The organism is Streptomyces sp. CNQ329, assembly GCF_000482585.1.
In genome coordinates, this window is sequence record NZ_AXVU01000027.1 from 1 (window position 1) to 55142 (window position 55142).

At 73.5% G+C, this 55142-nt stretch carries 58 protein-coding genes and 1 rRNA gene (1 of these 59 running past the window's edge); 27 read left to right on the plus strand and 32 right to left on the minus strand.

Annotation, left to right across the window (positions count from 1 at the left end; all coding sequences use genetic code 11):
* Both I003_RS0118920 and I003_RS0118925 read right to left on the minus strand, forming a co-directional pair.
* A 16S ribosomal RNA gene (locus tag I003_RS0118920) occupies positions 1–139 on the minus strand; the annotation flags it as partial.
* Between the two features lie 374 nt (positions 140–513).
* Entirely contained in the window at positions 514–1152 is a 639-nt protein-coding gene (locus tag I003_RS0118925; RefSeq protein ID WP_027772940.1) for a DNA-3-methyladenine glycosylase, read from the minus strand.
* Between the two features lie 51 nt (positions 1153–1203).
* Between I003_RS0118925 and I003_RS0118930 the strand changes: the two genes are divergently transcribed.
* From I003_RS0118930 to I003_RS0118940, 3 genes are all read left to right on the plus strand, one after another.
* Positions 1204–1986, plus strand: a complete 783-nt coding sequence (locus tag I003_RS0118930; RefSeq protein ID WP_027772941.1) for a sporulation protein — start codon at positions 1204–1206, stop codon at positions 1984–1986.
* A 147-nt stretch (positions 1987–2133) separates the two neighbouring features.
* Positions 2134–2673 carry a YbhB/YbcL family Raf kinase inhibitor-like protein gene (locus tag I003_RS0118935; RefSeq protein ID WP_027772942.1) on the plus strand — a complete coding sequence of 180 codons (540 nt, stop codon included), beginning with the start codon at positions 2134–2136 and terminating at the stop codon, positions 2671–2673.
* A gap of 84 nt (positions 2674–2757) precedes the next feature.
* The gene (locus tag I003_RS0118940; RefSeq protein WP_027772943.1) at positions 2758–3285 is read left to right on the plus strand and encodes an HNH endonuclease; all 528 of its coding nucleotides are present in this window, start codon (positions 2758–2760) and stop codon (positions 3283–3285) included.
* A 122-nt stretch (positions 3286–3407) separates the two neighbouring features.
* On the opposite strand, the gene I003_RS0118945 is transcribed toward I003_RS0118940, so the two are convergent.
* The 3 genes from I003_RS0118945 to I003_RS0118955 all read right to left on the minus strand — a co-directional run bounded on the left by I003_RS0118945 (position 3408) and on the right by I003_RS0118955 (position 5762).
* Positions 3408–4367, minus strand: a complete 960-nt coding sequence (locus tag I003_RS0118945; protein WP_027772944.1) for an SPFH domain-containing protein — start codon at positions 4365–4367, stop codon at positions 3408–3410.
* Positions 4368–4449: 82 nt separating this feature from the next.
* Positions 4450–4830: an NfeD family protein gene (locus I003_RS0118950; protein ID WP_051368334.1), complete on the minus strand. Its 381-nt coding sequence runs from the start codon at positions 4828–4830 to the stop codon at positions 4450–4452.
* Between the two features lie 134 nt (positions 4831–4964).
* The gene (locus I003_RS0118955) at positions 4965–5762 is read right to left on the minus strand and encodes an ABC transporter ATP-binding protein (RefSeq protein WP_027772946.1); all 798 of its coding nucleotides are present in this window, start codon (positions 5760–5762) and stop codon (positions 4965–4967) included.
* A gap of 115 nt (positions 5763–5877) precedes the next feature.
* Here I003_RS0118955 and I003_RS32650 point away from each other — a divergent pair, with 115 nt between their 5' ends.
* Positions 5878–6675 (plus strand): hypothetical protein, encoded by a 798-nt coding sequence (locus tag I003_RS32650; RefSeq protein WP_037721167.1) that lies wholly within the window; start codon positions 5878–5880, stop codon positions 6673–6675.
* 205 nt (positions 6676–6880) lie between these two features.
* On the opposite strand, the gene I003_RS0118970 is transcribed toward I003_RS32650, so the two are convergent.
* From I003_RS0118970 to I003_RS0118980, 3 genes are all read right to left on the minus strand, one after another.
* Positions 6881–7576, minus strand: coding sequence for a response regulator transcription factor (locus I003_RS0118970; protein ID WP_027772947.1), 696 nt, complete (start codon positions 7574–7576; stop codon positions 6881–6883).
* Entirely contained in the window at positions 7569–8735 is a 1167-nt protein-coding gene (locus I003_RS0118975; protein ID WP_037721178.1) for a GAF domain-containing sensor histidine kinase, read from the minus strand. The genes I003_RS0118970 and I003_RS0118975 overlap by 8 nt, the downstream gene beginning before the upstream one ends.
* A 226-nt stretch (positions 8736–8961) precedes the next feature.
* Entirely contained in the window at positions 8962–11547 is a 2586-nt protein-coding gene (locus tag I003_RS0118980) for an FHA domain-containing protein (RefSeq protein ID WP_199784324.1), read from the minus strand.
* A 393-nt stretch (positions 11548–11940) separates the two neighbouring features.
* Here I003_RS0118980 and serB point away from each other — a divergent pair, with 393 nt between their 5' ends.
* Positions 11941–13131 carry a phosphoserine phosphatase SerB gene (serB, locus tag I003_RS0118985; RefSeq protein ID WP_037721168.1) on the plus strand — a complete coding sequence of 397 codons (1191 nt, stop codon included), beginning with the start codon at positions 11941–11943 and terminating at the stop codon, positions 13129–13131.
* Here the strand turns inward: serB and I003_RS36950 are convergent.
* Together I003_RS36950 and I003_RS0118995 are read right to left on the minus strand one after the other, a co-directional pair.
* Positions 13091–14263, minus strand: coding sequence for a WYL domain-containing protein (locus I003_RS36950; protein WP_027772951.1), 1173 nt, complete (start codon positions 14261–14263; stop codon positions 13091–13093). The genes serB and I003_RS36950 overlap by 41 nt on opposite strands.
* Positions 14264–14384: 121 nt before the next feature.
* On the minus strand, positions 14385–14903 hold the full coding sequence (locus I003_RS0118995; protein WP_027772952.1) for a SixA phosphatase family protein: 519 nt from the start codon (positions 14901–14903) through the stop codon (positions 14385–14387).
* A 422-nt stretch (positions 14904–15325) separates the two neighbouring features.
* Between I003_RS0118995 and I003_RS36955 the strand changes: the two genes are divergently transcribed.
* Positions 15326–15442: an SGM_5486 family transporter-associated protein gene (locus tag I003_RS36955; protein WP_018835810.1), complete on the plus strand. Its 117-nt coding sequence runs from the start codon at positions 15326–15328 to the stop codon at positions 15440–15442.
* A 39-nt stretch (positions 15443–15481) separates the two neighbouring features.
* Here I003_RS36955 and I003_RS0119010 read toward each other — a convergent pair whose 3' ends face one another.
* Positions 15482–16834 carry an MFS transporter gene (locus I003_RS0119010; RefSeq protein ID WP_027772953.1) on the minus strand — a complete coding sequence of 451 codons (1353 nt, stop codon included), beginning with the start codon at positions 16832–16834 and terminating at the stop codon, positions 15482–15484.
* A 52-nt stretch (positions 16835–16886) separates the two neighbouring features.
* Between I003_RS0119010 and I003_RS0119015 the strand changes: the two genes are divergently transcribed.
* Positions 16887–17570, plus strand: coding sequence for a FadR/GntR family transcriptional regulator (locus I003_RS0119015; RefSeq protein WP_027772954.1), 684 nt, complete (start codon positions 16887–16889; stop codon positions 17568–17570).
* 14 nt (positions 17571–17584) lie between these two features.
* On the opposite strand, the gene I003_RS36960 is transcribed toward I003_RS0119015, so the two are convergent.
* The 3 genes from I003_RS36960 to fabG form a co-directional block, all read right to left on the minus strand.
* The gene (locus I003_RS36960) at positions 17585–17716 is read right to left on the minus strand and encodes a hypothetical protein (RefSeq protein WP_486584289.1); all 132 of its coding nucleotides are present in this window, start codon (positions 17714–17716) and stop codon (positions 17585–17587) included.
* A gap of 208 nt (positions 17717–17924) precedes the next feature.
* A complete protein-coding gene (fabI, locus tag I003_RS0119025) occupies positions 17925–18692 on the minus strand; it encodes an enoyl-ACP reductase FabI (RefSeq protein WP_027772955.1) in 768 nt (255 codons plus the stop codon).
* A gap of 5 nt (positions 18693–18697) precedes the next feature.
* The gene (fabG, locus tag I003_RS0119030) at positions 18698–19417 is read right to left on the minus strand and encodes a 3-oxoacyl-[acyl-carrier-protein] reductase (RefSeq protein WP_027772956.1); all 720 of its coding nucleotides are present in this window, start codon (positions 19415–19417) and stop codon (positions 18698–18700) included.
* 233 nt (positions 19418–19650) lie between these two features.
* On the opposite strand from fabG, the gene I003_RS0119035 reads away from it, so the two are divergent.
* From I003_RS0119035 to tyrS, 3 genes are all read left to right on the plus strand, one after another.
* Entirely contained in the window at positions 19651–21180 is a 1530-nt protein-coding gene (locus I003_RS0119035) for a TldD/PmbA family protein (protein ID WP_027772957.1), read from the plus strand.
* Positions 21177–22586 carry a TldD/PmbA family protein gene (locus I003_RS0119040; protein ID WP_027772958.1) on the plus strand — a complete coding sequence of 470 codons (1410 nt, stop codon included), beginning with the start codon at positions 21177–21179 and terminating at the stop codon, positions 22584–22586. The genes I003_RS0119035 and I003_RS0119040 overlap by 4 nt, the downstream gene beginning before the upstream one ends.
* Positions 22587–22683: 97 nt before the next feature.
* Positions 22684–23961, plus strand: coding sequence for a tyrosine--tRNA ligase (gene tyrS, locus I003_RS0119045; protein WP_027772959.1), 1278 nt, complete (start codon positions 22684–22686; stop codon positions 23959–23961).
* Positions 23962–23989: 28 nt separating this feature from the next.
* On the opposite strand, the gene I003_RS0119050 is transcribed toward tyrS, so the two are convergent.
* Entirely contained in the window at positions 23990–24274 is a 285-nt protein-coding gene (locus I003_RS0119050; RefSeq protein ID WP_027772960.1) for a GlsB/YeaQ/YmgE family stress response membrane protein, read from the minus strand.
* Between the two features lie 173 nt (positions 24275–24447).
* Between I003_RS0119050 and I003_RS0119055 the strand changes: the two genes are divergently transcribed.
* Complete coding sequence (locus I003_RS0119055; RefSeq protein ID WP_027772961.1) at positions 24448–24843, plus strand: DUF3099 domain-containing protein; 396 nt, start codon at positions 24448–24450, stop codon at positions 24841–24843.
* Between the two features lie 186 nt (positions 24844–25029).
* The gene (locus I003_RS0119060; RefSeq protein ID WP_027772962.1) at positions 25030–25314 is read left to right on the plus strand and encodes a hypothetical protein; all 285 of its coding nucleotides are present in this window, start codon (positions 25030–25032) and stop codon (positions 25312–25314) included.
* 103 nt (positions 25315–25417) lie between these two features.
* On the opposite strand, the gene moaA is transcribed toward I003_RS0119060, so the two are convergent.
* The gene (gene moaA, locus I003_RS0119065) at positions 25418–26407 is read right to left on the minus strand and encodes a GTP 3',8-cyclase MoaA (RefSeq protein ID WP_027772963.1); all 990 of its coding nucleotides are present in this window, start codon (positions 26405–26407) and stop codon (positions 25418–25420) included.
* Between the two features lie 265 nt (positions 26408–26672).
* Here moaA and I003_RS0119070 point away from each other — a divergent pair, with 265 nt between their 5' ends.
* Entirely contained in the window at positions 26673–28196 is a 1524-nt protein-coding gene (locus I003_RS0119070) for a S8 family serine peptidase (RefSeq protein ID WP_027772964.1), read from the plus strand.
* Between the two features lie 307 nt (positions 28197–28503).
* On the opposite strand, the gene I003_RS0119075 is transcribed toward I003_RS0119070, so the two are convergent.
* Together I003_RS0119075 and I003_RS36965 are read right to left on the minus strand one after the other, a co-directional pair.
* On the minus strand, positions 28504–29442 hold the full coding sequence (locus I003_RS0119075) for a LysR family transcriptional regulator (RefSeq protein WP_027772965.1): 939 nt from the start codon (positions 29440–29442) through the stop codon (positions 28504–28506).
* Positions 29443–29603: 161 nt separating this feature from the next.
* Complete coding sequence (locus tag I003_RS36965; protein ID WP_486584290.1) at positions 29604–29834, minus strand: hypothetical protein; 231 nt, start codon at positions 29832–29834, stop codon at positions 29604–29606.
* A 389-nt stretch (positions 29835–30223) separates the two neighbouring features.
* Here I003_RS36965 and I003_RS0119085 point away from each other — a divergent pair, with 389 nt between their 5' ends.
* From I003_RS0119085 to I003_RS0119105, 5 genes are all read left to right on the plus strand, one after another.
* The gene (locus I003_RS0119085; protein WP_027772967.1) at positions 30224–31459 is read left to right on the plus strand and encodes a histidine kinase; all 1236 of its coding nucleotides are present in this window, start codon (positions 30224–30226) and stop codon (positions 31457–31459) included.
* Positions 31456–32145, plus strand: a complete 690-nt coding sequence (locus I003_RS0119090; protein ID WP_027772968.1) for a response regulator transcription factor — start codon at positions 31456–31458, stop codon at positions 32143–32145. The genes I003_RS0119085 and I003_RS0119090 overlap by 4 nt, the downstream gene beginning before the upstream one ends.
* 70 nt (positions 32146–32215) lie before the next feature.
* Positions 32216–33439, plus strand: a complete 1224-nt coding sequence (locus tag I003_RS0119095) for a DEDDh family exonuclease (RefSeq protein WP_078564170.1) — start codon at positions 32216–32218, stop codon at positions 33437–33439.
* 45 nt (positions 33440–33484) lie between these two features.
* Positions 33485–34444 carry an SURF1 family cytochrome oxidase biogenesis protein gene (locus I003_RS0119100; RefSeq protein WP_027772970.1) on the plus strand — a complete coding sequence of 320 codons (960 nt, stop codon included), beginning with the start codon at positions 33485–33487 and terminating at the stop codon, positions 34442–34444.
* A gap of 5 nt (positions 34445–34449) precedes the next feature.
* Entirely contained in the window at positions 34450–35205 is a 756-nt protein-coding gene (locus I003_RS0119105; protein WP_027772971.1) for an SDR family oxidoreductase, read from the plus strand.
* A gap of 207 nt (positions 35206–35412) precedes the next feature.
* On the opposite strand, the gene I003_RS0119110 is transcribed toward I003_RS0119105, so the two are convergent.
* From I003_RS0119110 to I003_RS0119130, 5 genes are read right to left on the minus strand one after another with little or no spacing between them, the layout of a single operon-like run.
* Positions 35413–36117 carry a hypothetical protein gene (locus I003_RS0119110; protein WP_027772972.1) on the minus strand — a complete coding sequence of 235 codons (705 nt, stop codon included), beginning with the start codon at positions 36115–36117 and terminating at the stop codon, positions 35413–35415.
* 5 nt (positions 36118–36122) lie between these two features.
* Positions 36123–36797 carry a DUF6286 domain-containing protein gene (locus I003_RS0119115; RefSeq protein ID WP_027772973.1) on the minus strand — a complete coding sequence of 225 codons (675 nt, stop codon included), beginning with the start codon at positions 36795–36797 and terminating at the stop codon, positions 36123–36125.
* Positions 36794–37231: a hypothetical protein gene (locus I003_RS32655; protein WP_078564172.1), complete on the minus strand. Its 438-nt coding sequence runs from the start codon at positions 37229–37231 to the stop codon at positions 36794–36796. The genes I003_RS0119115 and I003_RS32655 overlap by 4 nt, the downstream gene beginning before the upstream one ends.
* Positions 37232–37234: 3 nt before the next feature.
* Positions 37235–37429: a hypothetical protein gene (locus I003_RS0119125; RefSeq protein ID WP_027772974.1), complete on the minus strand. Its 195-nt coding sequence runs from the start codon at positions 37427–37429 to the stop codon at positions 37235–37237.
* Positions 37430–37476: 47 nt separating this feature from the next.
* Positions 37477–37962 carry an Asp23/Gls24 family envelope stress response protein gene (locus I003_RS0119130; RefSeq protein ID WP_027772975.1) on the minus strand — a complete coding sequence of 162 codons (486 nt, stop codon included), beginning with the start codon at positions 37960–37962 and terminating at the stop codon, positions 37477–37479.
* A gap of 141 nt (positions 37963–38103) precedes the next feature.
* On the opposite strand from I003_RS0119130, the gene I003_RS0119135 reads away from it, so the two are divergent.
* Positions 38104–38763 carry a hypothetical protein gene (locus tag I003_RS0119135; RefSeq protein WP_027772976.1) on the plus strand — a complete coding sequence of 220 codons (660 nt, stop codon included), beginning with the start codon at positions 38104–38106 and terminating at the stop codon, positions 38761–38763.
* Positions 38764–38788: 25 nt separating this feature from the next.
* Here I003_RS0119135 and I003_RS0119140 read toward each other — a convergent pair whose 3' ends face one another.
* From I003_RS0119140 to I003_RS0119150, 3 genes are all read right to left on the minus strand, one after another.
* A complete protein-coding gene (locus I003_RS0119140) occupies positions 38789–39580 on the minus strand; it encodes an enoyl-CoA hydratase/isomerase family protein (protein ID WP_027772977.1) in 792 nt (263 codons plus the stop codon).
* Between the two features lie 92 nt (positions 39581–39672).
* On the minus strand, positions 39673–39891 hold the full coding sequence (locus tag I003_RS0119145; RefSeq protein WP_026276177.1) for a helix-turn-helix domain-containing protein: 219 nt from the start codon (positions 39889–39891) through the stop codon (positions 39673–39675).
* 336 nt (positions 39892–40227) lie between these two features.
* Entirely contained in the window at positions 40228–41826 is a 1599-nt protein-coding gene (locus tag I003_RS0119150; RefSeq protein WP_027772978.1) for an ABC-F family ATP-binding cassette domain-containing protein, read from the minus strand.
* 209 nt (positions 41827–42035) lie between these two features.
* On the opposite strand from I003_RS0119150, the gene I003_RS0119155 reads away from it, so the two are divergent.
* Positions 42036–42443 (plus strand): VOC family protein, encoded by a 408-nt coding sequence (locus I003_RS0119155; RefSeq protein ID WP_027772979.1) that lies wholly within the window; start codon positions 42036–42038, stop codon positions 42441–42443.
* Positions 42444–42459: 16 nt separating this feature from the next.
* Here I003_RS0119155 and I003_RS0119160 read toward each other — a convergent pair whose 3' ends face one another.
* The 3 genes from I003_RS0119160 to I003_RS0119170 form a co-directional block, all read right to left on the minus strand.
* The gene (locus tag I003_RS0119160; RefSeq protein ID WP_027772980.1) at positions 42460–43764 is read right to left on the minus strand and encodes a hypothetical protein; all 1305 of its coding nucleotides are present in this window, start codon (positions 43762–43764) and stop codon (positions 42460–42462) included.
* Between the two features lie 175 nt (positions 43765–43939).
* A complete protein-coding gene (locus tag I003_RS0119165; protein WP_027772981.1) occupies positions 43940–45079 on the minus strand; it encodes a prolyl oligopeptidase family serine peptidase in 1140 nt (379 codons plus the stop codon).
* Positions 45080–45169: 90 nt separating this feature from the next.
* A complete protein-coding gene (locus tag I003_RS0119170; RefSeq protein WP_486584291.1) occupies positions 45170–45760 on the minus strand; it encodes a class II aldolase/adducin family protein in 591 nt (196 codons plus the stop codon).
* Between the two features lie 202 nt (positions 45761–45962).
* On the opposite strand from I003_RS0119170, the gene I003_RS0119175 reads away from it, so the two are divergent.
* The 3 genes from I003_RS0119175 to I003_RS0119185 are packed head-to-tail and all read left to right on the plus strand — an operon-like array spanning position 45963 to position 48986.
* Complete coding sequence (locus tag I003_RS0119175; protein ID WP_027772983.1) at positions 45963–47183, plus strand: inorganic phosphate transporter; 1221 nt, start codon at positions 45963–45965, stop codon at positions 47181–47183.
* A 34-nt stretch (positions 47184–47217) separates the two neighbouring features.
* Positions 47218–47460: a hypothetical protein gene (locus I003_RS0119180; RefSeq protein WP_027772984.1), complete on the plus strand. Its 243-nt coding sequence runs from the start codon at positions 47218–47220 to the stop codon at positions 47458–47460.
* Positions 47457–48986 carry a cobyric acid synthase gene (locus I003_RS0119185; protein WP_027772985.1) on the plus strand — a complete coding sequence of 510 codons (1530 nt, stop codon included), beginning with the start codon at positions 47457–47459 and terminating at the stop codon, positions 48984–48986. The genes I003_RS0119180 and I003_RS0119185 overlap by 4 nt, the downstream gene beginning before the upstream one ends.
* A 197-nt stretch (positions 48987–49183) precedes the next feature.
* Here I003_RS0119185 and I003_RS0119190 read toward each other — a convergent pair whose 3' ends face one another.
* On the minus strand, positions 49184–50275 hold the full coding sequence (locus I003_RS0119190; protein WP_027772986.1) for an amidohydrolase family protein: 1092 nt from the start codon (positions 50273–50275) through the stop codon (positions 49184–49186).
* Positions 50276–50683: 408 nt separating this feature from the next.
* Between I003_RS0119190 and ectA the strand changes: the two genes are divergently transcribed.
* The 4 genes from ectA to thpD are packed head-to-tail and all read left to right on the plus strand — an operon-like array spanning position 50684 to position 53898.
* Positions 50684–51238, plus strand: a complete 555-nt coding sequence (gene ectA, locus I003_RS0119195; protein ID WP_199784325.1) for a diaminobutyrate acetyltransferase — start codon at positions 50684–50686, stop codon at positions 51236–51238.
* Between the two features lie 55 nt (positions 51239–51293).
* A complete protein-coding gene (gene ectB, locus I003_RS0119200; protein WP_027772987.1) occupies positions 51294–52562 on the plus strand; it encodes a diaminobutyrate--2-oxoglutarate transaminase in 1269 nt (422 codons plus the stop codon).
* Between the two features lie 38 nt (positions 52563–52600).
* Complete coding sequence (locus I003_RS0119205) at positions 52601–52999, plus strand: ectoine synthase (RefSeq protein WP_027772988.1); 399 nt, start codon at positions 52601–52603, stop codon at positions 52997–52999.
* A gap of 5 nt (positions 53000–53004) precedes the next feature.
* The gene (gene thpD, locus I003_RS0119210) at positions 53005–53898 is read left to right on the plus strand and encodes an ectoine hydroxylase (protein WP_027772989.1); all 894 of its coding nucleotides are present in this window, start codon (positions 53005–53007) and stop codon (positions 53896–53898) included.
* A 140-nt stretch (positions 53899–54038) separates the two neighbouring features.
* Here thpD and I003_RS0119215 read toward each other — a convergent pair whose 3' ends face one another.
* Positions 54039–54740: a DsbA family oxidoreductase gene (locus tag I003_RS0119215; RefSeq protein WP_027772990.1), complete on the minus strand. Its 702-nt coding sequence runs from the start codon at positions 54738–54740 to the stop codon at positions 54039–54041.
* A gap of 49 nt (positions 54741–54789) precedes the next feature.
* On the minus strand, positions 54790–55142 hold the 3' end of the coding sequence (locus I003_RS32660) for a histidine phosphatase family protein (RefSeq protein ID WP_486584292.1). Its footprint extends 382 nt past the window's final position; 353 of the gene's 735 nt are visible here — the last part of the coding sequence; its start codon lies off the right edge, out of view; it ends in the stop codon at positions 54790–54792.

The following is a 55142-nucleotide window of genomic DNA, read 5'->3' on the forward strand; positions in this document are numbered from 1 at the left end:
CAGAGTGCAGGGCAGATTGCCCACGTGTTACTCACCCGTTCGCCACTAATCCCCGGCCGAAACCGGATCATCGTTCGACTTGCATGTGTTAAGCACGCCGCCAGCGTTCGTCCTGAGCCAGGATCAAACTCTCCGTAAATGCATACCTGAAGAGGCTCCGAAAAACCGAGCCCCCGTAGCAGCATCACAGAAACGAGTCTGCCTCGCTTACTGCTGTGTCACTACATCAAACACTTGGCATCGACTACTTGGCACACTGTTGAGTTCTCAAAGAACGGACACTTCCATCAAAACCCTCACCGGGCTTCTCCGGGCGTTTCCCTTCGGTGTTCCACCACTGTAGCGAAGACTTCTCTTCGCTCCAAAACCGGTTCCCGGGAGTTGCATCTGGGACGCAACAAGAGAGAACTCAGGTTAACGAAAGTTCGTATGGAGGATGGTGCCTGCATCAGAGCGTGCGGGACACCGGGCCATTTACGGCTCCATCAACGATACGGATCCGCCCCCGCCACGTCAAGCTCCGGCCGCCCTGGGGCGGCGGCGTGGCTCGTGGGCGCGGTACGGGCTCACGGTCGCGTCGTCGGCGATCCAGTAGCGCCACGGGTGGTGGGCGCCGTCGCCGCCGACGCCGGTGCGGGGGCCGGTGCGGATGCGGGTGCGGTCCGCCGGGGTGCCGGCGAGGAGTTCGAGGGGGCTGCCCGGGGTACAGGCGTCCGTGCCGTTGAGGGCGCGGTCGACGTCGAGTGCCGTCGCCAGCCGGGCCGGGCCCTGGGCCAGTTCCCGGTCCTTGCGGGCCTTGGGGCGGTGCTTGCGGGCCAGGTCCGTGCCCTCCGTCACCTCGCCGGCGCGCAGGAGGACCGCGCTCGCTGCGCCCTCCTCGCCGCAGACCACGTTCATGCAGTGCCACATGCCGTACGTGAAGTAGACGTAGATGTGCCCCGCCGGGCCGAACATGACGGCGTTGCGGTCCGTGCGGCCCCGGTAGGCGTGCGATCCGGGGTCCTGCTCCCCCGCGTACGCCTCGACCTCCGTGAGTCGCAGAGAGATCGTCCCCGCGGCGGTGCGGCGCAGTAGTGTTCGGCCCAGCAGATCCGGCGCCACCTCCAGTACGGGCCGACGGAAGAAGGAGCGGTCGAGTGGAGTACGGGCCATGTCGGGTGAGCGTAGTTGAGCAGTCCTAACAGGGGAGCAGGGGAGTCCGCGATGGGGTTCAAGAAGCTTTTCGCCAGCCTCGGTGCCGGCGGCGCGTCGGTCGAGACGGTCCTGAACGACGCGAACGTCGTGCCCGGCGGCGTCGTCCAGGGCGAGGTCCGCATCGAGGGCGGATCCGTGGCGCAGGAGGTCGAGGGGCTGTCCGTCGGGCTCCAGGCGCGCGTGGAGGTGGAGAGCGGCGACAACGAGTACAAGCAGGACATCGAGTTCCACCGGCAGCGGCTCGGCGGCGCCTTCGAGATCCAGCCGAACGCCGTGCACAACGTGTCCTTCAGCCTGGACGTGCCGTGGGAGACGCCGGTGACGTCCGTCATGGGGCAGCGGCTGCCGGGGATGAACGTCGGCGTGACGACCGAGCTGGAGATCGCCCGGGCGGTGGACTCGCTGGACCTCGACCCGATCTCCGTGCACCCGCTGCCGGCGCAGCAGGCGATCCTCGACGCCTTCGGCGCGCTGGGCTTCCGCTTCAAGAGCGCCGACCTGGAGCGCGGGCACATCCGCGGCACGCGGCAGCGGCTGCCCTTCTACCAGGAGATCGAGTTCTACGCGCCGCAGCAGTACCGCGGGCTGACGGCCGTGGAGCTGACGTTCCTCGCCGACGGGCACCAGATGGACGTGGTGCTGGAGATGGACAAGAAGCCGGGGCTGTTCACCGACGGCGGCGACTCCTTCCGGATGTTCCAGGTGGGGCTGACCGACTTCCAGCAGACCGACTGGAGCGCGTACCTCAACCAGTGGATCTCCGAGGTGGGGTCGCGGCGCAACTGGTTCTGAGCCGCACGGTCGTGTGGCGGCGGTGTCCGGGCCGCTGCTCGTTAGGCTGACCGCCGTGGCGGACGTACCGGTGCCCCGCGCGCCGCGCGTGGTCCGTGTGCCCGCCGCGCCGTGTCCTTGCGTCACAGCCACCTGGAGGTGTCTCACGTGCCCGAGCAGAACCGGCCGCCGCTGCCCCACGACTTCCATCCCGCGGTGCCGTCGTTCACCGTCACCAGCGACGACGTGAAGGAGGGCGCCCCCCTTCCGGACGCGCAGATCGCGGCGAAGGGCAACACCTCGCCGCACCTGCGCTGGTCCGGGTTCCCGGAGGGGACGAAGAGCTTCGCCGTCACCTGCTACGACCCGGACGCGCCGACCGGCAGCGGGTTCTGGCACTGGTCGGTCTTCGACATCCCGGTGTCCGTGACGGAGCTGCCCGCGGGCGCGGGCACGGGGGACATGGCCGGGCTGCCGGCGGGTGCCGTGACCGTGCGGAACGACGCGGGGACGCACGACTTCACGGGTGCCGCCCCACCGCCCGGTGACGGCGAGCACCGGTACGTCTTCACGGTGTACGCGGTGGACCAGGAGAAGCTGGGTCCCGACGCCACGGCGACGCCGGCCGTCGTGGGCTTCAACCTCCGCTTCCACACCCTTGCGCGGGCCCAGCTCATCGGCACGCACGAGGAGCCCGCGGCGGGCTGAAATTGCGTTGTCGCGGCCGATCTCCCCGGGCACAGTGGAGCCACCTCGCCGCTCGGTGAGGGGGAGTCGGGAGGTGTGACCGGGATGCGCGAGACGCTGGTGCTCAACGCGAGCTTCGAGCCGTTGTCGACGGTGTCGCTCCGCCGTGCGGTGGTCCTGGTGCTGCAGGACAAGGCCGTCGTCGAGCAGGCGCACTCCGGCATGCGGCTGCGGGCGGCGAGCGTGGATCTGCCGGTGCCCCAGGTGATCCGGCTGTGCCGGTACGTACGGGTGCCGTTCCGAAGACGGGCGCCGTGGTCGCGGCGGGGTGTGCTGGTACGCGACCGGCACCGGTGCGCGTACTGCGACCGGCGCGCGACGACCGTGGATCACGTCCTCCCGCGTTCGCTCGGCGGCGGCGACACCTGGCTGAACACGGTGGCGTCCTGCGCCGCGGACAACCACCGCAAGGCGGACCGGACGCCGGAGCAGGCGGGAATGCGGCTGCTCCGCCGGCCGTTCGAGCCGACGCCGGCGGATGCGCTGCTGCTGGCGCTGGGTGTGCGCGAGCGGGAGCAGTTGCCGGAGTGGCTGGCGCTCCCGGAGGGCCCCGAGGTGAGTGTCGCCGCGTGAGCCCCGGAAGGTGAGCACCCCTCCGTGCTGCACGGAGACCGTACGGAGAAGAGCCCGTCCCCGGTCGTTGCGACGACCGGGGACGGGCTCGCGTCGTACGGCGTACGCGGGCGCCGCGCGGGCTACTCCAGCGGCGGCTGCTCGCGGTAGGTGGGGGCCTTGCGGGTGCTCGTCTTGGGGACGGCGCCGTCACCGCCGGTGGGCGAGGGCGGGCCGAAGTTGCCCAGGGCGCCGCCGAGGCCCTTGAGGGCGTCGCCGATCTCGCTGGGCACGATCCAGAGCTTGTTCGCGTCGCCCTCGGCGATCTTCGGCAGCATCTGCAGGTACTGGTACGACAGCAGCTTCTGGTCCGGGTCGCCGGCGTGGATGGACTCGAAGACCGTGCGGATGGCCTGTGCCTCGCCCTCGGCGCGCAGCGCCGCGGAGCGGGCCTCGCCCTCGGCCCGCAGGATCGCGGCCTGCTTCTCACCCTCGGCGGTGAGGATCTCGGACTGCCGGACGCCTTCCGCGGTGAGGATCGCGGCGCGCTTGTCGCGGTCGGCGCGCATCTGCTTCTCCATCGAGTCCTGGATGGAGGTGGGCGGCTCGATGGCCTTCAGCTCGACACGGTTGACCCGGATGCCCCAGCGGCCGGTGGCCTCGTCGAGGACGCCGCGCAGGGCGGCGTTGATCTCCTCGCGGGAGGTCAGGGTGCGCTCCAGGTCCATGCCGCCGATGATGTTGCGCAGGGTGGTGACGGTGAGCTGTTCGATGGCCTGGATATAGCTGGCGACCTCGTAGGTGGCCGCGCGGGCGTCGGTGACCTGGTAGTAGATGACGGTGTCGATGTTGACCACCAGGTTGTCCTGGGTGATCACGGGTTGCGGTGGGAACGGCACGACTTGTTCGCGCAGGTCGACGCGGTTGCGGATGGTGTCGATGAACGGCACCACGATGTTGAGGCCGGCGTTGAGCGTGCGTGTGTAGCGGCCGAAGCGCTCCACGATGGCCGCACTGGCCTGCGGGATGACCTGGATCGTCTTGATGAGTGCGATGAAGACGAGCACCACCAGGATGATCAGGACGATGATGATCGGCTGCATGCTGCTCCCCGGTTAGTGATCCAATTGTGCGGCCCAGCCGCCGAGTGTGGCAGAACGGCCTTGCCCGTAAGGGCGCTTCCGGTCACATGACGACGGCGGTCGCACCGTCGATGTCCACAACATCGACCGTCCGACCGGGCTCGTAAACCTCGCCCGAGTCGAGTGCCCGGGCGCTCCACACCTCGCCGGCGAGCTTGATACGCCCCCCTGACCCGTCGACGCGCTCCAGCACCACCGCCTGTCTGCCCTTGAGGGCGTCGACGCCCGACGTCGCTCCGCCCTGGCCGCGATGGCGGCGTGCCACGGGTCGTACGGCGGCTATGAGGGCGGTCGAGACGACCGCGAAGACGATCACTTGTACGGTGAGGCCACCCCCCAGGCCGGCCGTCACGGCGGCGGCGACCGCGCCGACCGAGAACATGCCGAACTCCGGCATGGCGGTCAGCACCAGAGGAATGCCCATGCCCACGGCGGCGATCAGCCACCACACCCATGCATCCACGGGTCAATGCTATTGCGGGGCAAGGGAATCGGGACAGATGCCCGGAGCTGTGACCGGAAGCCACGTCCGCCGTGGGGCGGGTGGCGGGGCGCCGGTTACGCCTTGGACATCGGGAGGCCCTGGGCGGTCCAGCGGTCGCCGGCGCGGTCGAGGACGAGCGGCAGGCCGAAGCAGAGCGAGAGGTTGCGGGACGTCAGCTCGTCCTCGATGGGCCCGGCGGCGAGCACCTTGCCCTGCCGGATCATCAGCACGTGCGTGAACCCCGGGGGGATCTCCTCGACGTGGTGCGTCACCATGACCATCGAGGGCGCGTACGGGTCGCGCGCCAGCCGGCCGAGGCGGCGGACCAGGTCCTCTCGGCCGCCGAGGTCGAGGCCGGCGGCCGGCTCGTCGAGGAGGAGCAACTCGGGGTCGGTCATCATGGCGCGGGCGATCTGGGTGCGCTTGCGCTCACCCTCGGAGAGGGTGCCGAATCTGCGGTCCAGGTACTCGCTCATGCCGAGGCGGTCGAGAAACGCCTTGGCGCGCTCCTCGTCGACGGCCTCGTAGCTCTCCTGCCAGGTCGCGGTCATGCCGTACGCGGCGGTGAGGACGGTCTGCAGGACGGTCTGGCTCTTGGGCAGCTTCTCCGAGAGCGCAGCGCTCGCCATGCCGATACGGGGGCGGAGCTCGAAGACGTCGACGCTGCCGAGTTTCTCGCCGAGGATCTGGACGGTGCCCGCGGACGGGAAGAGGTAGCTGGAGGCGATGTTCAACAGCGTGGTCTTGCCCGCGCCGTTGGGCCCGAGGATGATCCACCGCTCGCCCTCCGCGACCGACCAGGAGACCTCTTCGACCAGAGCCCTGCCGTCGCGGACCACCGATACGTCCACCAGCTCCAGTACATCGCTCATGAGCGCGCCGTCTCCCCTTGCCGTCTCGGTCCGTCCTACGCGGTGCCCGCCTGCGACACCGCCCCAGGGCAAACCTACGCCACGCGATGTCGGACCCGGTCCGTAGGCTGGTGCCATGCTCGAAGAACCACGTTCAGGCCGGCTGGCGGCCTGGGGAAATGCCCTGCTTTCCGGGCACATCTCGCCCGACGACGCGGCGGAGCGCATCGTCGCGGACGACGCCGGGCACCGGGTGGCGGGTCTGCCGGAGGAGGAGTCCGCCGAGGGGGTGGGCCTGACGATGGCCCTGGGGCGGCTGCGGGTGCTGGGTGCGAAGGGGCTGCGCGTGGCGCTCCCGGTGCCGGGGCATCCGCTGGGGCTGTCCGGGCCGCCGGAGTTCAACGCGCTGGCGCTGGACGCCGGCGAGGCGGTGCTGGTGACGGGCGGGCCGCCGCTGGGGCTGGTGCCGGAGGTCTGGTCGGTGGGGCCGGAGGGGGACGAGGTGGTCCGGGTGCGGTGGCGGTGCCTGCCGGTGCGGGACGCGCCGCCGGCGGACGTGCCGTCGCTGGGCGAGGCGGAGCGGGAGCTGGCGGAGGCGATGCGGGACGCCACGGAGGTGCTGTCGCGGCTGGACGTGGCGGGTTCCGGGCCGGTCGCGGAGGCGGCGCTGTCGGCGTACCGGGCGCGGGCGGACCGGGGGCGCGAGGTGCTGGCGCCGGGGTATCCGCCGCGGGCGGTGCGGGTGCTGGAGCTGGCGCAGCGGGTGGGGGCGCTCGTGGAGATCGCGCGGGATCCGGGCGAGGGGCACGGGGCGGCGGTCAGCGCGGGGCAGATAGCGGCCCGCGGGGAGGCGCTGCGGCCGCTGGAGCGGACGGCGCGGCGGGCGCGGGTGGCCGCCTACAACGCGTTCGTGGAGGAGTTGGAGCGCGGGTGAGGTGCGCGGGCGCGCGGGGTGTGCGGCGGCGCGTACGCCCTCCGCGGGCGTGCCGTGGGGGCGCAGGTGGGTCGTTCCCCTGCCGGCCGCGCCCGCCCGGGCCCGGGACGCAGGCGGCGCACGGACCCTCCGCGGCGGTCCGGGACCACCGTTCGGCGCAAGGGAACGTTTCGGTCATACGGTGCCGGGGCGCGGGACCGGCAGATCAGCCGCTCAGCCCGTGCCGTACGGCCCAGAGGGCGGCCTGCGTACGGTCGGCGAGGTCGAGCTTCATCAGGATGTTCGACACATGCGTCTTGACCGTCTTCTCCGAGACCACGAGCGCACGGGCGATCTCGCGGTTCGAGCGGCCGTCCGCGATCAGCACCAGCACCTCCCGCTCGCGCTCGGTCAGCGCCGTCCCCCGCCCCTGCGCGGGCCCGCCGCCGGCCTCCGGCGCCAGCAGCGTCCCGGCGACGTCCTGCTGGAGCAGCACGTGCCCGGCGTGCACCGAGCGGATCGCCTTGGCCAGCGCCTCGGGGTCGACGTCCTTGTAGACGTAGCCCGCGGCGCCGGCGCGCAGGGCGGGGACGACGGTGCGCTGCTCGGTGAAGCTGGTGATGACCAGCACGCGCGCCGCACTGCCGGACTCGCGGATCCTGCGCAGCGCCTCGATGCCGTCGGTGCCGGGCATCTTCACGTCCATCAGCACCACGTCCGGCACCAGCTCCGCGGTACGGGCCACGCCCTCGTCGCCGTCGGCGGCCTCGCCGACGACCTCGATGTCGTCCTGCACCTCCAGGAAGGTGCGCAGCCCACGCCGTACGACCTGGTGGTCGTCCACCAACAGCACCCGGATCCGGCCGGACGCGTCCGTGCCGTCCGGCCCCTCGGTCCTCTGCTTCTCGCCCGCCTCAGCCACCGGGCACCTCCATCTCGATCACGGTGCCCTGCCCGGGCGCCGACTGGACGGTCAGGCCGCCGCCGACCCCGGCGGCGCGGTCGCGCATGGACACCAGGCCCAGGTGCCGGCCGGCGGAGCGGACGGTGTCCGGGTCGAAGCCCTGCCCGTCGTCGCGCACCCGCAGGCGCGCGCCGCGGCCCTCCCCGGTGAGGGCGACCTCGACCAGCCCGGCGTCGGCGTGCCGCAGGGCGTTGTGCAGGGCTTCCTGCGCGACCCGCAGCAGCGCCTCCTCCTGCGCCGCGGGCAGGGCCCGTACCTGGGCGGAGGTGAAGGTGACGCGGGCGCGGTGGGCCCGGTCGAGGACCTGCACCTGGGTCGCCAGGGTGGCCACCAGGCCGTCGTCGTCCAGGGCGGCGGGGCGCAGCTCGACGACGGCGGCGCGCAGCTCGTCGACGGCGTCCGCGGCCAGCCGCGCGACCTGCTGCAGCTCGCCCTTGGCGCGCGGGGGATCGCGGTCGACGAGGGCCGCCGCGGCCTGGGCGGTCAGGCGCAGCGAGAAGAGCTTCTGGGAGACCGCGTCGTGCAGCTCGTGTGCGAGACGGGCGCGCTCCCCGGCGATGGTCAGCTCGCGGCTGCGCTCGTAGAGGCGGGCGTTGGTCAGCGCGATGGCGGCGTGGTCGGCGAGGGTACGCAGCAGGGCCTCGTCCTCGGCGCCGAAGCGGCAGCCGTCGGGGGCCGGCGGGTCATCCGGCTCGCACTGCTTGTTGGCCAGGAAGAGCGCGCCGAGGACCTCCTCGCCGTCGGCGATGGGGACGCCGAGGAAGTCCCGCAGCCGCGGGTGGGCGCCGGGCCAGCCGCCGAAGCGGGGGTCCTTGCGCACGTCGGCGAGGCGCACCGGCACGGCGTCCTCCAGCAGCGCGGCGAGGATGCCGTGCTGGCGGGGCAGCGGGCCGATGGCCTTCCACTGCGCGTCGCTGACACCGTCGACGACGAACTGGGCGAACCCGCCGTGGTCGTCCGGCACGCCGAGGGCGGCGTACTCGGCCTGCAGCAGCTCGCGCGCGGACGCCGTGATCGTCTGGAGCACGTCGCGGACCTGCACCTGCCGGCTCATGGCGAGCAGGGCACGGCTGACCGCTTCGAGTCCGGCGGCCGGGCCGGCGGCGGGGGTGGACATGCCGGCCACGCTACCCGCCGGGCCGGTCCGCGTGATCCAGCCGTGGGAGGGGCCGGTATCGGCCCCCGGTCCTAGGCCGCTGTGCCGACCCGCACGAACCCCGTGGTGGCAGCCGGGCCGCGGGAGCCGCGTCACCGGCGGCCGGGAGCGGCGGCGGGCCCGCCGGGCCACGAGACGGGCGGCACCCCGTGGAGGGGGTGCCGCCCGTCTGACGGTGGGGGTGCGGTCAGCGCATGACCTCCGGCTCGTGCTTGCGCAGGAGCCGGGCCACGACGAAGCCGCAGAGCACGCCCATGGCGAGCAGCACGGTGATGTTCAGCATGTACGTGCCGGCCGTGTGCTCCCACAGCGTGTCCGTCTCGCCGCTGTCCCACGGCAGCAGCACGTTCAGGTCGGCGGTCGCACCCATCGCGGCCACCGCCCAGCGCGAGGGCATCAGCCAGGCGAACTGCTCCACCCCCGGGGTGCCGTGGAGCTGGAACAGCACGCCGGTGAATACGACCTGCACGATCGCGAACATCACCAGGAGCGGCATCGTCATCTCGGAGGTCTTCACCAGCGACGAGATGATCAGACCGAACATCATCGAGGTCAGGCCCAGCGAGGTCACGCCGATCGCCAGCTCCAACGCCGGCAGGTCGGAGAGGATCACGCCCTCCTCCGGCAGCTTGCTGCGGCTGAGGATGCCGATGGCGCTGATGACGACGCCCTGGAAGATGGTGATGATGCCGAGGACGAGCACCTTGGACATCACGTACGCCGAGCGGGACAGGCCGACCGCCCGCTCTCGCTCGTAGATCACCCGTTCCTTGATCAGCTCACGCACGGAGTTCGCGGCGCCGGAGAAACAGGCGCCGATCGTGAGGATGAGCATGATCGTGCCCGCGTCCCTGTTGATCAGGTGGACCTTCGCGGGGCCGTAGCCGAGGCCGAACTCTGCGGGGATGACCATGCTGACGACGCCGAGGACCACCGGCAGCGCGATGGTGAGCGCGATGAAGAAGCCGTCGGAGGCGAGCACCGACACGTACCGTCTCACCAGCGTCCACAACTGCGGCATCCACGCCTGCGGCTTGGACGGGCGCAGCATCTGCGGCGGCTGCATCGCGACGGCCTGCGGGGCCACGGCGTCGATGTCGGCCGCGTACATCTGGTAGTGCTGGGAGCCCTGCCAGCGTCCCTTCCAGTCGTAGTCGCGGTAGTTCTCGAAGGCGGAGAAGATGTCGGCCCAGCTCTCGTAGCCGAAGAAGTTCAGCGCCTCCTCGGGCGGGCCGAAGTACGCCACGCCGCCGCCGGGTGCCATGACGAGGAGCCGGTCGCAGAGTGCGAGTTCGGCGACGGAGTGGGTGACGACCAGGACCGTACGGCCGTCGTCGGCCAGGCCGCGCAGCAACTGCATGACGTCGCGGTCCATGCCCGGGTCCAGGCCCGAGGTGGGCTCGTCCAGGAAGATCAGCGACGGCTTGGTGAGCAGCTCCAGGGCGACCGAGACGCGCTTGCGCTGGCCGCCGGAGAGCGAGCTGATGCGCTTCTCCTTGTGGATGTCGAGCTTCAGCTCGCGCAGCACCTCGTCCACCCGGGCGGCGCGCTCGGCCTCCGCGGTGTCGCCGGGGAACCGGAGCTTGGCGGCGTAGCGCAGGGCGCGGGTGACGGTGAGCTGGGTGTGCAGGATGTCGTCCTGCGGCACCAGGCCGATGCGGTGGCGCAGCTCGGCGAACTGCTTGTAGAGGTTCCGGTTGTCGTAGAGGACCTCGCCGACGTCCGCGGGGCGGTAGCCCGTGAGCGCCTTGAGGAGCGTGGACTTGCCGGAGCCGGACGGGCCGATGACGGCGACGAGGCTCTTCTCGGGCACGCCGAAGGAGACGTTGTCCAGGATGACCTTGCCGCCGTCGACCTTCACGGTCAGGTGGCGGGCCGAGAAGCTGACCTCACCGGTGTCGACGAACTCCTCCAGCCGGTCCCCGACCAGCCGGAAGGTGGAGTGACCGATGCCGATGATGTCGTCGGGGCCGATGGGCCGCCGGCCGCGCTGCGGCAGTTGCTCACCGTTGACGTACGTGCCGTTGTGGCTGCCGAGGTCGACGATCTCGGAGCGGCCGTCGGGCGTGGACCGGAACTCCGCGTGGTGGCGCGAGACCTGCAGGTCGGAGACGACCAGCTCGTTCTCCAGCGCACGGCCGATGCGGGTGACGCGGCCCAGCGAGAGCTGGTGGAACGTCGTGGGGCTGCGGTCGCCGTGGGCCGACGGCCCGCCGGCGCCGCCAGGTCCCGCGCCGGCGCCGGCGGGCGGGCGCTGCGGCGCGGAGTGCTGCTGCGGCACGTACGGCTGCTGCTGGGGCGGCATGCCGGCCGGCGCCCCCGGGAACGGCTGCTGCTGGGGCGGAGGTCCCTGCGGCGGGGCGCCCCAGCCGCCGGGCGCGTGCTGCGGCGGCGCGGCCTGCTGGGCGCCGGGCGGCGGCTGGGCCATCGCGGTCTGCGCGCTGTACACGTCGGGGGCGGCGGCGCCGGCCGGCGCGGAGAGCCGCAACTGCGGCCCGTCGGTGGCGTTGCCGAGATACACGACCGAGCCGGGGCCGATCTCGATCTGGTGGACCCGCTGGCCCTCCACGTACGAGCCGTTGGTGCTGCCGACGTCTTCGAGCAGCCAGCTACGGCCGCCCCAGCGGAGGCTGGCGTGCCGCCAGGAAACCCTGGCGTCCTCCAGCACCACGTCCCCCTGCGGATCCCGCCCGACGCGGTAGGCGCGCGCCGGATCGAGAGTCCACGTCTGTCCATTCAGTTCAAGTACGAGTTCAGGCACTCCATGCCCCACAAAGTTGTCCCCCGAGGTGCCCCATGTACGGCACCTGACTTCAACAGGCCCGTAAGGAGTCTAGGGATGGCGAACATCCTGAGGAACTATTTCAGTAACAGTCGCTTGACGAAAACGCGGGTCACGGCGGGAGGCGGAGTTCTGCCTTCCATTTCCTGCCCGCTCCGGGCGCTTCGCACCCGTTGACGGTACTTGATCACGTACGGGCGGTGGCGGGGCGCGTACACGGACGAGGAGATCCGACGCTCCGGCGCACCTCCCCGCCCGTTCGGACGCAAGCCACACGGCGTTCCCCCGACCGCAACCTCCCAGCCCAGCGGCCCCGCCGCCGCCCGCCGCAACCCCGACCCGCCCGGCCGCGCGGGCGCCCCACCGCGATACCGTGGTGCCATCATGACCACCGCCGCCCGCACGCTTCTCATCAAGATCTTCGGCCGCGACCGCGCCGGTCTCACCGCCGGCCTCTTCGACACCCTCGCCGCCTACCGGGTCGAGGTCATCGACATCGAGCAGATCGTCACACGCGGCCGCATCACGCTGTGCGCCCTGGTCACCCCGCCCGTCGGTGCCACCGAGGGCGAGCTGCGCGCGACGATCCACTCCTGGGCCGACTCCATGGGCCTGGAGGCGGAGATAATCTCCGGCACCGGCGACAACGAGCCGCGCGCCCCCGGCCGCTCCCACGTGACCGTGCTCGGGCACCCGCTGACGGCCGAGTCGACCTCCGGCATCGCCGCCGCGATCACCGGCACCGGCGGGAACATCGACCGCATCTTCCGGCTCGCGAAGTACCCCGTCACCGCCGTGGAGTTCGAGGTCTCCGGCGCCGCCACCGACGAGCTGCGCACCGCGCTGGCCATAGCCGCCGCCCGCCTCGGCGTGGACGTCGCCGTCGTGGCGTCCGGGCTGCAGCGCCGGGCGCAGCGCCTCGTGGTGATGGACGTCGACTCCACCCTCATCCAGGACGAGGTCATCGAGCTGTTCGCCGCACACGCCGGCTGCGAGGCCGAGGTCGCGGAGGTGACCGCCGCCGCGATGCGCGGCGAGCTGGACTTCGAGCAGTCCCTGCACGCCCGGGTGGCGCTCCTGGCGGGACTGGAGGACTCGGTGGTGGACAAGGTGCGCGAGGAGGTCCGCCTGACGCCCGGCGCCCGCACCCTGATCCGTACGCTCAAGCGCCTCGGCTACCAGGTGGGGGTCGTCTCCGGGGGCTTCACCCAGATCACCGACGACCTCAAGGACCGGCTCGGGCTGGACTTCGCCGCCGCGAACACCCTGGAGATCGCCGACGGCACGCTCACGGGCCGGATCACCGGTCCGGTGGTGGACCGGGCGGGCAAGGCCCGGCTGCTCAGCGGCTTCGCGGCGGAGGCGGGCGTGCCGCTGTCGCAGACGGTGGCGATCGGGGACGGCGCGAACGACCTGGACATGCTCAACGCGGCGGGCCTGGGGGTGGCGTTCAACGCCAAGCCGCTGGTGCGGGAGGCCGCACACGCGGCGGTGAACGTGCCGTTCCTCGACACGGTGCTCTACCTGCTGGGCATCACGCGCGACGAGGTGGAGGCGGCGGACACGACCGGCTGATGCGGTCGCCGAGGTCGCGCAGGAAGGCCGCCAGCTCCGGCGGCTCGCGCACCTCGAAGTCCACGCCGAGCAGCGCGATCCGCACGGCCAGCCAGTCGAGCGCATCCCCGCCGGTGACCAGCGTGCAGCGGTCTTCCCCGGCCGGCTCCAGCAGTCCGGCACCGCGCGGGAGGCGACGTACGGCCTCGTCGAGGGGCACGTGCAGGGTGACGACGGCGCGGTGGCGGCCCCGGTGGCCGGCGATCGACTCCGCGACGAAGGAGGCGGCGTCGGCGGCGGGCAACTCGCGCGGGGGATGGCGGACGCCGGTGGGCCGCGGGTCGTCGATCCGGTCGACGCGGAAGGTGCGCCAGTCGGCGCGGTCGCGGTCGTACGCGACGAGGTACCACCGCCGACCGGTGCTGACCAGGCGGTAGGGCTCGACGTGCCGGCGCGCCGTGCCCGCCGTGTCCGCGGTGCGCCGGGTGCGGCGCCTGCCGCGCGGCTCGTCGCCGGGCCTGGCGCCGGGCCCGGCGTCCGGCCGCGGAGAGAGGGGGCCGGCCCGTGCCGGTCCTGGCTCGCCCTCACGTGCGCGGCCCGCCTCGCCGTCGCGCGGCTCGTCTCCCCCGGCCCCGTCCGCGTGCCTGCCCCGGTAGCCGAACCGCAGCCCTTCTCCCCCGGCGCTCGCCGCGGCCAGCACCGCCAGCACCTCCGCGGCCACCGGCGCCCCGTCCGGCGCCACCGCGCCCGCCGGGCTCACGGTCAGCGGCACCGTGGCCTGCTGCAGCGCGGAGACGCGGCGCCGCAGCCGCGCGGGGAGCACCTGCTCCAGCTTGCCGAGGGCCCGTACGGACGTCTCCTCGATCCCCGCGACGCCCCCGGCGGCCACGGCCCGCAGCCCGGCGGCGACGGCGACCGCCTCGTCGTCGTCGAGCAGCAGCGGCGGCATCGCGGTGCCCGCGGCGAGCCGGTAGCCGCCGACGGAGCCGACGGCGGCGTCCACGGGGTAGCCCAGCGCGCGCAGCCGGTCGATGTCGCGGCGTACGGTACGCACGCTGACCCCGAGGCGCCCGGCGAGCTCCGGGCCGCTGTACGCGCGCCCGCTCTGCAGCACGGACAGCAGCGTCAGCAGCCGTCTGGGGGTATCGCTCATCCCCCGATCATGACCCGGAAGGCGGACATGTTCCGACCTCCTTCGCCCGGTGGCCCGGCGCGGCCTGCTGCGCGGGCCGGGTCGCCGGCCCGGGGCCGGGGGGCGGGACAGCGCCCGGGGCTCACTGCTGGTGCGGCGTCCAGAACTCGGTGAGCCGGCCCACGCCGTGCTCGACCGACTTCCACGAGCCGGTGAACTCCACCACCGCCACACCCGACGTCGGGAACCCGCGGCTCAGTCTGCTGAGCGTGTCCCCCTCGGCCGAGCCCGCCAGGGCGTCGGCGAGGGCGTGCATGCCCGGGTTGTGGCCGACGACCAGCAGCGTGGAGACGTCGTCGGGAACCTCGTTCAGCACCTGGATCAGCTCGCCGAGCGACGCCTCGTACAGCCGCTCCTCATAGACCGTCCGGGGCCGCCGGGACAGCCTGCCCACGACGAGCTTCCAGGTTTCGCGGGTGCGTTTGGCGCTGGAGCAGAGGGTCAGGTCCGGGTCGATGTCGTGGGCCGCGAGGAAATCCCCGGCGGCGGGAGCGTCGGCGCGCCCGCGCTCGGCGAGCGGGCGCTCGTGGTCGGAGTCCTGGGCCCATTCGGCCTTGGCGTGTCGGAGAAGGACGATGCTGCGGGGCGTTCCTGCGCTCATAAGCTCAGCTTCGCACGAAATCGGCCGCGGGGTCCGGGCAGTTCCCAGGCTCTCCCGCCGGGAGTGACCGGCCGGTCCCCGCGCCCGCGGGCCGGGGGTTCAGAGGATCCGCAGGGCGAGGAGCACGGTGAACGCCATGACGGGCAGGGCGACGGACCACCACGGCAGCCAGCGCTGCGCCGCCGGCGGTGCGGGCTGGGTATGGGCACCGGCTGACATCTTCGCCTCCGTGGGGTTGCCTGACGTCCCGAGTCCTTCGTGCTGCTTCGAACCTACGGACTCGGGGAGGCCCGCCCCATCCGGTGACCCACCCACTTCCCCCTGACCCTGGCCCCCTAGGGGAGGTGGTGCTAGCCCCACCCCCGGCGCCCGCCCCGCCGCCCCCGCGGGAGGCCGGGGGCGGAAGATGCGAGACTGGCCCCATGCCCGTGCTCGATCCGAACCCCCAGAACGGGCAGCGCAAGCTGCTCTACGTGCTCGGCGCGATGCTCGCCATCACGGTGGTCATCGGCGTCATCGCCACGATCGCCTCGCCCTGAGGCCGCGGCCCCGGCCGCTGCCGCCGGGCCCCGCCGCCGTCAGACCTCGTCCTCGATCACGCGGTCGCGTCCGGCGATGATCCCCACCGCCACCTGGGCGACCATGAAGCCCGCCAGGACCGCCAGCGGGACGGTCCAGCCGTCCGTCGCCTCGTACAGCGCGCCGACGGACAGCGGGCCGGGGATCGAGATCAGATAGCCGGTGCTCTGCGCGAAGGCGGAGAGCCGGACGAGGCCCGCGTGGCTGCGGGCCCGTGCCCCGAGGAGGGTGAGGACCAGCGGGAAGGCGCAGTTCGACACGGCCAGCAGCAGGGCCCACACCCAGGCACCGCCCGCGGGCGCCAGCCACAACCCCGCGTAGCCGGCGAGACCGCACGCGCCGAGGACCACGACCAGCGGGCCCTGGTGGTTCAGCCGGGACGCGATCGCCGGCAGCACGAAAGCCAGCGGGACGCCCAGGCCCATGGCGAGGGCGAGCAGCAGGCCCGCGGTGGACGCGGGCACGCCGGCGTCGCGGTAGATCTGCGGCAGCCAGCCGAGGATGACGTACGCCGCGGTGGCCTGCAGGCCGAAGAAGACGGCGAGCGCCCAGGCGGTGGGGCTGGCGGTGATACGCACCGGCCGCGCCGGCCCCGCCGCGGGACCGGCGCCGGGAGCGGTGGTGCCGGGGGCGGGGGCGATGGTCCCGGCGGCCGGCGCGGCGTGGCGCGAGCCGCGCGCCAGCACCACCCACGGCACCACGGCGAGCGCCGCGACGGCCGCCCACACCCCGAGCCCCAGGCGCCAACTGCCGCCCAGCGCCTCGCTCACCGGCACGGTGACGCCGGCGGCGGCGGCCGTGCCGAGGGCCAGGCCCATCGAGTAGAGCCCGGTCATCGAGCCGACCCGGTCCGGGAACCAGCGTTTGACGATGACGGGGATCAGGACGTTGCCCACCGCGATGCCGCCGAGGGCCAGGGCGCTGGCGGCGAGGAAGGCCGGGGTGTTGCCGAACAGCGGGCGCAGCGCGAGGCCGGAGGTGATCGCGGCGAGCCCGCCGGCGACGACGCCCACGGGGCCGAAGCGGCGGGCGAGGCGGGGCGCGAGGCTGCCGAAGACGGCGAAACAGAGCGCCGGCATGGAGGTGAGCAGCCCGGCGACCGTGCCGTTCATGCCGATGTCGGTGCGCACGTCCTCCAGGAGCGCGCCGAGCGAGGCTATCGCCGGCCGCAGGTTGACCGCCGCGAGCAGCAGCGAGGGGATCATGAGGCCCAGCAGCCACGGCGCCACCCGCGGCGCGGGCGCGGGCCCCCGGGCCGCGGTGACCTCGGTGGCCCGCGCTTCCCGGGTCGTCTCCCCGGAGGTGTCGACGGGTTTCGCGAGGATGCTGCGGCGTGGCATGCGGACCATCATAGAATCATTGGATGAATGGTTGTCCACTCCGCAGTCCGAGCACGGGAGAGACATGGCACTGACGTCGCCGCGCCGATCGAGCCTCACCGACCAGGTGATCGCCCAGTTGCGTACGCAGATCACCGCGGGCGAGTGGCCGGTCGGCAGCCGCATCCCGACCGAGCCGGAGCTGGTCGAGCAACTGGGCGTCGCGCGGAACACCGTCCGCGAGGCCGTGCGGGCGCTCGCGAACAACGGCCTGCTCGACATCCGGCAGGGCTCGGGCACGTACGTCAGCGCGACGAGCGAGCTGGCGGGCGTCATGCAGCGCCGGTTCGCCGGGGCCCGGCCGGCGCATGTCGCGGAGCTGCGCAGCGCCCTGGAGGCGCAGGCGGCGCGGCTGGCGGCGGTGCGCCGTACGGAGCCGGAGATGACGCAGTTGGAGCTGCTGCTGCGGCGCCGGGAGGAGGCGTGGGAGTCGGGGGACGCGGCGGCGTTCGTCGACGCGGACGCGACGCTGCACCTGGCGGTGGCGACGGCCTCGCACAACGAGGTGCTGACGGCGGTCTACGCGGACCTCGGCGAGGTCGTCCGCACGACGCTGCGCTCCAAGGTGGGCGACGTGCTGCTGCCGGCCGAGCACCTGGACCACGCCCGGATGGTGGCGGCGATCCGCGCCGGGGACCCGGAGACGGCGGCGGAGGAGGCCGGCCGGCACGCCTACGGCTGCATGCCGGAGCCCGCGCTCGACGGCTGACCCGGGGGCGCCGCCTAGCCGTCCGGCACGTCCCGCATCGGCTCGTGGCCGAGACACGCGCGGGCGACGCCGAACCAGCAGCGGTCGCGCAGCGCGCCGCCCTCGGAGGCCCCGGGTGCGGCGGCCGGGGCGACGCGGGCCCTCACCGCACCACGGAACCTCCACGGCCGTACGGCGACGCCGCGCACGGGCGTCGCTGCTGCACCACGAGGGGACGGGAACGACGGGAACTGCCCCTCCGGCGTGCACCGCCGCCCCCGGGTGCGGCCCGGCGGCTTACGCCGGGCGGGCGACCCCGTGCGGGGGCCGCCCGTCGGCCGTGCCGGTCGTACGCGCGACGCCGGTGTCCTCCGGCTACGCGCCCATGATGTGCACGCCGCCGTCGACGTGCACGATCTCGCCCGTCGTCTTCGGGAACCAGTCCGACAGCAGCGCCACGACCCCGCGCCCCGCGGGCTCGGGGTCCGCCATGTCCCACTCCAGCGGCGAGCGCGTGTTCCACACGTCGGCCAGGTCGGTGAAGCCGGGGATGGACTTCGCCGCCATGGAGCCGATCGGCCCGGCCGAGACCAGGTTGCAGCGGACGTTCTCCTTGCCCAGGTCGCGGGCCAGGTAGCGGCTGGTGGCCTCCAGCGCCGCCTTCGCCGGGCCCATCCAGTCGTACTGCGGCCAGGCGAACTGCGCGTCGAAGGTCATGCCGACCACGGACCCGCCGCCCTGCATCAGCGGCAGGCACGCCATCGTCAGCGACTTCAGCGAGAACGCCGAGACGTGCATGGCCGTGGCCACGGACTCGAAGGGCGTGTGGAGGAAGTTGCCGCCGAGCGCGTCCGGCGGCGCGAAGCCGACGGAGTGCACGAGGCCGTCGAGCCCGCCCAGCTCCTCGCGCACGATGCCCTCGATCCGCGCGAGGTGCGCGTCGTCGGTGACGTCGAGTTCGACGACCTTCGCCGGCCTGGGCAGCTTCTTCGCGATCCGCTCGGTCAGCGTGGGCCGCGGGAACGCGGTGAGGATGATCTCCGCACCCTGCTCCTGCGCCAGCTTCGCGGCGTGGAAGGCGATGGACGACTCCAGCAGCACGCCGGTGATGAGGACGCGCTTGCCGTCGAGGATTCCGCTCATGGTGCTCAGTGACCCATGCCCAATCCGCCGTCCACGGGAATGACGGCTCCGGTGATGTACGAGGCGTCGTCGGAGGCGAGGAACCGCACGGCGGCGGCGACGTCCTCCGGCCGCGCGTACCGGCCGAGCGGCACCTGCGCGGCGATCTCCGCCTGCCGCTCCGCCGAGAGCACCCGCGTCATGTCGGTCTCGACGAAGCCGGGCGCGACGACGTTGAACGTGATGTTGCGCGAGCCCAGCTCGCGCGCCAGCGAGCGGGCGAAGCCGACGAGCGCCGCCTTGGAGGCGGCGTAGTTGGACTGGCCCGGGGAACCCATGAGGCCCACCACGGAGGAGATGAGCACCACGCGGCCCTTCCGGGCCCGCAGCATGCCGCGGTTGGCGCGCTTGACGACGCGGAAGGTGCCGGTGAGGTTGGTGTCCACGACGGAGGTGAAGTCCTCCTCGGACATCCGCATCAGCAACTGGTCCTTGGTGATACCGGCGTTGGCCACCAGCACCTCGACGTTGCCGTGCTCCTCCTCCACCTCCTTGTACGCCCGGTCGACCTGCTCGGTGTCGGTGATGTCGCACTTCACCGGCAGACAGCCCAGCTCCACCAGCGCCGCCGGCGGCTCGCCGGAGCGGTACGTGAACGCGACCTTGTCGCCCGCCTCGGCGAACGCGCGGGTGATGTCGAGGCCGATACCGCGGTTGCCTCCGGTGACCAGAACCGAGCGGCTCAAGGACCCATCCCTTCTCCAGGTGCCTCCCGGACACTCTCCGGGACTCCTACACCCGAGAAGCTATCGGTACGGGACGCGCCAGGGGCATTCCGCCCCCCACACAGGCCCGCGGCGGACACTTGTGGGGTTCTCACAGAAACCCGCTGGGCACCGGGCACCCGCTCGGGGATGATCGGCCGAGGGCCGGACGCGGCCCGCGGCACCACCACCCACCACCGACCGGAGGGCAGAACGTGAACGAGTCGGTCCATTCCCTCGACGACGGGTTCTCCGCGCTGCCACTCGGCGCCCTCGCGGACGCCGCGCTCGCGCGGGCCCGGGCGCTCGGCGCCGCACACGCCGACTTCCGCCTGGAGCGGGTGCGCAGCGCCGCCTGGCGGCTGAAGGACGCCAGGCTGGCGGGCTCCACGGACACCACCGACCTCGGCTACGCGGTACGCGTGGTGCACGGCGGGGCCTGGGGCTTCGCCGCCGGGGTCGACCTGACGATGGACGCCGCCGCGCGGGTCGCCGCCCGGGCGGTGGCGATGGCGAAGCTGTCGGCGCGGGTCATCGCCGCGGCCGGGTCGGACGAGCGGGTCGAGCTGGCGCCGGAGCCGGTGCACGCGGAGAAGACGTGGATCTCCGCGTACGAGGTGAACCCCTTCGACGTACCGGACGCCGACAAGACCGGGCTGCTCACCGAGTGGAGCGAGCGGCTGCTTCACGCCGAGGGCATCTCGCACGTGGACGCCTCGCTGCTGGCGGTCCAGGAGAACAAGTTCTACGCCGACACCGCCGGCACCTCGACGACCCAGCAGCGGGTACGGATCCACCCGGAGCTCACCGCGGTGACGGTCACCGACTCCGGCGACTTCGACTCGATGCGCACCCTCGCCCCGCCGGCCGGCCGCGGCTGGGAGTACGCGACCGGCACCGGCTGGGACTGGGACGAGGAGCTGGCGCGGATCCCCGGCTGGCTGGCCGAGAAGATGGCGGCGCCGAGCGTCGAGGCCGGCTCGTACGACCTGGTGGTCGACCCGTCGAACCTGTGGCTGACGATCCACGAGTCCGTCGGCCACGCCACCGAGCTGGACCGCGCCCTCGGCTACGAGGCCGCGTACGCCGGCACCTCCTTCGCCACGTTCGACCGGCTCGGCACGCTGCGCTACGGCTCCGGCCTCATGAACGTCACCGGCGACCGCACCGCCGAGCACGGGCTCGCCACCATCGGCTACGACGACGAGGGCGTGCAGGCGCAGTCCTGGGACCTGGTCCGCGAGGGTGTGCTCGTCGGCTACCAGACGGACCGCCGGATCGCGAAGCTCACCGGCGCGGACCGCTCCAACGGCTGCGCCTTCGCCGACTCCTCCGCCCACGTGCCCGTTCAGCGCATGGCGAACGTCTCGCTGCAGCCGGCCCCCGAGGGCCCGACGACCGAGGAGCTGATCGGCGAGGTCGAGCGCGGCATCTACGTCGTCGGCGACCGCTCCTGGTCCATCGACATGCAGCGCTACAACTTCCAGTTCACGGCCCAGCGGTTCTTCCGGATCGAGAACGGCGAGCTGCGGGGCCAGCTCAAGGACGTGGCGTACCAGGCGACGACCACCGACTTCTGGGGCTCGATGTCGGCGATCGGCGGCCCGGAGACGTACGTGCTCGGCGGCACGTTCAGCTGCGGCAAGGCCCAGCCCGGTCAGGCCGCCTCCGTCTCGCACGGCTGCCCGTCCGCGCTCTTCCGGAACGTCAACATCCTCAACACCACCCAGGAGGCCGGCCGATGACGCGGACGACCCGGACGACCGAGCCTCACGAGACCGTCGAGCGGGCCCTGGAGCTGTCGCGCGCCGACGGCTGCGTCGTGATCGCCGACGAGGAGTCGAGCGCGAACCTGCGGTGGGCCGGCAACACCCTGACGACCAACGGGGAGACCCGGGGCCGCACGCTCACCGTCATCGCCACCGTCGACGGCCGGGAGGGCACGGCCTCCGGGGTCGTCTCCCGGGCCGCCGTCACCGCCGACGACCTGGAGCCGCTGGTGCGGGCCGCGGAGGAGGCGGCGCGCGGGAGCGGGCCGGCGGAGGACGCCCGTCCGCTGGTGACGGGCGTGCCGCACTCGGCGGACTTCGCCGAGCCGCCCGCGGAGACCTCCTCCGACGTGTTCGCCGCCTTCGCGCCGGCGCTCGGCGAGTCCTTCGCCCGTGCCCGGGCCGGCGGCCGGCAGCTCTACGGCTTCGCACACCACACGCTGACCTCCACCTACCTGGGCACCTCCAGCGGGCTGCGGCTGCGCCACGACCAGCCGACCGGCACCCTGGAGCTGAACGCCAAATCGCCGGACCGGACGAAGTCGGCCTGGGCGGGCCGTTCGACCCGGGACTTCACCGACGTGGACCCCGCCGGGCTGGACGCGGAGCTGGCGCAGCGGCTGGCGTGGGCGGAGCGCACGGTGGAGCTGCCCGCGGGGCGGTACGACACGCTGCTGCCGCCCAGCGCGGTGGCCGACCTGCTGGTCTACATGTTCTGGTCCGCCTCCGGCCGCGACGCGCACGAAGGCCGCACGGTGTTCAGCAAGCCGGGCGGCGGCACGCGCGTCGGGGAGAAGCTGGCCGGGCTGCCGCTGACGCTGCGCAGCGACCCGGCGGAGCCGGGGCTGGAGGCGGCGCCGTTCGTCGTCGCGCACGTCTCCGGCACCAACTCGTCGGTCTTCGACAACGGGCTGCCGATCGGCCCCACGGACTGGCTGCGCGAGGGCACGCTGCAGCACCTGCTGACGAACCGCTTCACCGGGGACCTCACCGGCCTGCCCGTCACGCCCGAGGCGGACAACCTGGTGCTGGAGGGGGGTGGCACGAAGTCCCTGGAGGAGATGGTCGCGGATCTGGGGCACGAAGGGCCGGGGCTGCTGCTGACCTGCCTGTGGTACATCCGCGAGGTCGACCCCGCGACGCTGCTGCTGACCGGGCTGACCAGGGACGGCGTGTATCTGGTGGAGAACGGCGAGGTGACCGGGGCGGTGAACAACTTCCGCTTCAACGAGTCGCCCGTCGACCTGCTGGGCCGCGCGGCCGAGGCCGGGGCCACGGAGCGGACGCTGCCGCGCGAGTGGGGCGACTGGTTCACGCGGGCGGCGATGCCGCCGGTGCGGATCCCGGACTTCAACATGAGCTCCGTCAGCCAGGGCGTCTGAGCGCCATTACCCTCGTACGCAGCCGCGCGTGCGGCTGCGTACGAGGACCGGCGCCCCGGCCGGGGGCCAGGACCGAGACCGAGGAGATACGAGAGACGTGACGGACATCGTCGACGAGCTGCGGTGGCGCGGGCTGCTGGCCCTGTCCACCGACGAGGACGCACTGCGCAAGGCGCTCGCGGACGGTCCCGTCACGTTCTATTGCGGCTTCGACCCGACGGCGCCCAGCCTGCACGTCGGGCACCTGGTGCAGGTGCTGACGGTACGGCGCCTGCAGGTGGCCGGGCACCGGCCGCTGGCGCTGGTCGGCGGGGCGACGGGCCAGATCGGCGACCCCAAGCCGGACGCGGAGCGGACGCTCAACGATCCTGAGGTCATCGCCGGCTGGGTGGAGCGCGTCCGGGCGCAGATCGAGCCGCTGCTCGACTTCGAGGGCCCGTACGCGGCCCGGATGGTCAACAACCTGGACTGGACCGCGGGGCTGTCCGCGATCGAGTTCCTGCGGGACATCGGGCGGCACTTCCGGGTGAACAAGATGATCGCCAAGGAGGCCGTCGCCCGCCGGCTGGAGTCCGAGCACGGCATCAGCTACACCGAGTTCAGCTACCAGATCCTCCAGGGGCTGGACTTCCTGGAGCTGTACCGGCGGCACGGCTGCACCCTCCAGACCGGGGGCAGCGACCAGTGGGGCAACCTGACGGCGGGCACCGACCTGATCCACCGGGTCGAGCCGGAGGCCGTGGTGCACGCGCTGGCGACGCCGCTGATGACGAAGGCCGACGGCACGAAGTTCGGCAAGACGGAGGGCGGCGCGGTCTGGCTCGACCCCGAGCTGACCACGCCGTACGCCTTCTACCAGTTCTGGCTGAATGTCGACGACCGTGACGTCGCCCGCTACCTGCGCATCCTCAGCTTCCGCAGCCGTGAGGAGCTGGTGGAGCTGGAGCGGCAGACCGAGGAGCGGCCCCAGGCGCGGGCCGCGCAGCGGGCGCTGGCGGAGGAGCTGACGACGCTGGTGCACGGCGCGGACCAGTGCGCCGCGGTGATCGCCGCGTCGCGGGCGCTGTTCGGCCAGGGTGAGCTGGCCGATCTGGACGAGGCGACGCTGCGGGCGGCGCTGGCCGAGGTGCCGCACGTGCGGGTCGCGGAGCTGGGGCCGGTGGTGGAGCTGCTGGCCGAGGTCGGGCTGGCGCCCAGCCGGTCGGCCGCCCGCAGGACGGTCAAGGAGGGCGGGGCGTACGTGAACAACGTGAAGGTCGCGGCCGAGGACGCCGTGCCGGCCCCGGAGGACCTGCTGCACGGGCGCTGGCTGGTGCTGCGCCGCGGCAAGCGCAACCTGGCGGCGGTCGAGCTGGCGGCCCCGGCGGCCGGCTGAGCGCCGGGGCGGGGCGCCGCGGACGCCGCTAGCGGGGACTGCGTTTTTTGGGGCCGCCGCGCAGGCTTTCGTAGAGCGGGGTGCCCAGTGCCACGACGGCCACCGCGCCGGCGAGCTGCAGCATGTGCCGGATCCAGTCGATACCCCTGGTGTCGTCCACGCCGATCCCCGATGCCACGGCGTTGCCGACGAGACCGCCGAGGATGCCGTAGACGGTGGTCAGCCAGAGAGGAATGGCCTGCTTGCCGGGCAGGATGATCCGGGCGAGGACACCCAGGACCAGTCCCACGATGATGGCCCACAGCCAGGTCATGTCGCCTCCTCGTGGGGCGGGGTCCGCCTGCCGTGTCAGTGTGTTGCGCCGGCCCGGGGGGATGCATTCCGGCCAGGGCTGTTCGAGTTATAGGGCGGTATGTCCCACCCCCGCCTCGAAGGGAGGGCACTCCCGGCGTACCTTGGGGAGGTGCCCATACGAGGGGGTGGAGTGTGAAGCGGAAGCGCCGCGGCGATGCCGACGTGTTCAGGATCACCGGCGCGCGGCAGAGCCTGGACGACGACGTGCGCGGCCGGCAGCGGCGGTACGTGATCTCCATGTCGGTCCGGGCCGTCTCGGTGGTGGCCGCCGCGCTGCTCTGGGACGTCGAGCGGCATATCGCGGTCGTCGCGCTCGTCCTCGGCATGTTCATCCCGTACTTCGCGGTGATCATCGCGAACGCGGGCCGGGAGAGCGTCCGTTCACTTCCCTCCACCTTCGCCGTCACGCCGCAGCGCGCGGTGATCGCCCCGCCTTCGCGGACCGGGCGGAACACGGTCGTTCCTGGCGAACCGGCCCCGGCCGGGAGCGAGTCGGCGGCCGGTGACAGCGGTCCGCCGACCGTTTGATCACCAAAAGTGCAAGCTCAGAAAAACCTCAAATCAAATATGCCGATCCGGTGCCGAGCGGCCCTCCTCGCGTGACATACTTCGTACGCGCTCCGCATCCCCCGTCGGAGCGACGGACCGACGCCGGGCGGCTCCCCCCGTGGCTGCCCGGCGTCGCCCTTGTTCCGGGACGTAGGCTGGGGCCCCGTGAACACCGCTGATCCCGCTCTCATCTGCTCCGCCAAGGGCTGTCGTACGCCCGCGGAGTGGGTGCTCGCCTGGAACAACCCGAAGCTGCACACGCCGGAGCGACGCAAGACGTGGCTCGCGTGCGAGGAGCACCGCGAGTACCTCAGCCGCTTTCTGGGCGTACGCGATTTCCTCAAGGAAGTCGTCACGCTGGTGGACTGGCAGGAGGCGGAGAAGAGCGCGCGGACAGACGCGGACGACGGCGCCGGCGGGGAGAGCGGCCCGGATCCGGCACGGGGCTGAGAGCGGACCCCGGAGCGGAGCTAGGAATCCCGGGCCCGGGAGCCGGGGTGCGGAGCCCGGGGCCGACCTGCCCGCGCTCCGGACGTCCGGCAAGCGCCCCGCGTCAGCCGCCGATGGCGGACATCGGCCGGTCCGGCTGGACGAACGACGGATCGTCGAGACCCGCGCCCGCCTTCTTCCCCCACATCGCCTCCCGCCACAGTCGCGCCACCTCTTCGTCCGGCGCGCCCGAACGCAACGCGCCGCGCAGGTCGGTCTCCTCGCGGGCGAACAGGCAGTTGCGCACCTGGCCGTCCGCGGTCAGCCGGGTGCGGTCGCAGGCCCGGCAGAAGGGCCGGGTGACGGACGCGATGACGCCGACGCGGGCCGGGCCGCCGTCCACGAGCCAGCGCTCCGCGGGCGCGGAGCCGCGCTCTCCCTCGCCCTCGGGGGTCAGCGCGAAGCGCGTGCGCAGGGAGGCGAGGATGTCGCCGGCGGTGATCATGCCGTCGCGCTGCCAGCCGTGCTGCGGGTCGAGGGGCATCTGCTCGATGAACCGCAGCTCGTAGCCCTCGTCGACGGCCCAGCCGAGCAGGTCGGGGGCCTCGTCCTCGTTGAACCCGGCCATCAGCACGCTGTTGACCTTCACCGGCTCCAGGCCGGCGGCCCGGGCGGCGGCGAGGCCGCGGAGCACGTCGCCGTGGCGCTTGCGGCGGGTCAGCCGGTGGAACACGTCGGCCCGGAGGGTGTCCAGCGAGACGTTCACCCGGTCCAGCCCCGCGGCCTTGAGGGCGGGGGCCGTGCGCTCCAGGCCGATCCCGTTGGTGGTCAGGGAGAGCTTGGGGCGGGGGTCGAGGTCGGCGCAGCGCTCGATGATGCCGGCGAGCCCGGGGCGCAGCAGCGGCTCACCGCCGGTGAAGCGCACGTCGGTCACGCCCAGCTCGGTGACGGCGAGGCGCACCAGACGGACGATCTCGTCGTCGGTGAGCAGCTCGGGTTTGCCGAGCCATTGCAGCCCTTCTTCGGGCATGCAGTACGTACACCGCAAGTTGCAGCGGTCGGTGAGCGAGACCCGCAGGTCTGTGGCGACTCGCCCATAGGTGTCACGCAGCATGAGAAGCCCTCCCACGGCGGTACCTGACCTCTGGCAGCCTACGCCAGGTCACCGACATTCAACAGTTTGTTGAGTTCCGGGCCGGAACGTTCCGCCATACGCGCGTGACGACGGGGCCGGAAGCGCCGGACGTTCCCGACACGCCAAAAGACACTGCAGGTCGATGTATTGAAGCCCGCGGGTGATCAGCGCTAGTTTCGCTTGCCGTGTACCTGACCGCGGCAAGTGTCCGCGGCGGATTTCTGACTGATGATCTGGAGATCCCATGACTCATCTCCGACCCCGTGGCCGGCGCCTGCTGGCAGTGCCCCTCGGGCTGACCCTGGCCGCGGCGCTCGGCCTCCTGCCGGGGGCGGCCTCCGCCGCGTCGGCCCCCGAGCCCGGCGCCGGCGCCGGGGCCGCGGCCGGCGAGACGCTTTCGTACGTGGTCAACACGAAGACCGACGGCAAGACGATCGCCCGGGTCGAGGACGCCATCGCCGACGCGGACGGCTCGGTGGTCACCACGCACAAGAAGATCGGCGTGGTCGTCGCCCATTCCGCCAACCCGGACTTCGCGGCGGAGCTGCGCGGCGTGCGCGGCGTGCAGTCCGCGGGCGCGAGCCGCACCGCGCCGCTGACGCCCGGGGGGACGCTGGAGATCAGCGCACCGGAGGTCTACAAGGGCGCCGCCAAGGTCCGTTCGCAGGACCCGGAGGTGGAGCCGCTGGAGAACGAGCAGTGGGACCTGCCGGCGATCGGCGCCGACAAGGCGCACAAGATCTCGACCGGCAGCCGTGACGTCACCGTCGGCGTCATCGACACCGGCGTGGACGACCGGCACCCCGACCTCCAGGACAACTTCTCCGCCGAGCAGTCCGCCAACTGCGTCGGCGGCGTCGCGGACACCACCGAGGGCGCCTGGCGGCCGTACGACCCGGCCGGCGACTACCACGGCACCCACGTCGCGGGCGAGATCGCCGCCGCGCGCAACGGCGTCGGCGTGGCCGGCGTCGCGCCCGGCGTGCAGGTCGCCTCGCTCAAGGTGAGCGAGCCCGACACCGCGCTGTTCTACGCCGAGGCCGTCGTCTGCGCCTTCGTCTTCGCGGGTGACCACGGCATCGAGATCACCAACAACAGCTACTACGTCGACCCGTGGCTCTACAACTGCCTGGACGACCCCGACCAGCGGGCGATCGTCGAGGCGGTCAACCGCGCCTCGCTGTACGCGATGGGCAAGGGCACCCTGCACCTCGCCGCGGCCGGCAACTCCAACCACGACCTCGCCGGCGACGAGATCCAGGACGACTCCAGCCCGAACGACACCACGCCCGTGGAGCGCACGATCGACCCGTCCGAGTGCTGGGACGCGCCGACGCAGTTGCCGGGCATCGTGACCGTCTCGGCGACCGGCGTGAACGACGACAAGTCGTACTACAGCAGCTACGGCGCGAAGGTCGTCGACGTCGCCGCGCCCGGCGGTGACGGCTACCAGATCCCGGACACGCCGTCGAAGAACGGCCGCATCCTGTCGACGCTGCCGGAGAACAAGTACGGCTGGCTGCAGGGCACGTCGATGGCCACCCCGCACGCCGCGGGCGTGGCGGCGCTGATCAAGAGCGAGCACCCGCGGATGGCGCCCGCGGTGCTGCACCTGGTGCTCAAGGCGCAGGCGGACAACCCGGGCTGCCCGGAGTTCTACGACCCGGACGGCAACGGGGTGGAGGACTCCACCTGCACCGGCGGCAAGCGGAACAACGCCTTCTACGGGGCGGGGATCGTGGACGCCTACGACGCCGTACGGCGGTGAGGGCCGGACGGTGACGTAACGCCACCGACGGCCTCCGGGCCGGGCGGCGGTGCCCCAGGGCACCGCCGCCCGGCCTTCGCCGTCCACGGGCGCCCTGCCCGGCGCGGCATGCCGTCCGCGCTGAGGTGCCGGCCGGAACGCACGGGGCCCCGGCGCCCGGTCCTCTTCCGGCCCCGGCAGGTCCGGCTCCGCGAGCCCGACCCGGTCAACGGCGATCCGGATCCCGGTGACCCGCCCGCGGCCGACCGTGAACGCACCCTCCGCCTGCGGCCTGCCGTCCACGGGCGGCGCAGGCCGCCGCTGCGCGTCAGGCCGTCCGGGCCGGGGCGCGGCGGACCGCGCGGTGCGGGCGCGGGAGCTGGGTGGTGTGGCGGCGGGCGAGGCGCAGGACGGCGCGGAGCGTCGGTTCCGCCTGGCCCGGGTCCCGGCGCCACCGGGCCTCGATCGCCACCGGCCCCGGGCGCGTGGCCAGCGGGAGGTCGACGAGGCCGCCGTCTTCCAGCTCCCGTACGACGGCCAGCCGGGGCAGCAGCGCGAGGCCGCGGCCGTGCGCCGCGAGGCGGCGCAGCGCGGGCAGGGAGCCGGCGGCCGTGGCGGCGCGGGCAGGTGCGGGGAGGTCGCGGCTGAGGCGGTCGTAGAGGACGGTCGAGCTGCACCCCGGCTCCGCGACGAGGAAGTCCGCGGACAGCACGTCCGCCTCCGTGACCTCCGCCGCAGCCGCGAGCGGGTGCGCGGGGCCGGCGACGAGCACGACCTCCTCGTGGCCGACGACCGTGCTGGGTCCCGTGGTGCGGCTGCCGTCGTCGAAGTGGAAGGCGAGGTCCAGTTCGCCGGCGGCCAGTTGCTCCGCCAGCCGTTCGCGGGACCCGACGACGACGCTGATCTCCGCGTCCGCGTCCGGTCCCCCGGCGCCGTAGTCGAGTGCGGTGACGATGTCCGGCAGCCACTCGCCCGCCAGCGTCTCGGGCGCCCCGATGCGCAGCCGTGGCCGGGATGCGGCGGCGGCGCTGCGCATGCGTTCATCGATGTCCAGCGCCTCACGCGCGTACGGCAGCAGCCGGCGGCCGGCGTCGGTGAGGGAGGCGCCGGTGGAGGTGCGGACCACGACCGTGACGCCGAGTTCCTGTTCCAGGCGGCGCAGTTGGGCGCTCAGGCTCGACTGCGCGTAGCCCAGCCGCTCGGCGGCCGACGATATCCCGCCGGTCTCGGCCACCGTCACGAAAGCGCGCAGATATCGTGAGTCCACCGGGGGATCGTGTCACCGCCCTCGTCACCCGCGCCATCACTTTTTTTGCATGGACGCGCCACACGGTACGCGCCGCGCACTCTCCAAGTGGTCGCGGCATCCCGGGAGTTGACCGGCCCGCGCCGGGCGCGCTCCCTCGTCACCGCTCCCGGCGCGGGCCGTCACGCCGCGGCGTCGAGCCCGAACCCGTCCAGCTCGATTCCGGCCCACGCCAGCTCGATGAGCACGTCCACGGCCCGACGGCTGCCGGGCACCTCGGCGATCAGCACCGCCGGGTCGGCGCCGGAGAGCGGGGGCACGTCGAGGACGAGCGCGAGCAGCCGCCGCGCCTCGGCGCGGCGGGCGGGGTCCGCCAGCCGCAGCCGCAGGTTCCTGCCGGGCCGGGCCGCCACGTCCCACGGTCCTGCATCCTGCCGTGCCGCGTGCCCCGCGGCGTGTCCTGCCGCGTCCGCAGCCGCGCTCCGGGGTACGTCCCAGGTCGCGTCCCGTAGGGCATCCCGCGCCGCCACCGGCTGCGGAATCCGTACGCGCCGGTCTCCGTCAGCTCCGTGAAGGGGCATGGTGGGCCTCCCGTCCGCCGTGCGCGAGCCGGTCGTCTCCCGGCCGGCTGCCGTCGGACTCCACGATCCGCCCCCGGCCCTCCGTCCGTCATCGTCCGGGGGTGTGGCTCCCGTGCTGCGGCCGGGGGCGTAACGGGGCCGCCGGCTGCAACCTGTGCAGCAGCATCCGCTGCACCTCCCGGAGGACGCCTGACCGGCGCCGATTGGCTACGGTGCAGAGCATGACGGCGGCAGCGCAGACGGGCGCGAACAGCGAGCACACGGTGCTGCGCTACCTCGCGACCGCGATCGAGGACGGGCGGGAGACGGCGCGCGATGCCCGCGCGTACGCCAAGGACGCGGGCTTCGCCGTCGCCGTGGCGCTCGGCTGCGTGGGCACGATGCTGCTCGCGCCGGACGGGCGCACCGGCTTCGACGCGCTCGCCTGGGTGCTCGGCACGGTGGGCAGCGCGGCGCTGGTGGCCCGGCACCGCTTCCCCCGCGCGGTGCTGGTGATCGCGGCGGCGGCGATGGTCGCGTACCAGCTCCGCGGCTACCCCGACGGCAGCCCGGTGCTGCCCATGCTGGTCGCCGTCTACCGATGCATCCGCGGCGGCCACCGCGGCTTCTTCGCCGTGACCGCCCTGGCCTCCCTCGCCGTCAGCCTCGGCTCGCTGCCCCTGCTCCCGCTCGGTGACGAGGCGCTGCGCGCGGCGCTGGAGAAGCGGTTTCTGACGTACGGCTGGATCGTGGCGTGCGCGATGGCGGCGGCGATGCGCATCCAGCACGAGGCGATGCTCGCCCAGGCCGAGGAGCGGGCCGCGGAGAACGCGCAGCGCAGCGCCGACGAGGAGCGGCTGCGTATCGCCCGCGAACTGCACGACACGCTCACGCACAGCATCTCCGTGATCAAGGTGCAGGCCGGGGTGGCCGTGCACCTGTCGAAGAAGCGCGGCGAGGAACCCCCGCCCGCGCTGCTGGCGATCCAGGAGGCCAGCGGCGACGCCGCCCGCGAGCTGCGCTCCACGCTGCACGTGCTGCGCAACACCGACGGCGGCGCCGAGAGCGTCGGGCTGGAGCGGCTGCCGGAGCTGGTGGAGCGGGCCCGGGGCTCGGGGGTGCCGGCGTCGGTGGCGGTGGCCGGCGAGCGGCCGGTGCTCCCGGCGGAGGTGGACCGGGCGGCATACCGGATCGTGCAGGAGTCGCTGACGAACGTCGCGCGGCACGCCGGGCCGGCGGCGGTGGACGTACGGGTCTCGTACGGGCCGGACAGGGTCGTCGTCCAGGTCGACGACGACGGCGCCGCCGACCCCGCCGCGCCGCCGGAGCCGGGCATCGGGCTGACGGGGATGCGCGAGCGGGTCACCGCACTCGGCGGCGAACTGCACGCAGCGCCCCGGCCGGAGGGCGGGTTCCGGGTACGCGCCGAGCTGCCGGTGCGGCAGACGGACGGGCCCGCGGCGGGGACCGCCGGATGATCCGGGTGCTGCTCGTGGACGACCAGGCCCTCATCCGGGGCGGGTTCCGGGCGCTGCTCGACGCCGAGGACGACATCGAGGTGGTCGGCGAGGCCGCCGACGGCGCCGACGGCGTCCGGCTCGCCGCCCGGCACCGGCCGGACGTCGCCCTGGTCGACGTGCAGATGCCGGTGCTCGACGGCATCGAGGCGACCCGCAGGATCGCCGCCGACCCCGACCTGGCGGGCGTGCACGTCGTCATCCTCACCAACTACGGCGTGGACGAGTACGTCTGGGGCGCGCTGCGCGCCGGCGCGGCCGGGTTCCTCGTCAAGGACATGGAGCCGGAGGACCTGCTGCACGGCGTACGGGTCGCCGCCCGCGGCGACGCGCTCCTCTCCCCCGCGCTCACCCGCAAGCTGATCCAGGAGTACGTCTCCCGCCCCGCCGGCGGCGTGCCCGGCGCGGCCGACGCGCTGCGCGACCTCACCCGGCGCGAGCGCGAGGTCGTCACCCTCGTCGGCGGGGGTCTGAGCAACGAGGAGATCGCCGCCCGGTTGCACATCAGTCCGATCACCGCGAAGACCCATGTCAGCCGGTCGATGACGAAACTCGCCGCCCGCGACCGGGCCCAACTCGTCGTGCTCGCCTACGAGACGGGCCTGGTCACCCCGCGCGGGCCGACGGCGGGTCAGCCGGACGGCTGACCGCTGTCGGGGGCTCAGGCGGCACCCGCGCGCACCGCGGTGTCGGTGACAGGCTCTATGCTCTGAACCCATGCTCGAAGACCGCGCGACGCCCCTGAACCCCCGTCAAGTCGCGCGGCGGCAGCCGCTTCCGGGCGCCGATCCGGTCGTGGTGCAGCCGACGCTCCCGCTCCCCGCGCCGACCGGCCCGGCGGACGCCGACCCCGCGCATCCCGCGGAGACGGGACCCGTCGGCGACGACGCCTCCGGGACCGGCGGGCAGACCTCCGGCATCCCGGCGCCCGGCGTCCCCTCCGGGGCGTGGCCCGCGGACTACCCCGAGGCGTACGCCGTCGTCGACGTCGAGACCACCGGGCTGCGCGCCGACGACCGCATCGTCTCCGCCGCCGTCTACCGCCTCGACGCGCGCGGCACGGTGGAGGACAGTTGGTACACGCTGGTCAACCCGGAGCGCGACCCCGGCCCGGTGTGGATCCACGGCCTGACCCGCGAGACCCTCGCCGGCGCGCCGCTCTTCCCGGAGATCGCCGAGGAGTTCACGGCCCGGCTGGAGGGCCGGGTGCTCGTCGCGCACAACGCGGTCTTCGACTGGATGATGATCGCCCGCGAGTACGCCCGCGCGGGGCTCACCGCCCCGGTGCGCCGGCGGCTGTGCACCATCGCGCTCGCCCGGCAGCTCCGGCTGCCGCTGCCCAACGCCCGGCTGGCGTCGCTGGCCGGGTACTTCGGCGTCGCCCAGCGCCGGGCCCACGACGCCGAGGACGACGCCCGCGTCCTCGCCGAGATCTTCCGCCCCAGCCTGCGCCAGGCCGCCGAGGCGGGCGCCCGGCTGCCGCTGCTGGCCTGCCAGCCGCTGACGGAGTGGTCGGAGCAGGCGCCGGCCGGGGGCGCGGAGGGCCCGGGCGGCACGCGCTCCCCCGGCGGGCACGGCGCGTACCAGTGGCGCACCTGGCGGCCGAACCGCCGGCTGCCTCCGTCCCCGTATCCCAACCCGGGACGGTACGTGCGCGGCGGCCGGCTCAGGCAGGGCATGCGCGTGGCGTTCTCCGGTGACACGTCGGTGGACCGCAGCCTGCTGGAGGACCGGGCGATCGAGGCCGGGCTGCACGTCGCGGGCAGCGTCTCGCGCTATACGAGCCTGCTCGTCACCAATGACCCGGGCGCGCCCACGAGCAAGGTGACGCGGGCCGCGGCGCACGGCACCCCGGTGATCGACGAGGCGGCCTTCCTCCATCTCATGCGGGACGTCGAACCGGCGGACGCCCCGCCGGAGGGGGACGGCCGGGCGGGCTAGCGGGGTCCCGGCGGGAAGCGGCACGGCGGGGAGTACGGTCAAGGGGTGTACCGCTTCCTGTTGTCCCGGCAGTGGGTGATCGTCACCCTGGTGGCCGTCCTGCTCATCCCCGTGATGATCCAGCTCGGCTTCTGGCAGTTGCACCGCCACCAGGACCGGGTCGCACGCAACGACCTCGTCGCCCGGAACCTCACCGCCGCGCCGGTCCCCGTGGACCGGCTCGCGCGCGAGGGGCGCGCGGTGCCGCGCGAGGACACCTGGCGCACGGTCACCGCCACCGGGGCGTACGAGCCGGAGCGGGAGGTCGTCGTACGGCAGCGGCTCGGCGCCGACGACAAGCAGGGCTACTTCGTCGTCACGCCGCTGCGCCTCACCGACGGCTCCGCGGTCCTCGTCAACCGCGGCTGGGTGCCCGCGGGCGCCGATCTCACCAGCTTCCCCGAGGTGCCGCCCCCGCCCACCGGCGAGGTCACGGTCACGGGCCGGCTGCGCCCGGACGAGACGACCGGCAGCGGCATCCGCGACAAGGAAGGGCTGCCGGACCGCCAGGTGATGCTGATCAACAGCGCCGACCAGGCCGCGGACGGCCTGCCCGGGCCGGTGCTCGGCGGGTTCGTCGAGCTGGTCGGCACCTCGCCGCGGCCCGCGGGCAAGCAGCCGGAGCCGGTCTCCGAGCCGGACCACAGCAGCATCGGGGTGCACATCGCGTACGCGATCCAGTGGTGGCTCTTCGCCGCGGCGGTGCCGCTCGGCTGGTGGACCCTCGTACGCCGCGAGCGCCGCGACCGCGAGGCGGCGGTGGCGAAGGCGGCCGGGGACGGGACCGCGGCCGGGGAGACGGCGCAGAGCGAGACGACGCAGGGAGAGGTGGCGCAGGGCGGGGAGGGCCCCGGCGGGACCGCGGCCGACGAACCCGGGAAGACCGCGAAGGCCCCGGCGCGCCCGGCCGCGGACGACGACCGCGCCCCATCCCTGGCGCCCGCCGAGCAGATGGCGGCAGACTGACCCCCATGGATCTTGGACTCAACGACCGCGTCTACGTCGTGACCGGGGGCTCGCGCGGCCTCGGTCTGGCCGTCGCCGAGCAACTGCTCGCCGAAGGCGCGAGGGTGGTGCTCAGCGGCCGGGACAAGGACCGCGTGGCGGGTGCCGCCGCCGCGCTCGGCGAGTCGGCCGTCGGCGTCGCCGCCGACAACGCGGACCCGGGTACCCCGGACCGGCTCATCGCCGCCGCCCGGGAGCGCTTCGGCCGCTTCGACGGCGTGCTCATCAGCGTCGGCGGCCCGCCGGCGGGCAACGCCACCGCCAACACCGACGCCGAGTGGGAGACGGCGTTCGGCTCCGTCTTCCTCGGCGCGATGCGGATGGCCAGGACGGCCGCGGGGGAACTGGAGGAGGGCGGGGTCATCGGCTTCGTGCTCTCCGGTTCCGTTCACGAGCCGATCCCCGGGCTCACCATCTCCAACGGGCTGCGCCCGGGGCTCGCCGGGTACGCCAAGTCGCTCGCCGACGACCTCGGGCCGCGCGGCGTCCGCGTGGTGGGGCTGCTGCCCGCACGGATCGACACCGACAGGGCCCGCGAGCTGGACGCGCTGTCCGGCGACGCGGCGGCGGCACGGGCCCGGATGGAGGCGAAGATCCCGCTGGGCCGCTACGGCACCCCGGAGGAGTTCGGCCGGACGGCGGCCTTCCTGCTGTCGCCGGCCGCCTCGTACCTGACCGGGATCATGCTGCCGATCGACGGCGGCATGCGGCGGAGCATCTGAGCCCGATGGCCGGCCGGATGGCACGTGCGCACACGGACGTCCGTCGCGGACGCCGGTTACCCCCGGGCAAGACGGGTGGCGCGGAGTCCCGCGGCCGGTCACGCGTGCGCCGTACGGGCCGCACGGACGCGGCCTGAGCCGTACGCGGCGCACGACCGCCGCGGTCCGCCGCGGAGAGGTCCTGCGGGACCGCGCCCGCCCGCGCCGTCACGAGACGCGTTCCGGGCGGTGCTTGGCCGGGCGGAACCGGATCTCCGCGGGCAGCCGCGCCAGGCCCACCGACGCGCGCGCCGGGGCGAGCGCCCGCTCCTCGATATGGTCCACGGCCGCCGCGGGATGAGCGCCGGGTCCCAGCAGCACACCGAAGCTGGCGTGCGGCGCCGTGCGCCGGCCCGTGAGGGTCACCCGGGCCCGCTCCACCCCCTCCAGCGCGCCGGCCTCCTCCGCCAGCACCTCCTCCAGCGCGGACCCGCGCAGCAGGGCCAGCGGGGCGGCCGGCAGCGCGAGCGTGCCGGGACCCTCGCCCTCCGCACCGTCCGGGTCCGTCGCGGAAGCCCAGTCGCCGGCCTTCCCGCGGTCCGTGCCGCCGGCGGCGGATGCGGCCGGCGCCGCCGGGCCGCCGGTGTCGACGAGGACCTCGCCGAGCCGGGCCCGGCGCAACTGGGCCATGAGCCACCAGCCGCTGCAGAGCACGAGCACCGACAGCCCGCCGATCACCGTCGGCCACCACCAGCCGGCGTTCCGCCACCGCAGCCGCGTGCCGCGGCTCAGCAGCACGTCGTCGGAGCCGTCGGCGTACGGCGCGAAGCCGGGACGCGGCAGGTCGAGGCCGGCGAAGAGCACGGCGATCCCGGCGCCGGCGACCGCGAGGCCGATCGCGCCGAGCAGGATCCGGTTGACCACGCGCAGCATCGCGCTCACCCCTTCGCCGGCGGCCGGCGTACGTGGACGGACAGCTCCGGCCTGCGGGCGAGGCCGAGTTCGCGGATGCCGTCGCCGAGGACCGCGGCGAGGTCGGCGCGCACGTCGTCCAGCTCGCGGAAGTGTGACTCGGCACGGGCGCTGACGTGGCGGCGGCCGACCGTGACCCGGACCGACCGCACGCCCGAGATCTGCATCGCCCGGTCGCGCAGCACGACGGAGGCCGCCCGCCGGTCGAGCCCGGCCCGCAGGTCCGGCGCGACGTGACGCATCGGCAGCACGCCGCGCAGCCCCGGCGTGACGGCCAGCAGCACCAGCCAGGCGCCGAGCAGCACCGCCAGGACGGCGGCGGTGAGCGCCCAGGCGTCGTCGAGCGGGCGGGCGGCCAGTTCGTCGGCCATGCGGCGGCGCCAGCGCATCGCGGGGCCTTCGGCGCGTACGGCGACGACGTCGTAGAGCAGCAGCCCGAGGCCCGCGGTGGCCGCGGCGGCGGTGAGCGCGGCGGGCACGCGGCGGACGGACCAGAAGCGGGCCGTGGCCGCGTCGGCGATCCCGCCGGCCGGCCCGGCGGCATACCCGGAGGCCGACGTGCTCTGCCGCCATTCGTCCGGCTCGGCCGCGGCGCCGGCCGTGCCGCCGGCGGGCCGGGACGTCGTCTTGTCGGCACTCATCGCACCCTCCCCCGCGGCGCGTTCGGCCGCTCCGTGGAGTGCAGCCGCTCGACCTCCACGGCCACCTCCGGAACTTCAAGCCCGACCAGAACCCTTACCCGCTCGGTGACGGCCCGACTCACCGCGCAGCACTGGGCCGCGAGGTCGGACGGGAACCCGAGGTGGACGCCGACGCGGACGCGGGCGGTGTCGCCGCGCACGACGACGGCGGCGTGCGCGGCGTCCGTGCCGGGCGCGCCGAGGAGCGCCTCGCGGGCCGCCTGGGAGGCGATCTTCGCGATGACGCGGTCCTCGATCCGGGTGGCGCCCCGCTCCCCCGACGGTGCGGCGGGTTCGCCTGTGCCGGTGGCTTCAGGGCCTGCCGTCTCCTCTTCCCGTTCCTTCGGTTCTTCCGGTTCGTCCTGCTCCGCGCGCTCGCTCCCCGGGGGTGCCACCGGTCACCGCCGCCGGTCGTCGCGCTCGTCCGGCCTGCGGAAGAAGTCGCCGGGCTCCAGGTCGCCGTCCAGCACCCGGCCGACGACGAAACCGATCGCGCCCAGCGCCGCCACCAGCAGGAAGGCGCCGAACCCGCCGAAATAGCCGGCGAAGCCCAGCGCCATGCCGACGATCAGGCCGACCACTGCCATGCTCATCGCACGCCTCCTCCCCAAGCTCCCCGAGGCGGTCTCCCGCCCCGCCGTCACTGCAGCCGCGGCTGCTCGGCCCCCTCTTCCTCGTCGTCGGGCAGCTTCACGTCGGTCACCGCGATGTTGACCTCGACCACTTCGAGGCCGGTCATCCGCTCGACGGCGGAGATGACATTCTCCCGTACGGCGCGGGCGAGTTCGGTGAGGGAGACCCCGTAGTCGACGACGATCTCCAGATCGAGCGCCGTCTGCACCTCGCCGACCTCGGCCCGCACCCCGGCCACCGACCGGCCGGAGCCGGGCGCGCGATCCCGTACGGCACCCGTGGTACGGGTGAGGCCGCTGCCCATGGCGTGCACGCCGACGACGTCCCGCGCGGCGAGGCCCGCGATCTTCTCGACCACGCCGTCGTCGATCGTCGTCCGGCCCCGCGTCGCCGGATCACCGGTGCCGCGCCGGGTGCCCAGCACATTCGGCGGGGCCGCTGCCGGCTCCCGCGTGACCTCCCGGACCGTCGACTCGCTGCTCACCGTTTCCACCTTTCTGACGAACGTGGCGTGCGCGCGTTTCGCCCCCCACTATCCGTCCCCTGCCCGGGGTGGGCCAGGGAAATGCGACAGCCGTCCCACCCGGGACCGCGATCGAATGGCCAGCCCGTGCGGTGGGGGAGGATGGGGCGCATGACGGCGGGGAACTGGGAGCGGGCGGTGCGCGAGCAGGTGGCCCTCGGCAGGCTGCTGCCCCTGGGTACCGCGGCGGACGGCACGTGGATCGCGGAACGCGCGGCGGCGGGTGCGCTGCGGCGCGCGGCGGCGGAGGTGCGCGAGGCCCGGGTGACGAGCCTGCGCGTGGGCCTGGCGACGGACACGGAGGACGGGGGGCAGGACCCCGGCAGGCGCGTCGGGGCCGGTGCCGGAATGGCGGTGGGACCGGCGCCCATGAGCGCTCTGCCGTACGGGGAGTTGCGGATCTCCGCGGAGTGCGAAGCCGCGGTGGACCGGCCGATGACCGCCACCGCGGAGGTCCTGCGCGAGGCGCTGCTGCGGGGCGCCGAGGAGCGCCTGGGGCTGCGGGTGGCGGCGGTGGACATCCACGTGACGGGCCTGCTGGACACACCGCGGGCCGCCACCGGGCCCCGCCCCGCGGAGCCGGGCACCAGCACCCGCGCGAACAGCCGGCCCCTCCCCGGACTGCTCGCTCTCGACACCCACCGGGACGGCGACCACGCCGAGGTGCACGTCGTCGTCGACTCCGCGCACCGCGCGCTCGACGTCACCCGTGCCGTACGCGCCCGGACCTCCGCCGCGACGGTCACCGTCCTCGTCACCGGCATCCGGTGACCGGGCCCGCCACCGCGGCGGTCGCCTACTCCCCCAGCCCCGCCAGGTCCCGCAGCCTGCGGGCCTGCGCCGCGCGTTCCGCGGTGCGCTGTTCGTCGTACGTCCGGCCCGCGGCCCCGCGCAGCAGCGCCTTCGTCTCGATCACCGCGTCCCGCGGCGCCGCCAGCAGTGCCGCCGCCAGATCCGAGGTCGCGGCGCCCAGATCCTTCGCCGGGACGACGAGGTTCGCCAGGCCCACCCGCTCGGCCTCCGCCGCGTGCACGAGTCGTCCCGTGACGCATATCTCCAACGCCCGTGCATATCCCACGAGTTGCACCAGCGGGCCGGTTCCCGTGAGGTCGGGGACCAGCCCGAGGGACGTCTCCCGCATCGCGAACTGCGCGTCGTCCGCGCACACGCGAAGGTCGCAGGCGAGGGCAAGCTGAAAACCCGCGCCAATCGCATGTCCCTGCACCGCCGCGAGGGAAACGATGTCATTCCGCCGCCACCAGGTGAACGCCTCCTGGTATTCGGCGATGGCCGCGTCGAGGTCGCCGTCGGAATAGCGGGCGAGCTCAGGGAATGACGGCTCGCCCGCAATGCCTTCGGGGGTGAATGCCTGCCGGTCGAGTCCGGCGGAGAAGGATTTGCCCTCGGCGCGCAGCACCACCACGCGGACGCTGCCCGGGAGTTCACGACCCGCGGCGGCGAGCGCCCGCCACATGGCGGGCGACTGCGCGTTGCGCCGGGCGGGGCGGTCGAGGGTCACCGTGGCCAGCGTGCCGTCCTCGCCCTCCAGGGCGAGCCGTACGCCGTCTCTGTGCAGCAGCTCTGTCATATACCGAACAGTAACCACCCGGCCGGTCCGGCGGACCGGCCGGGTGCCCGAGCGGGGCCGGGGCGCCGGTCACGGCGGCCGCGGCAGTCCCGTCAGGACGACGCTTTCTTGCCTCGCGTCGCGCCGCCGCGACCGCGCAGGGTCACGCCGGATTCGCTGAGCATCCGGTGCACGAATCCATAGGAGCGGCCGGTTTCTTCGGCCAGCGCCCGGATACTCGCTCCGGAGTCGTACTTCTTCTTCAGGTCAGCCGCGAGCTTTTCGCGCGCGGCGCCGGTAACCCGGCTGCCCTTCTTCAGAGTCTCGGCCACCCGTGCCTCCTCGTACGGAAGTGCGCTCTGGACTCTCATGATCACCCCTTTATGGCCTCCTGGCCACCCGTTCGGCAAGGTCGGCGGCACGAGGTTTTCCCGCCAGTTCCCCGCAGCGACCTTCGGAACCGGACATTCCGAGCCCGCCCGCCGTTCGGCCGGCACCGCGGCGCGGAGTGATTAGGCAGGTCAGGGGGCGGTGCTGGGGGCGCGGCGGCGGCGCCGGGGCGCGTAGCCGGCACCGCACGCCCGGTGACCAGGCGCCACGCCGTGGTACGAGCACCACTCACTCAGATGATGGATCACCCATGAGCCGAATGATCCAGACGGGGGTGATCAAGCAAGCGCTACCAGGTCGGCGTAGTCCGCGTTCCACAGGTCCTCGACCCCGTCCGGCAGCAGGATGATCCGCTCCGGCTCCAGCGCGTCCACCGCCCCCTCGTCGTGCGTGACGAGAACGACGGCGCCGGTGAAGGTGCGCAGCGCGCCGAGGATCTCCTCGCGGCTGGCCGGATCGAGGTTGTTGGTCGGCTCGTCGAGCAGCAGCACGTTGGCGGAGGAGACGACGAGGGTGGCCAGCGCGAGCCGGGTCTTCTCACCGCCGGAGAGCACGCGGGCGGGCTTGTCGACGTCGTCGCCGGAGAAGAGGAACGAGCCGAGCACCTTGCGCATCTCGACGGGGTCCATGTCGGGCGCGGCCGAGGCCATGTTCTCCAGCACCGAGCGGTCCGGGTCGAGGGTCTCGTGCTCCTGCGCGTAGTAGCCGAGCTTGAGACCGTGACCGGGGGTGACCGCGCCGGTGTCGGGCTTCTCGACGCCGGCCAGCAGCCGCAGCAGCGTGGTCTTGCCGGCGCCGTTGAGGCCGAGGATGACGACGCGGGAGCCCTTGTCGACGGCGAGGTCGACGTCGGCGAAGACCTCCAGCGAGCCGTACGACTTGGACAGGCCCTCGGCGGTCAGCGGGGTCTTGCCGCACGGGGCCGGGTCGGGGAAGCGCAGCCGCGCGACCTTGTCGGCCTGCCGCTGCTCCTCCAGCCCGGAGAGCAGCCGCTCGGCGCGGCGGGCCATGTTCTGCGCGGCGGTGGCCTTGGTCGCCTTGGCCCGCATCTTGTCGGCCTGCGCGTTGAGCGCGGCGGCCTTCTTCTCGGCGTTGGCGCGCTCGCGGCGGCGGCGCTTCTCGTCCGCCTCGCGCTGCGCGAGGTACAGCTTCCAGCCCATGTTGTACGCGTCGATCCGGGCGCGGTTGGCGTCGAGGTAGAAGACCTTGTTGACGACGGTCTCGACGAGCTGGGTGTCGTGGGAGATGACGATGAAGCCGCCGTGGTAGGTCTTCAGGTAGTCCCGCAGCCAGACGACGGAGTCGGCGTCGAGGTGGTTGGTCGGCTCGTCGAGCAGCAGGATCTCGGAGTCGGAGAAGAGGATCCGGGCCAGCTCCACGCGGCGGCGCTGACCGCCGGAGAGGGTGTGGAGGGGCTGGCCCATGACCCGCTCGGGCAGCCCGAGGCTGGCGGCGATGGTGGCGGCCTCGGCCTCGGCCGCGTACCCGCCCTTGGTGAGGAACTCGGTCTCCATGCGCTCGTAGCGCCGCATGGCCTTCTCCCGGGTCGCGCCCTGGCCGCCCGCCATCCGCTGCTCGTCCTCGCGCATCTTGCGGATGACCGTGTCCAGGCCGCGGGCGGCCAGGATGCGGTCCCGGGCGAGCACGTCGAGGTCGCCGGTGCGCGGGTCCTGGGGCAGATAGCCGACGGTGCTGCCGCGGGTGACGGCGCCGGCGGCGGGCTGGCCCTCGCCGGCCAGGACCTTCGTGAGCGTGGTCTTGCCGGCGCCGTTGCGCCCGACGAGGCCGATGCGGTCGCCCCTGGCGACACGGAAGGTGGCGGATTCGAGGAGGATGCGGGCGCCGGCGCGCAGCTCCAGGCCGGTGGCGGTGATCACGGGAGTTCTCCAGGGCAGGACGAGAGACGGCAAGGGCGGGACGGGACGCGCGCGCTAAGCCGCCTCATGCACGTGGAGAGTTGCCATGGGGCAAGTGTATCGGGGCCCGCAACCCGAATAATCCGCCGGATCCGGCGGCGCGGCCGGGCTGCCGGTGCGGGCGGCCGGTGCCAGACTGCCCGTAGGGCCATCGAGAGGACGTGATCCGCATGCCCGGCAGCGACAACGCCCCGACCGTCTACCCCACCCTGCTGTACCGCGACCCGAAGGCCGCCGTCCGGCTGCTGACCGAGGGGCTGGGCTTCCGCGAGGTGGCGATGTACGAGGGCGAGGACGGCACGGTGGTGCACGCGGAGCTGGCCCAGGGGAACGGCATGGTGATGCTGGGCTCGAAGGGCACGGGCAGCGAGTTCGACAGGGCGATGGGCGCCGCCGGCCCGAGCGGGGTGTACGTGGTCGTGGACGACGTGGACGGGCACCACCGGCATGCCGTGCAGCACGGCGTGGAGATCCTCACCCCGCCGGCGGACCAGGACTACGGTTCGCGGGAGTACATGGCGCGCGACCACGAGGGCAACGTCTGGAGCTTCGGCACCTACGCGCCCACCCCCGGCTGACCGGCGCCCGCCCCGCTCACGCCCCGCCGGTGTGCACCCGGAAGGCCGCCCGGCGCACGGCCTTGGCCACCGCCGGGTCGGGGTGCGCGGCGGCCAGCGCCACCAGCACCTGCACCGTCCGGGGGTGCCCCGCGCCCCCCACCTCCGCCAGCAGCGCCGGCACGCTGCCCTGCACCGCGGACTCCAGGTGCCGCACCAGCAGGCTGCCCTCGCCGTGGTCGGCGACCGCGGCGGCGGTGTCGACCCACAGCCAGGTCGCCTCCTCCCGGCTCAGCGCGCCCAGCGCCTCGTCCGCGTCGCCGCCCTCCTGCTCCGCCAGCCACAGCAGCGCGTACGGCCGCAGCATCGGCTCGTCGCACGCCTCGCGCACGGCGCCCTCCGCCGCGGCGCCCACCACCCGCAGCGCCTCGAACGCCAGTCCGCGCAGCAGCGCGTCGTCGCCGCGGGCCACCTCCAGCAGCTCCGCGACCGCGCTGCCCGAGGGCCGCGCCGCCAGCCACGCGCGGTACTCGGCGCGCGCCGGCCCCGGCGTGAGCCCCGCGCAACTGCGGAGCATCGCCTCCGCGGGCTTCTCGATGTGCCCCTCGGGCCCCTGGGCGGCGATGCAGATCTGCTCGATCTTCATCCACACGGCCCAGTGGCCCAGCGGCGTCAGCGACACCTCGGGGCCCTCGCGGGTCAGCGCCCCCACGGAGGCGAACGCCTCCAGCGCCCAGTCCAGCAGCCCGGCCAGCAGCTCCGGCAGCTCCGCGTCGGGCACCTCCGCCGCCGGCGGCTCGGCGGCCCGGCCCGGCACGGGGGCGCCCTCGCTGCCGTACGCCACCTCGCAGCGCTCGGTGCGCAGTTCCTCGACGCGCTGGCCGAGGAGATCGAGGAGGGCGGGCACGCGGACGGGGCCGCCGGTGAGGTGGAGCAGGGCGAGCATCTGCGGCATGGCCTGGATCGCGTCGCCGAGGGCGACGGAGTCGTGGGCCAGCGGCTCGGGCGCGGGGTGCGCCAGCGACCAGGCGTCGAAGAGGGCGACCCAGCCGCGGAGCACGGCGCGCTCGTCGCGGTCCCAGGCGCGCAGCCGCCACGCGGGGCGGGCGTAGTCGCCCTGCACCTCGACCAGGCCGGCGAGCCGGGCCCGGTCCCACTCGGCCTGCGGCGCCTCGGTCCAGGGCCGCGGACGCCCCTCGGCCCACCTGGCGACCCGCACCGCCTCGGCGAGCAGGGTGCGGGCGTGGCGGGCGAGCACCCGTGGCGCGGCGATGCCCTCCGGGGGCCGCGGCGTGGGACGAAGGGCCCGGTCGACGACGGCCCGGCGGGCGGCGGCGGCCATCTCGCGACGGGGCTGCCTGGGGACGAGGCGGAGCGGCGGGTGGTGCGAACTGTGCGCCATCACGCACCAAGTCTCGCCGGTGGGGCGGCGAAAGCCCAATCCGGGGTTGGCGAGATGCCGTCCGCGGCCCTGGACCGAGGCACCGCAGGGCCACGGGGCGGGGCTCCGGCCCCGGTCAGAGCAGTGGCGTCAGAAAGCGGCGCAGGGTGTCGCCGTACGCGTCCGGGGTGGCGTTCCACAGCGCCGCGTGCCGGCCGTCGGGGACCTCGCGCAGCAGCAGCCGGTCGCCGCCGCGGGCCGCGAACGCCCGCGCGGCGGCGAGCGGGGCGACGTCGTCGGCCTGGCCGGCCAGCACCAGCGTCGGCGCCCCGGGGACGGCGAGCGCCGTGTCCAGCTCCCCGTACTCCCCCGCCGCCAGCACCGCCAGCCCGCGCAGCCGCGCCGGCAGGGCGAGCCGCCCGGAGGCGCCGGAGCGGCCGGCCAGGGCCCGTACCGCGGCGCGCCAGTCGAGCACCGGCGAGTCCAGCACCAGCCCCGCGACGGCGTCCGCCGCCGCGGACTCCGCGGCGGTGCGCAGCGCCATGGTGGCGCCGGTGGACCAGCCGTACAGCGCCACGCGCCGCGCGCCGTTGCGCAGCGCCCAGCCCAGGGCGGCGTCGAGGTCGGGCCACTCCGCGTGGCCGAGCGCGCCCCGGCCGCCCGGCGGCGGCGGGGCGCCGGGGTCGCCCCGGTAGGCGGGGACGAGGACCGGCAGCCCCAGCTCGTGCAGCAACGGCAGGGCGGTCAGGGCCTGTTCGCGGGTGTCACCGACGCCGTGGACGGCGATGACCCAGGTGCCGCGGGCGCCCGGGACATACCACGCGGGCAGCGGTCCCAGCGGGCCGTCGACGGTGACGTCCTCGTACGCGATACCGAGGGCCGAGCGCGGCGTGCCCGCGTAGACCTTCGGCGTCAGCCGCACCCGCGTGCCCGCGCGGAGCGTGCCGTACGTGACGCGCTCCAGTCTGCGCACGAGCCGGCCGCCCTCCCGCGCCTCGGCGCGCAGCACCGGGCCGACGACCGCGTGCACCCGGTGGCCCGCCAGTCCGTACGTCTCGGGCAGCAGCGCGGGCGCCGAGCCGGGGGCGAGGGTGACCTGCCCGTCGGCGGTGGCGGTCACCCGCAGCCGGGCGCCGTCGAAGCCGACCGGGCCCGGGGGCGCGGGCCGCAGGGCGGCCCGGGAGCCGTACCGCCCGGCGGCCACGGCGGCGGCCCCGGCGCCGAGGCCGCCGGCGAGGAGGCCCGTCAGGGCCGCAGCGACCGGTTTGATACGCATCCCCGTCATTGTCCGCGTACGGCCGGAAACCTGCCAGTGCGCGGACCCGCCCGGGTCGGGCCCCGGCCCCGGCCGGCGGCCCCGGGGCCGCTACCGCTGGCCGTACCCCTTCAGCTTCTCCGTCACCGCCCCGAGCTGGTCCGCCGACAGCAGCGACGGGCTCAGTCCGGGCACCGCACTCGCCGCCAGCCACACCCGGCACATCCATTCGAGCTGCGCGGTCCTGTCGTACGCCTGGGCCAGATCGGCGCCGTAGGCGACGGTGCCGTGGTTCTGCAGCAGGCACGCCGACCGCCCGGCCAGCGCCCGCAGCATGCCCGCGGCCAGCTCCTCCGTCCCGTACAGCGCGTACGGGGCGACGCGCACCGGGCCGCCGAGGGCGGCGGTCGCGTAGTGGACGACGGGCAGCTCCCGGACGAGCGTGGAGACGGCCGTTGCATGCACGGCGTGGGTGTGTACCACGGCACACGCGTCGGTGCTTGTGTACACCGCGAGATGCATGGGCAGTTCGCTCGTCGGCGTGAGCGTGCCCTCCGTCTGGCGTCCCCGCAGGTCGACCGCGACGATGTCGTCGTCACCCAACTGGTCGTAGGGAACGCCCGTCGGCGTGATGAGCACACGACCACCCACCCGTACGGAGACGTTACCCGAGGTACCGACGACCAGCCCTTCGGAGTACATCCGCCGGGCCGTCCCTACCACCTCACGCCACGCTTGACGCACCAATATCCTCCCTATGACCTGCGCATGAAGCGTTTGGCCGGAGACATTGCGACACCCATTCGCCCCCGTCACCGTCACGTCCGGCCCAGTTCACCTTGCGTTCACTCGGAGTACTTACGTTCCTCACGGCCCCCGACCTTCGAGCGGATTGCTTGGGTACATGGAACACCTCACTCTCCTCATCGGTGTCGTCATCGTCACCGCTCTGGTGTTCGACTTCACGAACGGGTTCCACGACACCGCCAACGCCATGGCCACCACCATCTCCACCGGGGCGCTCAAGCCCAAGACGGCGGTGGCGATGAGCGCAGTCCTCAACCTCGTCGGCGCCTTCCTCTCCGTGGAAGTCGCCAAGACCATCTCCGGCGGCATCATCGACGAAGGGTCCGGCATCCAGCCCGAAGTGATCTTCGCGGGGCTGATCGGTGCGATCGTCTGGAACCTGCTGACCTGGCTCGCCGGGCTGCCCTCCAGCTCCTCGCACGCCCTCTTCGGCGGCCTCATCGGCGCGACGCTCGTCTCCGTCGGCTGGAGCGGCGTGCACATGGACGCCATCGTCATGAAGGTCCTCATACCCGCCGTCGCCGCGCCCCTGGTCGCGGGCATCGCCGCCGCCGCCGCGACCCGGCTGACCTACCGGCTGGCCGCCCGCCGCTCCGCAGGCAGCACGGCGAAGGGCTACCGCGCCGGGCAGATCACCTCCGGCGCGCTGGTCTCCCTCGCCCACGGCACCAACGACGCGCAGAAGACGATGGGCGTCATCACCCTGGCGCTGATCACCGGCGGCTCCCTCGCCCCCGGCTCCGACCCGCCCACCTGGGTCATCGTCTCCGCCGCCGTCGCGATCGCGCTCGGCACGTACCTCGGCGGCTGGCGCATCATCCGCACCATGGGCAAGGGCCTCACCGACATCCAGCCGCCGCAGGGCTTCTCGGCCCAGACCAGCTCGGCCACGGTGATCCTCGCCTCCTCGCACCTGGGCTTCGCCCTGTCCACCACCCAGGTCTGCTCCGGCTCGATCATGGGCTCCGGCGTGGGCAAGAAGGGCGGCGTGGTGCGCTGGAGCACGGCCGGGCGGATGGTCGCCGCGTGGGGTCTCACCCTGCCGGCCGCGGGGCTGGTCGCCGGGGCGGCGGCCTTCCTCGCCGACCGGGGCGACTGGGGCGTGGTGACCGTCGCAGTCCTCGGCTTCGCCGCCTGCGCCACGATCTGGGCCGCCTCGCGCCGCGACCGGGTGGACCACCACAACGTCAACGACGTGGACCCGGAGCCCGGCCACGCGCTCCCGGCGGAAGCCGCCGGCGACACCGGCGTGGAGCCGGTGAGCATCCCGGCACCGCGGACCACGTCCGGGCCCGCCTCCTCCCGGGCCACGGCCTGACCCCCGATCCCTCCGAGAGCACCGAGGAAACAGGATGGACATCGACTGGGCAGCACTCGGCGAGGTCTTCGGCGTCAGCCTCGTCATGACGGTGGCCCTCGTGGGCCTCTTCACGGTCGGCATCGTCGGCCTCTCCCCGACGGCGGAGGCCGAGGGCCCGGAGGGCACCGCGGGGCCGGAGACCGCACCCTCCGCCCTGGCCAGGACCGGCGCGTACGTATGCTTCACGCTGTGTGCAGCAGCCGTGGCGTACGGGATCTATCTGATCGTCAAGTGACGGCGCGCGCCGGCGGTCTGCTGGTCGCCGGCACGACGTCGGATGCCGGCAAGAGCGTCGTCACCGCGGGCATCTGCCGCTGGCTCGCCAGGCGCGGCGTCGCCGTCGCGCCGTTCAAGGCGCAGAACATGTCGCTCAACTCGTACGTGACCCGCCAGGGCGCCGAGATCGGCCGGGCGCAGGCCATGCAGGCGGCGGCGGCCCGCACCGAGCCCAGCGCGCTGATGAACCCGGTGCTGCTGAAGCCGGGCGGCGACGCGCACAGCCAGGTCGTGGTGCTGGGCCGGCCGCGGGCGGAGCTGAGCGCGGCGGGCTACCACGGGGAGCGGCAGCAGGCGCTCTTCGAGACGGTCACGGAGTGCCTGGAGGAGCTCCGGCACGCGTACGACGTGGTGATCTGCGAGGGCGCGGGCAGTCCGGCGGAGATCAACCTGCGGCACAGCGACATCGTCAACATGGGCCTGGCGCGGGCGGCGCGGCTGCCCGTCGTGGTCGTCGGGGACATCGACAGAGGCGGGGTCTTCGCGTCGTTCTTCGGCACCACGGCGCTGCTGAGCGCCGCCGACCAGGGACTGGTCGCGGGCTACCTGGTCAACAAGTTCCGCGGTGACGTCGGCCTCCTGGAGCCGGGGCTGTCGATGCTGCGCGGGCTGACCGGGCGGCAGACCCTGGGGGTGCTGCCATACCGGCACGGGCTCGGCATCGACGAGGAGGACGGGCTGCGGCTGTCCCTGCGTGGCCGGATACGGGAGCTGCCGGCCCGGCCGCCGTACGGGGCGGAGGTGCTGCGGGTCGCGGCGGTGCCGGTGCCGCTGATGTCGAACTTCACCGACCTGGACGCGCTGGCCGCGGAGCCGGGCGTCGCCGTGCAGTTCACCGACCGGCCGGAGGAGCTGGCGGACGCGGACCTGGTGGTGCTGCCGGGCACGCGGGGCACGATACGGGCGCTGGCGTGGCTGCGGGAGCGGGGCATCGACGCGGCGGTGGCGCGCAGGGCGGCGCAGGGGCGGCCGGTGCTGGGCATCTGCGGCGGGTTCCAGATGCTGGCGGAGCGGATCGAGGACACGGAAGGCGTGGAGGCACGACCGGCGGGGGCGGTGGCCGGGCTGGGACTGCTGCCGGTGCGGGTGGAGTTCGCGGCCGGCAAGACCCTGGGCCGGCCGTCGGGGACGGCGCTGGGCGAGCCGGTGGAGGGGTACGAGATCCACCACGGGGTGGCGGAGATACGGGGCGGCGAGCCGTTCCTCGCCGGGTGCCGGGTGGGGCAGGTGTGGGGGACGCACTGGCACGGAGCGCTGGAGAACGACGGCTTCCGGCGGGCGTTCCTGCGGCGGGTGGCGGCGGACGCGGGACGGGCGTTCGTGCCCGCGCCGGACACGTCCTTCGCAGCGCTGCGCGAGGAGCAGTTGGAGCGGCTGGGAGACCTGATAGAGGAGCACGCGGACACCAAGGCACTGCTCCGCCTCATCGAGTCCGGCGCCCCGGGCGACCTGCCGTTCCTCCCTCCCGGGGCACCGACACCTTAGGTACGCGCCCGCCCCGCCCCTTCGTACGGAGCCGGGCCGCACCGCGCCGCCCGGCCCGGGGCCGACGAGCGGCGCCGCGCGGCCGGCCGGGTACGGAGAGGGCCGGGCTGCCGCCCCTCTTCACCCCTTCGGGGGATCGGACCCCGGAAGTCGACCGCGGCCCCCGGTTCCCTGCTCACCGCCCCGGCCGAGGCCGCTCAGCCGACGATCCGCCCCCGCAGCACGATCCGCCGCGGCGCGGTCAGCACCCGCACGTCGGCCAGCGGATCCGCCTCGTACACCACGAGATCCGCCGGCGCGCCCTCCTCCAGGCCGGGCCGCCCCAGCCACTCCCGCGCGCCCCACGTCGCCGCCGAGACGGCGTCCGCGACCGGGATCCCGGCGGCGACCAGCTCGCCGACCTCCCGCCCGACCAGCCCGTGGGCGAGCGACCCCCCGGCGTCGGTGCCCGTGTAGACGGGGATCCCGGCGTCGTAGGCGGCGCGCACGGTGGCGTACCGGCGGCGGTGCAGGCGGCGCATGTGGTCGGCCCAGCGCGGGAACCGGGCCTGGCCGCGCGCCGCAAGCTCGGGGAACGTCGCGATGTTGACCAGCGTGGGCACGATGGCGACGCCGCGCTCGGCGAACAGCGGCACCGTTTCCTCGGTGAGCCCCGTCGCGTGCTCGATGCAGTCGATGCCCGCCTCGACCAGGTCGCGCAGCGAGTCCTCGGCGAAGCAGTGGGCGGTCACGCGCGCGCCCAGGCGGTGTGCCTCGGCGATGGCGGGGGCGAGGGCCTCCCGCGGCCAGCAGGGGGTGAGATCGCCGGCGTCGCGGTCGATCCAGTCGCCGACGAGCTTGACCCAGCCGTCGCTCCGGCGCGCCTCGCGGGCGACGTACGCGACGAGATCGGCCGGTTCGATCTCGTGGGCGTAGTTGCGGATGTACCGGCGGGTACGGGCGAGGTGGCGGCCGGCGCGGATGAGCCGCGGCAGGTCGTCGCGGTCGTCGATCCAGCGGGTGTCGGCGGCGGAGCCCGCGTCGCGCAGCAGCAGGGCCCCGGCCTCCAGCTCGGCGCGGGCCTGCTTCTCGCTGGTGGCGTCGTCCACGGCCCCGTGCGCGTCGAGCCCGACGTGGCAGTGGGCGTCGACGAGCCCGGGCAGCACCCAGCCCTCGATGTCGACGACCTCACGCGCGTCTGCCGGTGGCGTGAAGGTGACGCGTCCGCCCACCACCCAGAGCTCGTCGCGGACGTCCTCGCGGCCGGTCAGCACCCGGCCCCTCACGCGCAGCACGGGGCTCTCGGTCATGCGGGGCACCCTAGCCAACCGCCGGCCCCGCAGATCTCCCGGGGCACCACGAACATCTTCACGCAAAGGAACGAACACAGGGGGTGAGGCATTGACGTATGTTTAACGGCAGTTTATCGTCGCCCCCGCGAAGTGATTTTCCCGTCTTCTTCTGCCCGCTTCCCGGCCGGGTAAACCAGCTTATTTTTCGGCCAGTCAACCTTCTCAATCCGGACACTGGCCGGAGTCGTTATCAATCTGTTACATTTCCGCTTCGGGCGCCACGTTCCTCGGGGAATTCCGTGAGATACCGGGCATATGCCCGTCGGCTCGCGCGCTCGCGCGTGCCCGCGGATAACACACCTACGCCCCTTTTGTAACCCCTACCGGCCGTGCGATTTCGATTTCCCCTAGGTAAATTAAATCTGCATGACTGCCGCACAAGCAGACCTAGCAGGCCCTCCCGATAAACCCCGCTCCGCGGCTGCAGACGAGGCGGGTGTCCGGCTGGACACCCCGCGAATCGAGGACGGCGCCGCAATCTGGCGCATCGCACGCGACTCCGGGTCGCTCGACCTCAACTCCTCGTACAGCTACCTGCTGTGGTGTCGCGACTTCGCCGACACCACCGTCGTGGCACGGGACTCGGACGGCGCCCCGGTCGGCTTTGTCACCGGCTATATCCGGCCTGCGCGGCCGGAGACCCTCGTCGTCTGGCAGATCGCCGTGGACGCCGCGTTCCGCGGGCGCGGACTCGCCGGCGCGCTGCTCGACGGGCTGACCGAGCGCGCGCTGCAGGACCGCGGCATACGGCGGCTCGAAACGACCATCACTCCGGACAACTCCGCCTCCGACCAGCTCTTCCGCTCGTACGCGCGCCGCCACGGCGCCGGCGTCGACCGGGACGTGCTGTTCCGCGGGGAGCACTTCCCGGACGGTCACGAGCCCGAGCTGCTGTATCGCATCGGCCCTCTCGCGGGCTGAGCACCCGACCCCATTCGCACCCCCCGCACATCGGATCATCTCCCAGGAGAACGCTGTGACCATCACACCGCCCGCCCTGAGCGTCTTCGAGACCCTGGAGTCGGAGGTGCGCAGCTACTGCCGTGGCTGGCCCGCGGTCTTCGACCGGGCCCAGGGCAGCTATCTGTACGACGAGGACGGCCACACCTACCTCGACTTCTTCGCCGGCGCCGGATCCCTCAACTACGGCCACAACAACGCCGTACTCAAGCGCGCCCTCCTCGACTACCTGGAGCGCGACGGCCTCGTGCACGGCCTGGACATGGCCACCACGGCCAAGCGCGCGTTCCTGGAGACGTTCCAGAACGTCGTCCTGCGCCCCCGCGACCTGCCCTACAAGGTCATGTTCCCGGGGCCCACGGGCACCAACGCCGTCGAGGCCGCGCTGAAGCTGGCCCGGAAGGTCAAGGGCCGCGAGGCGATCGTCTCGTTCACCAACGCCTTCCACGGCATGTCGCTCGGCTCGCTCGCCGTCACCGGCAACGCCTTCAAGCGCGCCGGCGCCGGTATCCCGCTGGTGCACGGCACCCCGATGCCGTTCGACAACTACCTCGACGGCCAGGTCCCGGACTTCCTGTGGTTCGAGCGGCTGCTGGAGGACCAGGGCTCCGGGCTCAACAAGCCCGCCGCCGTCATCGTCGAGACCATCCAGGGCGAGGGCGGCATCAACGTGGCCCGCGCCGAGTGGCTCCGCGGCCTCGCCGAGCTGTGCAAACGCCGCGACATGCTGCTCATCGTCGATGACATCCAGATGGGCTGCGGCCGTACCGGAGGCTTCTTCTCCTTCGAGGACGCGGGCATCACGCCGGACATCGTCACGCTGTCCAAGTCCCTCAGCGGCTACGGGCTGCCGATGTCGCTCACCCTCTTCAAGCCCGAGCTGGACATCTGGGAGCCGGGCGAGCACAACGGCACGTTCCGCGGCAACAACCCGGCCTTCGTCACCGCCACCGCGGCGCTCGACACGTACTGGGCCGACGGGCAGATGGAGAGGCAGACCCTCGCCCGCGGCGAGCAGATCGAGCAGGCGCTCGTCGCGATCTGCGCGGAGCACTCCGACGCCGACGCGACCTACCGCGGCCGCGGCATGGTGTGGGGGCTCGAGTTCCCCGACCCGGCGCGGGCCACGCGGGTGTGCCGGCGCGCCTTCGAGCTGGGACTCATCCTGGAGACCTCGGGGCCGCAGAGCGAGGTCGTCAAGCTGCTGCCGGCGCTGACGACGACGCCGGACGATCTGGACATGGGACTGCGCACCCTCGCTCGCGCGGTCCGCGAGACCGCCTGACGGCCGAACCGAACCCGAAAGAGAGGCACAGAAGCACCGTGATCGTCCGATCCTTCCAAGAGCTTGAGGGCACCGACCGGCACATCAAATCCGCGTCGGGCACCTGGGAGAGCAAGCGCATCGTGCTCGCGAAGGAGCGCGTCGGCTTCTCCCTCCACGAGACCGTGCTCTACGCGGGTACCGAGACCTCCATGTGGTACGCCAACCACATCGAGGCCGTCGTCTGCACCGAGGGCGAAGCCGAACTCACCAACGACGAGACCGGCGAGAAGCACGTCATCACGCCGGGAACGATGTACCTGCTGGACGGGCACGAGAAGCACACGATGCGGATCAAGCAGGACTTCCGCTGCATCTGCGTCTTCAATCCGCCGGTCACGGGCCGTGAGGACCACGACGAGAACGGGGTGTACCCCCTGCTGACTGAGGAGGACTGAGAACCATGGCCAGCCCGACTGTCACCGATCTCTACCCGACGCGCGGCGCCGAAGAAGTGAGCACGCCGCGTCAGGACCCGGTGGTCTGGTCGGAACCGGGTGCCGACGGGCCCATCCCGCCCTGGGAACTGGAGGGCTTTGAGCGCAACGGCTACCTGACGGTCGACCAGTTGATCACCGCGGAGGAGGTGGAGACGTACAGGGCCGAGCTGGACCGGCTCGTCGCCGACCCGCAGATCCGCGCCGACGCGCGCTCGATCGTCGAGGCCCGCACGCAGTCCGTACGCTCCATCTTCGAGATCCACAAGATCAGCGACGTCTTCGGCAAGCTGGTGCGCGACGAGCGCGTCCTCGGCCGGGCGCGGCAGATCCTCGGCTCCGACGTGTACATCCACCAGAGCCGGATCAACGTCAAGCCCGGGTTCGGTGCCAGCGGCTTCTACTGGCACTCGGACTTCGAGACCTGGCACGCCGAGGACGGCCTGCCGAACATGAGGACCGTGTCGGTCTCGATCGCGCTGACGGAGAACTACGAGACCAACGGCGGCCTCATGATCATGCCGGGGTCGCACAAGACCTTCCTCGGCTGCGCGGGCGCCACGCCGAAGGACAACTACAAGCAGTCGCTCCAGATGCAGGACGCCGGCACGCCGTCGGACGGGGCGCTGACCGAGATGGCGGAGGCGCACGGCATCAAGCTGTTCACCGGCTCGGCCGGGTCGGCGACGTGGTTCGACTGCAACTGCATGCACGGCTCGGGTGACAACATCACGCCGTATGCCCGCAGCAACGTTTTTCTCGTGTTCAACAGCGTGGAGAACGCGGCGGTCGAGCCGTTCGCGGCGCCCGTGCGGCGGCCGGAGTACATCGGCGCGCGGGACTTCACTCCGGTGAGGTGACGCCGAGCGCCGTCGTCACGGCGTACGTCCCCCGCTCCGCGGGTACGTGACGCCGGACCGTGCCGCGCCCCCCGCCCGGATCCCCGGGCGGGGGGCGCGTCCGCGTCTGCTCGCCGTCGTCCGCGTCCGTGTGCGGTTCGCTACGAGGCGTCGTAGGCGTGGTCGTCCGCGCAGAGGCCCTGGCCGCCCGTGCCCGTGACGTCCTGCAGCCTGCGCACGGCGGCCTGCTCCAGGGCCTGGGTGAAGACCTCCGCCGGCTGACCGCCGGAGACGGCGAAACGGCGGTCGATGACGAAGAAGGGCACGCCGTTGGCGCCCAGCTCGGCGGCTTCCTTCTCGTCGGCGCGTACGGCGTCGGCGTAGGCGTCCTCCTCCGCGAGCACCTCGCGCACCTCGTCGGCGTCGAGGCCGGCGCCGGTCGCGATGTCGACCAGGGTGTCGTCCTCGCCGAAGGGGCGTGCCTCGGCGAAGTTCGCGGTGAAGAGCGCGTCGAGGAGCCGGTCCTGCAGGCCGCGCTCCTTGGCGAGGTGCAGGAGGCGGTGCAGGTCGAAGGTGCCGGTGACGAACCGGTCGTGGCGCATGCCGAGCCCTTCGGCCGCGGCGGCGGCGCCCACCCGGTCCTCCATCGCCTTGAGCTGCGCGTCGTCCCAGCCGTACCTGGCCTTCAGCTCCGCGCCGAGAGGCTGCCGGCCGCTTCGCGGGGTCCCGGGGGACAGCTCGAACGAGCGGTGCACCACCTCGACGCCGTCCCGGCCCGCGAAGTCGGCGAGGCCCTTCTCGAACCTGGCCTTGCCGATGTAGCACCAGGGGCAGATCACGTCGGACCAGATCTCTACTCGCATGACCGGGCAAACCGGCGGGGCGACGGGGGTATTCCCCCGCCTGCGGGGATCAGGGGCCGGGGTCCGGGACGGGGCCGGGAGCGGGGCCCGCGCCGGGATCCGGGTCCAGGGGGACTCCGAGGCGGAGGTTCCAGCGGCCGGCGCGGCCGGTCAGCTCCGTACCGGTCAGAGGCGGTACGTCCAGCCGCCAGAAGGCCGCGGAGGGCAGGTCGAGCGCGTGCACCACCGCGGCCCGTACGGCGGCGGCCTCGGCGACGGCGACGACGCTGCGGCTGCGGCTGCGGCCAAGGGCGGCGGCGCCGTTCCAAAACTCCGGGGTGCGGGGACCGGCCGGATCGTGCGTGCCCGCGGCTCCGCCCTCGGCGACTGCCCAGGTCAGGCCGTCGAGCCACACGCCCACCC

Excerpts from the sequence above, each read along its gene's own strand:
- I003_RS0119190 (WP_027772986.1), bottom strand. The coding sequence starts at position 50,275 with ATGACCGAGAGCCCCGTGCTGCGCGTGAGGGGCCGGGTGCTGACCGGC.
- I003_RS0119135 (WP_027772976.1), top strand. The coding sequence starts at position 38,104 with ATGACGGCGGGGAACTGGGAGCGGGCGGTGCGCGAGCAGGTGGCCCTC.
- I003_RS0119105 (WP_027772971.1), top strand. The coding sequence starts at position 34,450 with ATGGATCTTGGACTCAACGACCGCGTCTACGTCGTGACCGGGGGCTCG.
- I003_RS0119140 (WP_027772977.1), bottom strand. The coding sequence starts at position 39,580 with ATGACAGAGCTGCTGCACAGAGACGGCGTACGGCTCGCCCTGGAGGGC.
- I003_RS32650 (WP_037721167.1), top strand. The coding sequence starts at position 5,878 with ATGCTCGAAGAACCACGTTCAGGCCGGCTGGCGGCCTGGGGAAATGCC.
- I003_RS0119095 (WP_078564170.1), top strand. The coding sequence starts at position 32,216 with ATGCTCGAAGACCGCGCGACGCCCCTGAACCCCCGTCAAGTCGCGCGG.
- I003_RS0119180 (WP_027772984.1), top strand. The coding sequence starts at position 47,218 with ATGGACATCGACTGGGCAGCACTCGGCGAGGTCTTCGGCGTCAGCCTC.
- fabI (WP_027772955.1), bottom strand. The coding sequence starts at position 18,692 with ATGAGCGGAATCCTCGACGGCAAGCGCGTCCTCATCACCGGCGTGCTG.
- thpD (WP_027772989.1), top strand. The coding sequence starts at position 53,005 with ATGGCCAGCCCGACTGTCACCGATCTCTACCCGACGCGCGGCGCCGAA.
- I003_RS0118950 (WP_051368334.1), bottom strand. The coding sequence starts at position 4,830 with ATGGGCATTCCTCTGGTGCTGACCGCCATGCCGGAGTTCGGCATGTTC.
- I003_RS0118945 (WP_027772944.1), bottom strand. The coding sequence starts at position 4,367 with ATGCAGCCGATCATCATCGTCCTGATCATCCTGGTGGTGCTCGTCTTC.
- I003_RS0119085 (WP_027772967.1), top strand. The coding sequence starts at position 30,224 with ATGACGGCGGCAGCGCAGACGGGCGCGAACAGCGAGCACACGGTGCTG.
- I003_RS0119175 (WP_027772983.1), top strand. The coding sequence starts at position 45,963 with ATGGAACACCTCACTCTCCTCATCGGTGTCGTCATCGTCACCGCTCTG.
- I003_RS0118940 (WP_027772943.1), top strand. The coding sequence starts at position 2,758 with ATGCGCGAGACGCTGGTGCTCAACGCGAGCTTCGAGCCGTTGTCGACG.
- I003_RS0118930 (WP_027772941.1), top strand. The coding sequence starts at position 1,204 with ATGGGGTTCAAGAAGCTTTTCGCCAGCCTCGGTGCCGGCGGCGCGTCG.
- I003_RS0119090 (WP_027772968.1), top strand. The coding sequence starts at position 31,456 with ATGATCCGGGTGCTGCTCGTGGACGACCAGGCCCTCATCCGGGGCGGG.
- I003_RS0119110 (WP_027772972.1), bottom strand. The coding sequence starts at position 36,117 with ATGCTGCGCGTGGTCAACCGGATCCTGCTCGGCGCGATCGGCCTCGCG.
- I003_RS0119040 (WP_027772958.1), top strand. The coding sequence starts at position 21,177 with ATGACGCGGACGACCCGGACGACCGAGCCTCACGAGACCGTCGAGCGG.
- I003_RS0119160 (WP_027772980.1), bottom strand. The coding sequence starts at position 43,764 with ATGGCCGCCGCCGCCCGCCGGGCCGTCGTCGACCGGGCCCTTCGTCCC.
- I003_RS0118975 (WP_037721178.1), bottom strand. The coding sequence starts at position 8,735 with ATGTCCACCCCCGCCGCCGGCCCGGCCGCCGGACTCGAAGCGGTCAGC.
- I003_RS0119050 (WP_027772960.1), bottom strand. The coding sequence starts at position 24,274 with ATGACCTGGCTGTGGGCCATCATCGTGGGACTGGTCCTGGGTGTCCTC.
- I003_RS0119155 (WP_027772979.1), top strand. The coding sequence starts at position 42,036 with ATGCCCGGCAGCGACAACGCCCCGACCGTCTACCCCACCCTGCTGTAC.
- I003_RS0119015 (WP_027772954.1), top strand. The coding sequence starts at position 16,887 with ATGGCACTGACGTCGCCGCGCCGATCGAGCCTCACCGACCAGGTGATC.
- I003_RS0119165 (WP_027772981.1), bottom strand. The coding sequence starts at position 45,079 with ATGCGTATCAAACCGGTCGCTGCGGCCCTGACGGGCCTCCTCGCCGGC.
- I003_RS36955 (WP_018835810.1), top strand. The coding sequence starts at position 15,326 with ATGCCCGTGCTCGATCCGAACCCCCAGAACGGGCAGCGCAAGCTGCTC.
- moaA (WP_027772963.1), bottom strand. The coding sequence starts at position 26,407 with ATGCTGCGTGACACCTATGGGCGAGTCGCCACAGACCTGCGGGTCTCG.
- I003_RS36950 (WP_027772951.1), bottom strand. The coding sequence starts at position 14,263 with ATGAGCGATACCCCCAGACGGCTGCTGACGCTGCTGTCCGTGCTGCAG.
- I003_RS0119010 (WP_027772953.1), bottom strand. The coding sequence starts at position 16,834 with ATGATGGTCCGCATGCCACGCCGCAGCATCCTCGCGAAACCCGTCGAC.
- I003_RS0118995 (WP_027772952.1), bottom strand. The coding sequence starts at position 14,903 with ATGAGCGCAGGAACGCCCCGCAGCATCGTCCTTCTCCGACACGCCAAG.
- I003_RS0119070 (WP_027772964.1), top strand. The coding sequence starts at position 26,673 with ATGACTCATCTCCGACCCCGTGGCCGGCGCCTGCTGGCAGTGCCCCTC.
- ectA (WP_199784325.1), top strand. The coding sequence starts at position 50,684 with ATGACTGCCGCACAAGCAGACCTAGCAGGCCCTCCCGATAAACCCCGC.
- I003_RS0119215 (WP_027772990.1), bottom strand. The coding sequence starts at position 54,740 with ATGCGAGTAGAGATCTGGTCCGACGTGATCTGCCCCTGGTGCTACATC.
- I003_RS0118955 (WP_027772946.1), bottom strand. The coding sequence starts at position 5,762 with ATGAGCGATGTACTGGAGCTGGTGGACGTATCGGTGGTCCGCGACGGC.
- I003_RS0119170 (WP_486584291.1), bottom strand. The coding sequence starts at position 45,760 with ATGTACTCCGAAGGGCTGGTCGTCGGTACCTCGGGTAACGTCTCCGTA.
- I003_RS0118925 (WP_027772940.1), bottom strand. The coding sequence starts at position 1,152 with ATGGCCCGTACTCCACTCGACCGCTCCTTCTTCCGTCGGCCCGTACTG.
- I003_RS0119125 (WP_027772974.1), bottom strand. The coding sequence starts at position 37,429 with ATGAGCATGGCAGTGGTCGGCCTGATCGTCGGCATGGCGCTGGGCTTC.
- serB (WP_037721168.1), top strand. The coding sequence starts at position 11,941 with ATGACCACCGCCGCCCGCACGCTTCTCATCAAGATCTTCGGCCGCGAC.
- I003_RS0119115 (WP_027772973.1), bottom strand. The coding sequence starts at position 36,797 with ATGAGTGCCGACAAGACGACGTCCCGGCCCGCCGGCGGCACGGCCGGC.